The sequence below is a fragment of the Serratia proteamaculans genome (assembly GCF_946227095.1).
In the GTDB taxonomy this organism is placed as follows: domain Bacteria; phylum Pseudomonadota; class Gammaproteobacteria; order Enterobacterales; family Enterobacteriaceae; genus Serratia; species Serratia proteamaculans_E.
Genome location: NZ_CAMISV010000012.1, coordinates 1 through 57,671 on the forward strand (window position 1 = coordinate 1; position 57,671 = coordinate 57,671).

The window sequence follows — 57,671 nt, forward strand, 5'->3', positions numbered from 1 at the left end:
GACCTCATCAATATAATGGTGGTTTGACGCCGAATGAATCAGAACGATTGTTCTGGAAAAACTCTAAAGCCGTGGCCAGTTTTGCTTGACCACTACATGGCAACATCTCCCGTATTTTTGGAGAGCTCATTACGTTGCTTGAACCAGATAAACGTAAGAATGCCTCCGATGAGCGCTCTGTCATACTGCCTTACTCTAAAGAAGCCTTCACAGTTCCTGATAACTTATACGTCATTGGAACCATGAATACTGCAGATAAGTCTTTAGCTCAACTCGATCTTGCATTGCGCCGCCGTTTCGAATTTATCGAACTCATGCCCCAACCTCAGTTGCTGGCTTGCACATCGATATTTGGTATAGATATTGGGGATTTGCTTACAGTGATGAACCAGAGAATAGAGGTTTTACTCGATCGGGATCATACACTGGGGCATGCCTATTTCTGGCCTCTCAAGGGAGTAAGATCTGAAGATGAGAAAACAAGACTGATAGCTGATATTTTCACAAAGCGTATTATCCCATTGCTACAAGAATATTTCTTTTCTGATTGGGAGCGTATTGGATGGGTGCTTAACGATCCTGGAAAAGCACCTGAAAATAGATTTATCCAAATAGGAAGTATTGAACGTACTATCGAAGATTTATTTCCCAATGCGATAGCGAGACAATTGAACGATCGCAGATACAGGATAAACCACGATGCTTTCACAAACGCTGCCGCATATCAGGGAATTATGCCAAAGGGCGGAGCTGCCAACTAATGATTAAGGTTCGCGAGTACGCTCGGCTAACCACCGATGAGTATGCAACGCCTTCTCTGGATTGCGCGATTATCACACCTGCAACTTTTGAATGGCTACAGGACCTAGCTTCGGGCTGGAAAGGAACGGAGCCGGTTGTACTGTCTGATGGTCATCGATCGCTTAAATTGGGCAGTTATGTAGGCTATCTACAAAGTCCGGATGGCGCAGGGATTGAGATTCTGCCAAAGACAAGTCAAGGAGCAGATAACCCGCTACAAACGCGGAAAATACTGCAACGTATGCTTATGGCCACTTTAGCTATTAAACCGCATACAGCTGGGCCAGCTGAACTGCTGCGGATGGATCAGCCTTTGCACGAATGGATCTTCAGCCAGTTTTTGTCTGAACTGCAAATACTAGTCAGCAAAGGGTTACGTTTTGATTATAGCCGGATTGAAGAAGAAAGCCGCTTTATTCGTGGCCAATTACGGATAGAGCGCCAGCAACGTCAGTCTCCAGCGCGACAGCATCTGCTTCATATTAACCATGATGTCTTTTCTCCCAATCGGCTTGAAAATCGTCTGCTAAAAACCGCGCTGATCTATGTGTTGGCGATCTGTAAAAACAGTGAAAACTGGCGCTTATCTAATGAACTTTCTCATCGTATGAATGAAGTTTCTGCGGAGACTATGCCACAGCGTGGAATGAAGGATTGGAACAGTAGTAAGCTGATGCAAGCATATGACTACGTACGACCTTGGTGCGAGTTAATACTTGAGAAAATGAACCCGAATTTTCAGCAAGGTAACCACAAAGGCGTTTCACTGTTATTTCCTATGGAAAAGTTGTTTGAAAAATATGTTGAGGTTTCGCTCAAACAACAGCTACCTAGCCACAGTCAATTGATATCACATGCAAGCATGGAATATCTGGTTGAGCACACAGTGGCGAATGGAGAGGGGGCTCAAGCCATGTTTCAGCTTAAGCCTGATCTGTTGCTGAGAACACAGCATGGTGATCAGACCCTAGATACTAAGTGGAAGCTCGTTGACCAGTCGGCCTATCAAAGTGATGAAAAATACAATATTGCCCAATCCGATTTATATCAAATGTTTGCTTATGGGCATAAGTATCAAGATGGACAGGGAGATATGATGTTAATTTACCCACGGCATATGGCCTTTAATCAGGCATTGCCCCCTTTCTGTTATTCAAAAACATTAGCTGTCTGGGCTGTGCCTTTTTGTCTGGAAAGTCAGAAATTGCTTCCAGGTAGCTGGCAGGAATATTTCCCGGACCTCACTAGGCCAGATAATACTAGAGGATGCGTATGAAAGATGTATTTCAGGAACCTAAGCTTTAGATTTCAGTCTATGTCGCAGCTGACAACCCCCTGCGGGATGTAGACATATCCAAGACCACTAAAGTGATCATTAGTTGAAAGCGCGAACGTTCGCTTCTCGTGCATTCCTATCCAAGGCCTTTCCAACGGACGGCTTTGTGCTGAAACGGACGTTGCAAACACCACGTTATGCTAATTATTGTAAAACAAGTAAGGACAGTTTTACACCATTCAGCGAAATTTAATGCCAATTTAAGTATATAGTACTCACTCAATTGGCAGTATGTTGTATAACGGCTTGAACTCCGACTATTACTCATATTAAATAAATATCAATAAATTGTAATGATACCAGATGTGTCTTTTACTTCAATACATGTTATATCCCATCCTGAAGTGCTGGGATTGAAATTTGTATAAAAAGCAATTTCATCAAGGGCTGTATTTGCCTGTATGTTACTAATAATTTGTCCGTTATTACTTTTGACTAAATAGTCATATCCAGCAAGTTCAGGGCTTTTATTGCTACCTGATTGGAAATGATTAAGAGCATTCATCTGCATCAATGTTTTTTTGTCACATATAAAAACAGCCATCGTATTAACTCCATGTTTACTTTTACAATCAAGCTTATTAAGCTTCTTTAATATAAGGCTATTCTCATAGGGGTAAATATCCCTGTAAAAACAACCTCAGTATGCTAGCAACCAGTCCGGTGGCTGGATGCTTTATGCTAGACCATTCTAATCACTCTGCGTACTCCTAGCGGCAACGGCACACATCGCTTGGGTTCGGCTGCAATCTGCAGTCATTATATCGGCTGCCCCATCAAACAAACCGAGAAACCATACGCTGCCATTTAGGTTCCGATGTGACGGACAACCGTGGGCTGCGGATAGATTTGCGTTTTGTTGCACGGGAAGAAGACATTGTGGTTGTTGTCTTCATGGTGCTCAATATCATGTTATTGAATATTGCCCTCAGTCGCTTGAGAGCCATATCCCGCTTATCCTTGCTATCGAATATCCAGACGAACTCTTTCCTTGTACTGAAAAAATCATCTGTGAGTCCTTTGTTACCTCTAAAGCCGTTGGATTGCAGTTCCATATTGACACGCCTAACGAAGTTGGCGAAATCCTTTATGCTGTTAAAGTCCCGGAAATTAGCTACCATAAACACCAGTGAATGGAATACTTTTTTCATTCTGAGAGCCCCTCATTAATGATGGACAGAATCTGATCACTGCTTAGCTTACGGAACTTAGAGGCAGATTCATGGCGGATAAGGCTGTAACTGGTATGACTCACCTGAAAGATACACCAACCGCGGACGATTAATTCTGAAGCGAGCATCATCAAATAATTCTGATCAACAACATCGCGCCCAGCTAGTACCCCGATGCCTTTTAGAGACAATTGAAAGCGGGTTATGGGCTTCTCTTCATTACGCTTTTCCATAGAAGTGCGGATCAGCTCTGCGGTTTGTGAGGGAGTTTTTAACACACCGGTATTCCTAAGCTTTAAAGTTACATATACCTTACAACTCGCCAATCCAAAAATCAACAAATTACAGCTTTTAGTGTTCATGAGAACACTAAAAGCTGTAATTTTTGTGCGTCGGCATTAAGGAGGTGGCAGATGAGAAAGCGCAGTCTGAATACATGAAGTTCCCGAGCAGCAGCGCCGCTTAAAGCAGCTGTGGGAGAAAAGGATATCGCCGGTTAACTACAGTGGAACACCAGCACCAACAAATAGCCTCCATGCCCCGCTCCCCACAAGCAAAATCATTTGGGGGCACAATAGGGGGCATTAACCAAAATCCAACACGATAAAACTAAGTAAATTCAATAGCTCTAGCTATCAAATGCGACTCCTGTGATGTTCATCCTGACAGTTTCTGTAAATTCCATAAAACCCCAAAAATCAGTGCAGAACTGCTTTAATTCTAACTAATGGCAGATAATAAATTTCTGGTGAAAATAAACTTCACCAGCTTTAGCACAAAGAGCTAAAAACGCGTCTATCTTTACCATTGAACACTGGATCCGTAAATTAGAGGCAGCTATGTTTCTTAATTACTTTGCATTGGGTGTACTTATTCTGGTTTTTCTCATTATTTTTTATGGGATTATTATTCTGCATGATATTCCCTATCTTATTGCCAAGGCACGTAACCATCCGCATGCCGATGCTATCCATGTCGCGGGCTGGGTGAGTTTATTTACTCTGCATGTGATCTGGCCGTTTTTATGGATATGGGCTACGTTATACCGCCCCGAGCGTGGTTGGGGTATGCAAGGTCAGGAGGCATCGTTCGCACAGTTACAGCAACGTGTGGCGGAGCTGGAGTTGAAACTGGTTGAAAATAAAACGCCTCCTTCGGAGTAGCCACCATGGACCTGCTCATTATCCTGACGTATGTCGCTTTTGCCTGGTCGATATTTAAAATTTTCAAAATTCCAGTCAATAAATGGACGGTGCCCACGGCTGCATTGGGCGGGGTATTTTTAATTGGGGCGTTAATTCTGCTAATGAATTACAACCACCCCTATACTTACCTGGCGCAGAAAGCGGTGATCTCTATCCCTATTACTCCGCAGGTGACAGGCATCGTTAGCGAAGTAACCGATAAGCAAAACGTATTAATTAAAAAAGGTGAAGTGCTGTTTAAATTAGATCCGGTGCGCTACCAGGCAAGGGTTAATAGACTTCAGGCCGACCTGGTCACCGCGATTAATAATACTCAGGTGCTCAAAGGGCAGTTGGATGAAGCTATTGCCAACACTTCTCGGGTTAGCGCAGAACGCGATCGGTTATATAAAGACTATCAACGTTATGTCCGAGGCAGTCAGGCCAAGGTCAACCCATTTTCAGAAAGTGATATCGATAACGCCCGACAGAACTATTTGGCACAGGATGCGCTGGTAAAAGGTTCGGTCGCTGAACAAGCGCAAATAAAAAGTCAGTTAGACAGTGTGATTAACGGGGAGCAATCTCAAATCGTTAGCCTCAGGGCACAGTTAGCCGAGGCCAAATATAATCTTGATCAAACGGTGATTCGAGCCCCAAGCAACGGTTACATCACCCAAGTGCTGATCCGCCCAGGTACCTATGCCGCGGCGTTGCCATTGCGCCCGGTCATGGTGTTTATTCCTGAGCAAAAACGCCAGATTATTGCTCAGTTCAGACAAAACTCGTTGCTGCGCCTGAAAGCCGGTGATGAGGCCGAAGTGGTGTTTAATGCGTTTCCCGGCCAGGTCTTCCCAGGAAAGTTGATAAGAATTCTTCCGGTGGTGCCCGGCGGATCATATCAGGCGCAGGGAACACTGCAATCGCTGAGCATGACGCCCGGCAGCGACGGTGTTCTGGCCGTGATTGAGCTGGCGCCCAACAGTGAAATTGACGAACTGCCTGACGGCATTTTTTCTCAGGTGGCCGTTTACTCCGATCACTTTACCCATGTGGCGGTAATGCGCAAAGTCCTGCTGCGTATGACCAGTTGGATGCACTATCTGTATTTGGATCACTAACTCAGTATAACAAAGCCGCTTCATGAGGAGGCGGCTTAGTGACTTACAACTTAGGTATATTGCATTAATCGCCAGGTAACAGCCTGGTTATTATAGGGCGGCATGGTATTGCCTTTAGCAATGGGGGCGGTGGTTGATGGTGTGCCAACAACCGTCCAGACGCCGCTTTCAGGGCACTTGTGCCCGGTAGAGGCTGTGGTACCGATAGGGGATTTAGCCATGATGATCTTTCCTTAATCAGTGCGGTGCTACCCTTGGCCCCGCTAAGAAAGATATTTACAGGTTCTCGTATATATTCAATCCCACAAGCTAAATACAAAGCATTAGTTTGTTATTAGTAAAATCAAGTGTCTATTATTTGATTTTACATGTTTTTCGCCGTGAATTACTTCAACATATAATAAACTTATATTGTCAGTGTGATAGTGTTCTATTTCTATATCAATTTTTTAATGATTTAAATTGTTTATTATTAAGTGGAGAGTTGTTATATTAATGGAGTGTTGAAATGGAAAATACAAAGCCGGCCCAACATACAGTCATTCCCTAACCCCTGAACAACGAAGTTATCGGTGACAATACAATAGACGTCGCTTGTCTGGCACAGAAAGCAACCCAATAAGGTCGGGTAGACGGCCTGCGGCCCTGGCGAAGGTGAATTTGAAAGGGTAAATTAGCAGTGTTAAATTGAGGATCCCGGCCAGCAGTGACTTTTTGTCTATTCTGTCTGACCGGAAAGTTTCCCTGGTGTTGGCTGAGTGGCCTACCTGATCTTACCGAGCAAATTTTTACTCTTCGCCTAACGCGGTTCATTATAAGACAGAGTGCCTGATTCATAACCTGAACTTAAGTGCAGCTTGTACCTCTACATAAGTGCAGGTTTTCTCACTAAATGGACCCAGTCAGACTGCCATGGAGCCCGTATGTTTTCTTCCTTCAGTGAAAATCAAACAATAACGGAAACGCTCAGGGGACATATCGACCGAAAGTTGTCCCCCTGAATTCGCCTATACGGTGATTAGAAAAAAAGATCCGTCAGATGTGCTTATTATTTCCAGCTATCCTGAAGAATGGGTAGATCTTTACCGCACCAACAATTTCCAGCTCACTGACCCGGTGGTACTGACTGCGTTCAAGCGTAGCTCGCCCTTTGTCTGGGACAAAAATATCACCCTGATGTCAGATAAGATTTTTTGCCTTTCCAGGCGCTACAACATTGTTAACGGCTTCACCTTTGTGTTGCACGACTCTATGAATAGTCTGGCGTTATTATCGGTCATCCTCGGCGGCAATGGAGAGGAGGATCTGGAAAAGCGGATCTCATCCGATCGCGGAGCCATGCAAATGTTGCTGATCGATATTAATGAACAAATGTATCGTCTCGCAGGGTCGGTCTCATCCAGCCAGCGGAAGCATCATGCGGATAAGGAAAAAACCATTTTTACCCCACGGGAGAATGAGGTGCTGTATTGGGCCAGTATGGGGAAAACCTATGGCGAGATTGCCGCCATCGCCAGTATTTCCCTGAGTACGGTGAAGTTTCATATGAGAAATATTGTGGTTAAACTTGGCGTCAGTAACGCCCGGCAGGCTATTCGGTTGGGTGTTGAGTTGGGGCTTATGACGTCGTCAGCAGTCAGATAAAATGAGTCAGGCCCGGAGAGACTCCCTTATGTCATCTCACCGAACCAGCCGAAGGCAGTTTAGCTTTATCCTGCGGAAGGACAGGTCTCCGCCAACGCGGTCAACCCTTCGCTTTCCTGCCTGAATGACACCTTGCCTTGATCCAGCGTGACCACGAAGACGCTGTCGAAATCGCTACCCGGCCAGCTGGGTACTGAATTGGCGTCGCCCCCGCGTGCAGCCACGATGTTCTTCACTGCCTTATCGAGATTCTTGTGTTCCCAGGCGATGAAAATGCGTGCGTTTTGGTATTTATCGCTGAGCAACTCCTGTTGCAGCCCGGCAATGTCATCGGCGTGGAACTGAATGCCGATCGGTAACCCCACACGCACGGCGGTGGGCATGATGGTCGACAGCGCTCGCAGCGAACTGCCGGTTTTGTTTTCTTTCGGCCCGGCGGCAAAGATAAAGTCCGGCTTGCCGTAGCGGCTCAGCAGTACGTCTGGCAGTGCCAGCGCGCGGTTCAGCCCCTTGCAGGTCAGCTGCCCGCTGTTGTTGGCCGGCTTTTCCCCATGTCGCACAAAGATCAGCGTTTCCTGCGCCAGTGCATTTTGGCTGAACAGCAGCAACGCTGCCAAACCGCCGAGTGTTTTGTGAGCTACTTTGTTAAACATCCTCAACCCTTATGTAATGGCTTGCTGATTTCTGTGCGCTTTTCGCCGCGTTACTCGCTATCATAACCGGCGTGACAACAAGGCATACCGTACCGATGCGGCGCCTCTGGGATAATTAAATACTGGCCTAAGGAAGGATTTACAATGAAAAACATTTTCTTTTTTGATGCGATGCTGACACCGAAAATCATCACCGGTGTCTACTGGCTTTGCCTGCTGAGCATTATTGTTGGCGGGATTGGGGCGATGTTCTACGGTGAGTTCTTCCGTGGTCTGTTCGCGATCATCATCGGTGGCGTGTTTACTCGCGTTTGCTTTGAAATGATCATTATTGCGTTTAAAAATAACGAATATCTGCGCAAAATCTCCGAAAAGCCGTAATGCCATAAAAATGCCGGGCATCGCCCGGCATCCTGTTATTCCCCCAACGTTAACGCCAGCCGTTCCCGCATCAGCTCAATAAAATTATCCGGCAATGTTTTCGTCGTGGGTGCCCGTAGCGCCTGGCTCCAGACCGGCTCCGGGAAATGCGAGTCGTCGAGGTAACGCGGGACGATATGCCAATGCAAATGCGGCAGCGCGGTGCCCAGACTGGCAATGTTGATCTTTGCTGGCGTCAGCAACTGGCGCAACTGCGCCTCAATCTGTGCCACCACCGCCATGATGCTGTTGCGCTGGTCGTCACGCAGGTCACTCAACTCGGCGATATGTTCATGCCACACCACCCGACACCAGCCGGGAAATGGGCTGTCGGCGATAAAAATTGCCCGGCACTGTGAGTTTTGCCACAGCACGATCTCATCGGTCGGATGGCAGTAAACACAAGATTCATGATTCATTTTATTCTCCTGCTGCGGTTTTGGGCGCAGCGAAACCCCGCCGCGCGTTAGCGCAGCCAGGTATTCAGTGTTAAAGAGAGCGGGACCGGCGGCCCCGCCGGGGCTACGAGTTAATCACCGACTGGCGGCGTACCAGGCTGGGGGCAAATAAAAACTCCTCAACTGGCAGTTCCGGGTTTTCCAACCGGCCGATCAGCCGATCGACAATTTTCACTGCCATCTCGCGCAGCGGGGGGGCCACAGAGCTGAGTGCCGGATTGAACAGTTCGGACAGAAACATGTTATCGATGCCGACCACCGAAATATCCTCCGGTACCCGCACCCCCAATCGCTGGAAGGCAGAAATCATGCCGATGGCCAGCATATCGTTCAGCGCCACCACACCGTCCGGCCGTGGTTCACTCTGGCAGACTTGTTCGGCCAGCGTTTTCCCCAACTCGGCCATTTCGGCATCACCGTAGGCGAACTGCGCTTTACCTTCGATCACCCTGACCGGCAGCCCGGCAGCCTCCAGTGCCTGCCGGTAACCGGCAATCTTGTTGGCGCGGCTGCTGGTCATGCCGGAGGCGGTGGCGAAAGCGATACGCTGGCAGCCCTGGGCGATCAGATGTTGGGCCGCCATGTTGCCGGCGGCGCTATTGTCCATCGACACGCTGTCGATTGGCAGCGCCTCCTCATCCGGTGCCGTCAGGGTGCGTTCATCGTAGTTAATCATCACCAGGCCGCGTTTCAGGGCGTCACGGAAATGGGGGCGATCGTAAAAAGTGGAGGCGACCACCACGCCACGGATACCTAATGCCAGCAGATCGTCGAGAAAACGGATCTCTTCTTCCTGCTGGCGATGGGTATCACCCAGCAGCACCTGGTAACCGTAGTTTTGCTTGGCCGCCAGCTCAATCTCACGCACCAGCGCAGCGAAGCTGGGGTTGACGATCGAAGGCACCAGCAGGCCGAGCATTTTGACCTGTCCGGTTTTGAGCTGCTGCGCCGCGCGGTTCGGCTGGTACTGCAGCGCCGCCATCGCCTGCTCAATACGGGCCAGCGTATCCTTGCGCATCTGATCGACCCGGCCGTTCAGCACGTTGGAAACCGTACTGACCGAAACCCCGGCATGACGTGCCACATCACGTATATTCGCCATCACATTCCCGTTTTGCATTAACCCATTACCGCGACTTTAGCACGCGCTCGAAAGTGAGTCACAGACCCTTAGGGCGCGATCTGTCCGCCGTTGACGTCGATAATCTGTCCGGTGATGTAGCCGCTGCAATTATGCGATGCCAGGAACAGGTAGGTGGGTGCCACTTCTTCGCTGCGGCCAAAGCGGCCCATCGGGATCGAGGCGCACATCTTGCCCAGCACTTCTTCGCTTTTGCCATGATGGAAGGCGGTGTCGATACTGCCCGGTGAGACGATATTGAAACGGATGTTGTCCTGGGTGAACTCCTTCACCCAGTTGCGGTGAATGTTGTGCAGCCAGGCCTTGGCGCTGGCATACAGACCGGCACCGATGCCGCCGCCTTCACGTGCGGCGATGGAACCGGTGCTGATCACACTGGCGGTAGCGCCGCTCTCGCGTGCCGAAGCGCGCAGGTGCGGGATAGCGAATTTGGTGACCATCAGCGCCGAGCGGCAGTTCAGGTCCATCACCCGGTCAAAGAATTCGTCGTCTATCGCTTCCAGGCCGTTGCGTCCGCCCAGCCCACCGGCGTTATTGATCAGAATGTCGATGCCACCAAAGCGGGTGACAAAGGCTTCGACCAGCGCTTCGCAGCCGGCAGAGCGCGATAAGTCGGCCGAGAAGAACGCGCATTCACCGGGGAAGGTGGCAATTTCTGCCGGTGGTTCGCTGCGCATGCCGTTTATTCCCACTTTGGCGCCGTGTTGGGCGAACAGGGCGGCGGTCGCCAGACCAATACCTGCGGTGGAACCGGTGATCAACACGCGTTTGTTGGTTAAATCAGAGAACATGGTGTGACTCCTTGCTTGAGAAAATCAGTAACCCAGCTGCGTGGGCAGCCAGGTAGTGAGCGCCGGGAACAGCGCGATAACGATGATGCCGAGCAGTATGATCAGCAGGTATTTGGCCATCGGCTTAATCACGTCCTGCATCGGCACACCGCAAATGGCGCAGGTGGTGTACAGACCCAGGCCGATGGGTGGAGAAAACAAACCGAAACCCATCGCCAGAATCATCACAATGGCGTAGTGCAGCGGGTTAAAGCCGAGCTGGGTGGCGATGGGCACCAGGATCGGGGCGAAGATAATCAGCGCCGGAGCGCCCTCCAGCACCGCACCGAAGATCATCAGGATGACAATCGACAACAGCAGGAACAGCCACGGGCCGTAGTCCGCGCCGATGGCGACCAGCAGCTGTGCGCACTGCTGGGGGATCATCTCGATGGTCAGGGCGAAGGACAAACTGGTGGCGCAGGCAACGATAAACAGCAGCATGCCGGCTAGCGCCGCAGTATCGACAAACAACTTCAGGGTGGCTTTCAGGGTCAGTTCCCCAAAGGCCAGCCGACCGACCACGATGGCGTAAACCACGGCGAAGGCGGAAATCTCGGTGGAGGTGGCGATACCGGCCACCACGCCCTTGCCGATCATCAAAATCATCACCAGCCCGACGGCAGCCCCGATCAGCAGTTGGCGGGTCGGCATGCGCACCGGGTAGGCGTCATCGACGTTGATGCGTTTGCCGAAGATCACGGCGGCAATCAGCAGCAATACCAGCAGGCACAGCGCCGGGATCAGTCCGGCGATAAACAGTGCGCCAATGGAAATGTTGGCGATAAAGCCCATCACGATCAGGTTGACGCAGGGAGGAATGGTTTCCGCCATGATGGCAGAGGCGGCGAACACTCCGGCCGACTCTGCCGCCGGTTGGCGCGCTCGCCTTACTGCGGGCATCAGCACGCCGCCGACCGTGGCGACATCCGCCAGCTTGGAACCGGAAATACCGGAGAAAAACGCCATCGACACAATGGTGGTCATGTGCAGGCCACCGCGATAACGTCCCATGCCACGGACGATCAGCTCAACCAACCGTGACGACATGCCGTTGACCTCCATTACCGCACCGGCCAGCAGAAAGAATGGAATGGCCAGCAGCACGAAATGGTCGACGCCAGCGGTCACCTGCTGGGCAAAGAACACGAACGGCAGCGACGGATCGCTGAGGAAGAACACCATCGCCGACATGCCGAGGGTAAAGGCGATCGGCACGCCCGAGATGATGCCCAGGATAAAGCAGGCCAGCATCAGCGCGGCGGGCAGTGAGCTAAACCCCAGCGGGATATGCAGGCTGAGGTAACCCGCGGCGCCCAGAAGAGCGACGGCGGCGGCGCTGAGTAGCACCACTTTCAACGGTGCCTGGCAGGCGTGATCGAGCGCGCTGACCAGCATCACCGCCGCGCCGATAAACACCGGCACCACAAAGATCGCCTGCGGCAGGCCGTGTTCGGTGGTCTGCGGCAGTGAAATACCCACCAGGCTGAAGCTGGAGACCGTCAGTCCCAAAGCTACCAGCACCAGCACCCAACGGCTGGCATGCACCACGTAGGGTCGGGCTCCCGCGGGCACCCAGCGTAGGAACAGATCTACGCCGATGTGCCGACCACGCCCGGTGGAGGTGGCGACGCCGAAGAACACCAGCGTCACCATCAGCGCGCGTGCCACTTCTTCCGCCCATTCAATCGGGCTGTGCAGCGCGTAGCGCCAAATCACCGAGGCGAACACCACCACCACGTTGATCAGCAGCGCCAGTGCGCCACCCCAGGCGGTAAACAGGGTCAGGGCGCGGCTTAACTGCGTCAGGATGGCCACTTTTTTCACACTCATTTCAAGGGTTACAGGAAGGGTCATAGCAAATCCTCCGCCAGAGGGGCGTTACGGCTGCGCGGTGGCATGTATGGCATCCAGCACCGCTTTGGCCTGTGGATATTTCCCGCTAAACGCCGCCTGAAGTGGCAGAGTTTGCTGACGGAAATAGTCGCGGTCGGTTTCGGTAAAGGTCACGCCGGCGGCTTTCAGTTTTTCCATCGCCTGAGCTTCTTTTTCCGCCGCGATTTTGCGTTCATAAACCGTGGCTTCGCTGGCTGCCGCCAACACCTCGGCTTGCATCGGCTGCGGGATGCGTTGGAACGCCGCCTGGCTGATGGTGGCGACAATCGGGTTGTAGATATGGCGGGTCAGCGTGGCGTATTTGGCGATCTCGTAATACTTGCTGGTGTAGACCGTGGCCGCGTCATGCTCCACGCCGTCGATCACCCCCATCTGCAGCGCGGAGTAGACTTCACCGCCGGGCATCGGGATCGCCGTGGCACCCATGCTTTTCAGCGTGGCGATAAAATTGGGTGCCGGCAGCACACGTATCTTCATTCGGTTGAGGTCGTGCGGCGACTGCAGTGGCTTTTTACTGTAAATGTTGCGGGCGCCCAGGCTGAAGCCGTAGCCCAGTACCTTGATGTTGCTCTGTTTGGCCAGCATGGCGCTCAACAGTTGGCCCGCCTGGCCATCCAGCGCCCGACCTAATTGCGAGTTATCGTTAAACAGATAGCCCAGATCCAGCACGCCGATTTCCGGTACCAGCGTGCCCCAGATGGAGGTGCCGGAGATCATCATGTCGATCGCGCCAATACGCACCTGCTGGACGGCATCGGCCTCTTTGCCCAGCATGCCGTTGGGGAAATAGTTGAGGGTGATTTTGCCCGGTAGGCGCTGGTCCAGATTCTGTTTGAAGCGGTTAAACCAGATGGCGTGTGCGGAGTAACCATCATCGGGCAGCGATGAATAGACCCGCAGGTTAACTTCGGCTGCATTGGCGCGCAGTGGCAAGATAAACAGCATAAATAACAGCGTGATAAACAGACGCGGCGTTAAGCGGCATGTCAGTGATTTCATCAGCCTGGCTCCCGATCGCAGATAGCCTGCGATGCTGGTGGTGAAGATGATTTCCCCTGGGTGGCAAAGCTGTAGGGACAGGGGGAACGGGTACGATACTTTGTTTCTGGTCTTTCACTGTAACGTTTTAGTGTATCGTTACAGAAAACCTACAAACATTCCGTTGGCAGATCAATTTTTATCCGCCAAAACGGCTGGGAAATGCGGGTTCTGTGAGCAAGTTCTAAAAATCGGTGGGTCACGGCCAGCGATCGTCGGGCTGCCCCTGCGGGCATTTAACTTCTATAATCGCAGCTGGGATCACCGTAAATTCAGGAGTGGGCATGCCTTCCAGGGCGATAATTAAATGGACCAAACGGCTGACGATTGTGGTTGTCACCGTGTTGCTCACGCTGTTTGCGGTGCGCATTTACGATACTCAGAGCGGTCCGGCGCTGGAGCCGTGGCATACCTTTGTGCCACACGAACTGTCGGCTGCCGAAATGGACAAGACCGACTGGCAGGGTTATCTGGCCGCAGAGAGCCGGGTGTTTGATGAGGTGAAGGCCAACGTCACGGACAAACTTTCCGCCAGCGAACGCATCCCACTTAACCGCTACTTCGATGGCAGTCCGGTGTATCCGGAGCACTTTGCCCGCGACTGGAACCGCTCCTACGAATTGCTGCCGCAGGGTGAAGCGCGCGGTGCCGTGGTGCTGTTGCACGGCCTGACCGACTCCCCTTACAGCCTGCGGCACATTGCCGAGAACTACCGGCAGCACGGTTATGTGGCGGTCGGCATTCGCCTGCCGGCACACGGTACGGTACCGGGTGCCCTGACCGATATTGAATGGCAAGACTGGTTGGCGGCAACGCGATTGGCAATACGTGAGGCGCGCAGCAAGGCCGGGGGCGACAAGCCGCTGCATATTGTGGGCTTCTCCAACGGTGGTGCGCTGGCGATGAAATACGCGCTGGATGCATTGGACAATCCACAGTTGGCGGCGCCGCAGCGGTTGATCCTGATCTCACCGATGATCGGCGTCACCAGCTTTGCCCGTTTTGCCGGCATTGCCGGTTGGCCGGCGGTGTTCCCGGCGTTTGCCAAAGCCGCCTGGCTTGGGGTACTGCCGGAGTTTAATCCTTTTAAATACAATTCGTTCCCGGTCAACGGGGCTCGCCAGTCCTATCTGCTTAGCAATGGTCTACAACAGCAAATCGTCCGTGCGGCGCGTGACGGCAAGTTGGATAAATTAGCGCCGGTGCTGACCTTCCAGTCGGTAATGGATTCCACCGTCAGTACCCGGGCGGTGATCCGCGCGTTATATAACGAACTGCCGGCGAACGGCAGCGAACTGGTGCTGTTTGACGTCAATCGTACGGTAAACTTCGGTCCGCTGTTGCGGCCAAATGCGGCTGCGGCGGTCAGCCAACTGTTGCCTGCGCCTCCGCGCCGCTATCAGACCACGGTGATCGCCAATGCTTCACCGGAAAGCAGCGATGCGATCGCCAGTGTGACACCGGCCGGGGCTACCACGGCCAGCGAGCAGGCGTTGGGTATGACCTACCCGGCGGATATTTATTCGCTTTCGCACGTGGCGCTGCCGTTCCCGGTGAGTGATTCGCTGTATGGCCGGTTTCCGGCGCAGCGGGATGAGTTCGGCATTAGCCTGGGCACCCTTGCTGCGCGTGGCGAACGTTCCGTGCTGGTGGTCGATCTCGATTCGCTGATGCGCATTGCCTCCAACCCGTTTTTCCCCTATCTGCTGCAGCGCATCGATAGCAAACTCTAGGCGAAACCCAGGATGCTGAACGCATCGTCCTGCGGGTAGTAGCCAAGCAGGCGACTGGTTTCCTCCAGCGACAGGCGCTTATAGCGGTTATTGGATACGCCGTGCACCACCGCATGGTGCACGCCTTCAATGCGTAGGCAACGTTCCAACAGATCGGCGGCGTCGCGGTGGCTGAGAAAAGCGCTCATATCGCGGGCGCTGAGCTGCTCGCCGGGTTCCAGCGTGGTGAAGTTGGCGATGCGTACCGACAGGGCTGAAAGCCCCTCCTGATGGGCAAAATAGGCGGCGATACCTTCGCCAAAGGCCTTGCTGACGCCGTACATATTTTTCGGTTTGGGCGCGTCCTGTGGCCGAATCTGGTGATCCAGCGCATAGCCTTCCACCGCCTGTGCACTGCTGGCGAAGACTACCCGTTTACAGCCGGCGTCTTTCGCCGCCCGGAAAATATTGAAGGTGCCGAGGATGTTGTTATCCATCAGCGAGTGGCAAAAGTCTGCATCGGGGGAGGGATCGGCCGCCAGATGCAACACGGTGTCGATGTTGGCGCAGGCCGCACGGCAGGCTTCGATATCGGCGATATCGAAGCTGATGACCTCATCGCCAGGCAGCAGATCGGTCAACAGATCGAGGTTTTTTTCCGCCAGCCGTAGCTGATAGCGATTTCCCACCGATTGACGGAATGCCGTCGCCACCCGACCACCCGCGCCGGTAATCAGAATTCGTCCAAATTCAGTACGCAAAGTCATGATCTTAGCCAGTCCCTAAAGTCCATTATGTCGTGACCAGTAATAATCCGCCGCGTAAGATTTGTCCAGCATCAAATTAGCATGACTTATGTTTCAGCGCGTCAGTGGGCATTTTTCTCCGATGATATCAGTCAGAAAAGTCATCACCGCGCGTACGGCTATTGAGCGCGCCAGGTCCGGGTAAGTGACCAGCCACAGTTCGCGGGTTGGCGCAGCGATTGAAGTGGGCAGTGTCACCATATCTTGGTCGCTATCGGCGACAAACGTCGGCAATACTACCGCTCCGAGTCCCGATCGTGCCGCTTCCTGTAGCGAGAACAGATCGCTGGCCTGAAATACCACCGGACGGCCCTGCAACAGCTGTTGTAGCCACTGCTGATGCGGTTGGTTTTGGTAGTGGTGGTCGTAGCCGATAAAGGCCCGCGCCGACTCCGGCAGGGCGGCGTGCTGCGGCGTGGCGTACAACGCGTAGCGCATCATGCCGATACGTTGCACCAGCAGATCCGGTTGTTGCGGGCGCACCATACGCACCGCGACTTCAGCGTCACCGCGATCTAGCTCGGCGATTGCCGATTCGCCGGAGAGTATCAGCGTAATGTGCGGAAAAGTATGATGAAATTTCGCAATCTGTGGGGCGATGACCCGTGCGGCAATCGACGGCGGCGCGCTGATACGCACCTGGGTTTGCGGTGTCTCACCGGCGCTGCGCGCATGGCGGACAATGGCGTGGCTTTGATTTTCGATATCGGCCGCCAGCCCGGCAATCATTTTTCCGTCCTGCGTCAGCGGCGTACTGCGTGGCAGACGCAGGATCAACCCCAGGCCGAGAGCCTTTTCCAGCGCCGCCACCCGTCGGCCTACCGTGGCGTGATCGCAGCCCAGCTCCCGCGCTGCGGCTGACAATGAACCGGTGCGCGCCAGCACCACAAAGTGTTTTAAATCCTGCCAATCGAACATCAGTGAATTCCTGCACAGTATCTCCGCAAATTTATGGAATATTCACACAGAGTGGGACATGATTCAATGGCGTTATCTTTGTAACCAGATTGAATTATTCAATTAGGATATCTTATGAATTTGCATCTGCAGGGGCGTATCGCGCTGGTAACGGGTGCCAGCGAAGGGATTGGCGCAGGCATGGTTCGGGTATTGGCGGCGCAGGGGGTGATTGTGGTGGCGACGGCGCGCCGGGAAGACCGTTTGCAGACCCTGGCGGATGAGGTAGAACAAGCCGGTGGCATACGGCCCTATGTCATCGCGGCAGATATCACCCAGACACAGGCGCTCGACAGCATGCTGGCGCTGGCGATACAGCAGGTCGGGACCATCGATATTGTGATTAATGCGGTTGGTGGTGCCCGCCCGACTTCACTGAGCGAAGGCGACGCGGGTTGGGAAGAGGCGTTTGCCCTGAACTTTACCCCGGCGCGTCGGATAACCCATGCATTGCTGCCCCGCATGCAGGCTCAGGGATGGGGGCGCGTGATTAACATCAGCGGCTCAATGGAGCCGCGTAGCATGAACGCGGCCACTGCCGCCAAGGGGGCATTGCATCTGTGGGCCAAGGGGTTGGCTGGCGATGTGGCGGGGCAAGGGATTACCGTCAATACGCTGCAGCCCGGGCGGATTAATAGCGAACAGGTGCGTGAAAAACTGCACCCGACCGAGGCCACGCGCCAAGCGTTTATCGAACAGAATATCCCGATTGGCTACTTTGGTGAACCGGAGGATATGGCCTATCTGGCTGCGTTTCTTTGTTCCCCGCAGGCGCGCTATATCACCGGAGCGGTGATCCCGGTAGACGGCGGCATGCATTATTTCGCTCACTGAAGCCGTTTTGCCCGCCGGATCACAGTTCGGTAATTTGCCAGGGCAAAGCCTTGCCCCACTGAAAAGCACAGTGTTAACGTCTTAGCTCAGCCGATTTAGGGTTGTCACTGCTCCGGCAGGCAAAACCTAAACCTCGTGCTTCTGTCCCCCTGGTGGGAGCAGAGGCCATGAGGTTTAGGTTTTTTTTTGCGCTGAATTTCGTGACGACGATTGGCCATCGCGGCACTGAGGTTGGCAGAACGTAGATTTTAAGGGTAACGCTATGAAATATGAACAATTAGCCAGTGAGATCTTGGCCGGCGTCGGTGGCCGCGACAACGTGAGAAGTCTGGTGCACTGCGCCACCCGCCTGCGTTTCAAGCTGCATGACAGCCAGCGTGCCGATGCCGCGGCACTGAAAAAAAATCCCGGTGTGATCATGGTAGTGGAAAGCGGCGGGCAGTTTCAGGTGGTGGTAGGTAACCACGTGGCTGAGGTCTACCACGCGGTCAATCAGGCCGGTGGGCTGGGCGATGGCGCGGTGGCGGAGGATGACGGCAAAAAGGAAAACCTGTTCAGTCGCTTTATTGACGTGGTATCCGGCATTTTTACGCCGTTGCTGGGGGTGATGGCCGCCTCGGGGATCCTGAAGGGGTTTCTGGCGCTGAGCCTGGCCTGCGGCTGGCTACTGGAGAGTGGCGGCAGCTTTAAAATGCTGTTTGCTACCAGTGATGCGCTGTTCTATTTCCTGCCGATTATGCTCGGCTACACCGCTGGGAAAAAGTTTGGCGGTAATCCTTTCATTACCATGGCGATTGGCGGGGCCCTGACCCATCCGCTGATGATGGCGGCATTTGAAGCGGCACAGCAGCCAGATGCGGTGCGCGAGTATTTCTTCGGCATCCCGCTGACCTTTATCAATTACAGCTCGTCGGTGATCCCGATTATTTTTGCCGCCTGGGTCTCGTGCCGGCTGGAGCTGCTGTTTAACCGGGCACTCCACAGTGCGCTGCGCAATTTTGTTACGCCGCTGCTGTGCCTGGTGATCACCGTGCCCTTGACCTTCCTGCTGATCGGCCCGGCAGCCACCTGGCTCAGCCATTTGCTGGCCAACGGTTTTCAGACCATCTACGGATTTAACCCGATTATTGCCGGTGCCTTTATGGGTGCGATGTGGCAGGTGTGTGTGATCTTCGGCCTGCACTGGGGGCTGATACCGCTGATGATCAATAACCTGAGCGTGCTCGGCCGCGACATCATGGTGCCGTTGTTGTTGCCGGCAGTGATGGGGCAGGTGGGTGCTACGTTGGGCGTCATGCTGCGTACCCGTGATGCCAAACTGCGGGCTCTGGCCGGTTCCGCCATCGGTGCCGGGGTGTTTGGCATCACCGAGCCGGCGGTTTACGGCGTAACGCTGCCGAACAAACGGCCGTTTATTTTTGGCTGCATTGGCGGTGCGCTGGGGGGCGCGGTGATCGGTTATTTCCATACCGCCACCTATTCCTTTGGTCTGGTGAACATCTTTACCTTTGCGCAGATTATCCCTGCCAGCGGCTTCGATGCCACGGTGTGGGGCGCGATTGTCGGCACCTTGCTGTCATTTTGTTTCGCGGCGGTGGCCAGCTATCTGTTCGGTGTGGCGCCTGTCGAGGAGGCCGTGGAACCGGCACCTGTCGCACCGCTTAATCGCAAACAGTCTGTTGTCAGCCCGATAGCCGGCGAAGTGATTGCGCTGGAGCAGGTTAACGACGCCACCTTTGCCAGCGGATTATTGGGCAAGGGAGTGGCGATAGTACCGCAGCAAGGTCGGGTGGTTGCGCCGGTTGCCGGGCGTGTGGCCTCACTGTTTAAAACCAAGCACGCCATTGGTATTGAGTCGGACGAGGGCGCAGAGATTTTAATTCACGTCGGCATAGATACCGTCAAGCTCGATGGGCTGCATTTCACTGCCCATGTGCAGGAGGGCGATCGGGTTAACCCGGGCGATTTGCTGATTGAGTTTGACCAGGTGGCGATCCGCGCCGCCGGCTTTGATACCACCACGCCGATCATCATCAGCAACAGCGATGACTACGTCGACGTGCTGACCAGCGGCCAGGGCAGGGTGCAGGAACAGGCACCGCTGCTGACTTTATTAGGTTAACCGAGGAGAAAGCGATGAGCAGCAAATTTCCAGACCATTTTCTGTGGGGCGGCGCAGTGGCGGCCAATCAGGTGGAAGGGGCTTATCAGACCGACGGCAAAGGGCTGTCGACCTCTGATTTGCAGCCGCAGGGCATCTTCGGCACGATTACGCCACGGGTCGACGGCGACAGCGGCATCAAGGATGTGGCGATCGACTTTTATCATCATTACCCGCAGGACATCGCGTTGTTCGCTGAAATGGGCTTCAAGTGCCTGCGTACCTCCATCGCCTGGACGCGCATTTTCCCGCAGGGCGATGAGGAGACTCCGAACGAAGCCGGGCTGGCGTTCTATGATCGGCTGTTCGACGAAATGGCCAGGTACGGCATTCAGCCGTTGGTCACTTTGTCGCACTACGAAATGCCCTACGGGCTGGTGAAGCAATACGGCGGCTGGGGTAACCGCAAGACCATCGGCTTTTTTGAGCACTACGCGCGCACGGTGTTCGAACGCTATAAGCACAAGGTGCAGCACTGGCTGACCTTTAACGAGATCAATATGTCGCTGCATGCGCCGTTTACCGGCGTCGGTCTGGCGCAGGACAGCAGCAAAAGCGAGATTTATCAGGCGATCCACCATCAACTGGTGGCCAGTGCCAGGGCGGTAAAAGCCTGTCATGAGATTGTGCCGGGCGGCAAAATCGGCAATATGCTGCTGGGCGGTATTCTCTATCCGCTGAGCTGCAAACCGGAAGATGTGCTGGAAACCCAGCGCCAGAACCGCGACTGGTTGTTCTTTGGCGACGTACAGGCGCGCGGCGGCTACCCGGCGTATATGCGACGTTACTTCCGTGAAAACGGCATTCAGGTCGAGATCACCGCCGAAGACCAACAGGCGTTGCGCGAGACCATCGATTTTATCTCCTTCAGCTATTACATGAGCGGCTGTGTCACCACCGACGAAGCTCAGAACAACACTGCCCGGAGCAACATTCTCAATATGGTGCCGAACCCGCATTTGGCCAGTTCGGAGTGGGGTTGGCAGATCGACCCGGTTGGCCTGCGCTATCTGCTTAATGTGCTGTATGACCGCTACCAGAAACCGCTGTTTATCGTGGAGAACGGCCTGGGAGCCAAGGACCGTGTCGAGGCCGACGGCAGCATCAATGACGACTACCGCATCAATTATCTCAACGACCATCTGGTGCAGGTGGCGGAGGCAATTGACGATGGCGTGGAGGTGATGGGTTACACCAGTTGGGGCCCGATTGACCTGGTCAGCGCCTCTAAGGCCGAGATGTCCAAGCGTTACGGCTTTATTTATGTCGACCGCGACGATGCCGGTAACGGTAGCCTGGAGCGCCGCCGTAAAAAGAGTTTCTACTGGTATCGCGATGTGATCCAGAGTAACGGTAACAGTCTGAAAAACAAAGCTTAAGCTATATCAACCCACCCGGTGGCAACCGCCGGGTTATGACCTTTATCTACTGCTGCCAATTATGGGAAATTCTCGCCCAGGGAATGCTGTTGCCCGCAGTCAGCGTAACAGGCGGAGAAATATAATAATGAAATATCCATTACCTCACTCTATGACACTCGCCGCGCTCTTGCTGACCTGCAGCGGCGCGCAGGCGGAAACTTTGCAAAGCGCCAAGGACGTGGAGGCACCCACCGCCAAATGGCAAGGCGTCGCGCTCGGGTTTGAACCGCCGCAGCCAGGGCTGTTGGGTGATATGCTGGGGATCAGACCGATCCTGGAAGATCATGGCTTTCACTATAGTCTGGGTTATCTCAGCCAGATTTCCTATAACGCCGGCGGTGGCTATAACCACGATAAGCAGCTGTCCTATATCGATCAGTTCTCGCTGACCTTCAGCCAGGACTTGCAGGCGCTGACCGGTATCCCGGATGCGGCGCTTGAAGGCAATATCGTTAACCGTAATCATGATAACAACCTGACGCGCGATCGCTTGCAGGACCCGCGTGTTAATCCGACCGACCTGTCGCAGGAAAGCTATGGTGGCCAGTCGATCACCCGACTGGGCTGGCTGACCTTTAGCCGCAGCTTCCTTGATCGTCGGCTGCAATGGCGTATCGGCATGATGAACAAGGTGCAGGACTTCGACCAGATCATTCCCTGCGATTTCCAGACGCTGACGCTGTGCGGCGGCAAGTCTGCCAACTCATTGACCTGGTATAACTGGAACGTCCACTACTGGGGCACCACCCTGCAATATAAACTGACCGACGGGCTGACCTTCAAAACCGGCGTGATGGAGCAAAACCCGCAGGCACCAAGCCGCAGTCATGCCTGGAGTTGGTCGACCAAGGGCAGTAAAGGCATGCTGTTACCGATGGAGTTGGAACTGAAGACCAACGCGGTCAATCAGTTACCGGGGGTCTACAATATTGGCGTGCTGTTCACCAATGCCAGCCAGCAGGATTTGTACGAGGGGGTTTCCGGCGGCCCGGGGGCGAGCGATCCGAACGGCTATCGCAGCCATGACCGCACCTGGTTCCTGTATAGCGGCTTTAACCAACAGGTCACGCGCCACCCGGATGACGCCAATCGCGGTCTGAGCCTGTTCTACAGCCTGGGGCTGGCGGATCAGCGCTCCAACTATATGCATTACTCCACTTCGACCGGTATCCGCTATCGCGGGCTGTTTGACGCACGGCCAGACGACTGGCTGGGCCTGGGGGTGTCCATGGTTAAGCTGAGCAACCATTACCGGGATAACCAGCGCTACCTGAATCAAGTCAACAACGCTACCGGGTATAACGATCCCAACTATCATCCGGTGCCGGGGCATTCGGTAACGGCAGAACTCTATTACCGCTTCAACGTTACCCCGTGGCTGCAACTGCAGCCGGGCGTACAATATTGGCACCATCCGGCGGGCGTCAACGAAACTCAGGACGCCTGGGTGACGGCGCTGAAAACGGTGGTGACTTTCTGACGACTACGCCGCATCGCTTTCCCGGTAACGCTGGCGCGCATGTTCGAACCAGCTTGCCGGGACGTTATGCGGCGGCAACAGCAGCCTTTCCAGCCCTTTTTCGACGATATGATGCGCCTGCTGCCACAGCGTCGGGTCACCTTCGGTCAACACTTCCAGCAGCCGCTGCTTTTCGATCAGATAGGTTCGGGCGAAATGACTGTCATAGTCCAGCAGTGAACGGGTGTTGTCGATCAGGTCCGCCAGTTTGATGGTCTTGGCCTGCGGTGAAGCCTTGGCGCTGTGGTGTCGATCGCGATTTTTACGCTCAAAGCGGTTGCCGTCGCCGCTGTCGCTGACGTTGGTCAGCATTGCCACCAGGGCTGCGACCTGTGGCCCAAAATGACTTTTGATATCGCCGAGGGTGGTGGGCGTATCCTCTACCGTGTCGTGCAACCAGGCGGCGGCCAGCATTTCTTCACTGTGCGGCACGCTGCTGACGATTTCCATTACCGCCTGCGGGTGAACAATGTAGGGGTCATTGGTGTATTTGCGGCGCTGATCGATGGCCGCATGCGCCTTGGTGGCGTAGCGGCGTGCGCGTTCTGTCAGAGTGTCTGTCATATCCTTTCCCTCCACACAGCACCTCGCTGTGGCATCCCCTGCTTTTAACAAGGTAGCATATTGGCTAAAAAATAGTTTGCGATTACATCGCGCACTATCTATATTCAGAACATGAAAACCGAAAACACCGAACAACCCGAGACAAAAAACCTGCTGCTGCTCGACCAGCAACTGTGTTTTGCCCTGTACTCCGCCAACCTGGCGCTGAACAAGGTGTACCGTAAATTGCTGAGCCAGCTTGAACTCACCTATCCGCAATACCTGGTGATGCTGGTGCTGTGGGAACGGGACGAAATCAGGGTTACAGATATTGGCGAGCGGCTGTTTCTTGACTCCGCCACCCTGACACCGCTGCTGAAACGGTTGGAAATCGCCGGGCTGCTGGCGCGTTACCGTGCCACCACCGATGAGCGGCAGGTGATTATTGCGTTAACCGACGCCGGTCGCGCGCTGCGTGAAAAAGCCCAGTCGGTACCAGAAGCCGTTATGTGCGCTACCGATTGCAGCCTCGACGAAATCGTCAATATCAAGCAGCAACTGGAAAAGCTGCGCGGCAAGCTGATCAACCAGCTCTGACGCCCGGTACCGGACGCAGGATCGGCCTTGATGGACTACACTGGAAGTAAGCATCAAATATATAGTGTGCGATTTAATCGTGAAAGATATACCAATGACGGCGTTCTACCCGTAGAAATCGCCGTCTTGCCTCCAACCAGAAAGAAGGAATGATGTATGTCGATTGAAAAAGTTGTTTACCGCGCTCATGCCACAGCAACCGGTGGCCGCGATGGCCGTGCGACCTCATCTGACGGCGTGTTGGATGTCAAACTGGGTGTGCCGAAAGAAATGGGCGGCGCGGGCGGTGAAGTCACCAACCCGGAACAGTTGTTTGCTGCCGGTTATTCGGCCTGCTTCCTCGGCGCACTGAAGTTTGTCGCGGCGAAAGAAAAGGTGAAGATCCCGGCCGAAGCCAAAATTGACGGTACCGTCGGTATTGGCGAAATCCCCCACGGCTTCGGTATCGAAGTGCAACTGGATATCACCCTGCCGGGCATAGAGCGCAGTGTGGCAGAAGACCTGGTGAAAAAAGCCCACGTGGTCTGCCCTTATTCCAACGCTACCCGCGGCAATATTGATGTAACGCTTAACGTTAAGTAAGACTTGCGCTAACGCCACGGAAAAAATGGAGGGTTATCCCTCCATTTCTCATTTTCCCCGCCTCTTTTTTTGCACAAAAAATGGCAAAAATGCTTATTTTTTGAGAATTCTCTTGATTCTTACCCCCAAAATAGCGCTTATTGCCGATCGGCTGAACCTGAGGCCGCATTGAATGTCTGACTGACTTCAGAACTGTTAAAGCCCCCGGAGCCACCGCGTTACATGAACAAAGTTAAATCGCTATCACAGCAGAATTTATCGTTATTGTTAGCGATCTATATCGGCATCTTTCTGAACCTTTCCGTTTTTTATCGTCGCTTTGATTCGTTTTCGCACGGCATTCAGGGGATAAAGGTTATTTCAGCGATAACTGAGGTTGTCGCTATCGTTCTGTTCACCTTCTTTATTATGCGGCTGGTATCGCTCGGCGGCCGGTTGTTCTACCGCATCATTGCCTCGCTATTGGTGCTGATTTCCGTGGCTGCCAGCTATTACATGACGTTTTTCAACGTGGTGATCGGTTACGGTATCGTGGTGTCGGTGATGACCACCGATGTTGACCTGTCGAAAGAAGTGGTCGGCATGCACTTTGTGCTGTGGATGGTGGTGCTCAGCGCATTGCCGCTGCTGTGCATCTGGAAAAACAACCTGCGTTATACCCTGATCGAACAGCTGAAAACCCCCGGACACCGGATCAAACCCCTGGTGGTGCTGGTGGCGGTGGTTGCGTTGGTCTGGGTGCCGTTGCGTATGCTGGATAACGAGCAAAGCGAACAGGAAAAAATCACCAATGTGGACTTGCCAAGCTACGGCGGCGTAGTGGCGCATTCCTATTTGCCATCCAACTGGCTGTCGGCGCTGGGGCTGTTTGCCTATACCCGTTACGACGAAAGTCAGGATCAGGCCAATTTGTTCGACCCGGCCAAGAACTTTACCTATGTGGCACCGGCCGATATCGATGACACCTACGTGGTGTTTATCATTGGTGAAACCACGCGCTGGGATCACATGGGCATTCTTGGTTACGACCGTGACACCACGCCACGCTTGTCCAAAGAGAAGAACCTGGTGGCGTTCCGCGGCACGTCTTGTGATACCGCCACCAAACTCTCGCTGCGTTGTATGTTCGTGCGGGAAGGTGGCACGGCAGATAACCCGCAACGTACGCTGAAAGAGCAAAACGTGTTTGCGGTGATGAAAGATCTGGGCTTCACCTCCGAGCTGTTCGCCATGCAGAGTGAGGTCTGGTTCTATAACAATACCGAAGTGAACAACTATTCGTTCCGCGAAATGATCGCCTCCGAGAAACGCAACGACGGCAAACCGGTTGACGATATGCTGTTGGTGGATGAAATGAAGGAGTCGCTGGCCCGCTATCCCAAGGGCAAGCATCTGGTGATCCTGCACACCAAAGGCTCGCATTACCTTTACTCACAGCGTTATCCGCGCAGCTACGCACGCTATCAGCCGGAGTGTATCGGTGTTGATGATTTCTGCTCCAAGGATCAGTTGGTTAACGCCTTCGATAACTCGGTGCTGTATACCGACAGCTTTATTGCCAATGTGATTGACCAGGTGCGCGAGAAGAAGGCGATTGTGTTCTATTCTTCGGATCACGGTGAATCGATAGGCGAGAATTCACACCTGCATGGCACGCCGCGTGAAATGGCGCCGGTGGAGCAGTTTCGCGTGCCGATGATGGTATGGGCGTCCGACAAGTTCCTGGAAGACCCACAGCATCGCGGTGCGTTTGAGCAATTACAGGCGCAACAGCGGGTTGGCAAAACCCACCGTCATGTTGAGTTGTTCGATACCATTCTCGGTTGCCTCGGTTATACCTCGCCGAACGGCGGCATCGTGGCCAAAAACAACTGGTGTAATATTCCGCAGGAAAAAGCGTCACCCAGCGAGCTGTAACCTTCCCATACCGGGCGCGCTGCGCCCGGTAAAATCCGTTAATACCTTCCCTTCATCAACTAATCCGGCTCAGGCTTGCGGTATACTTGCGCACTTTCCCCCTCGGACCGGAGATTTCCATGACCTTGCGCGTGGCGTTTATTGACGATCATGACATTGTGCGATCGGGCTTTGTGCAACTGCTGTCGCTGGAGCCGGATATTCAGGTGGTCGGCGAGTTCAGCAGCGCGGCTCAGGCACGCGCCGGCCTGCCCGGTCTGGAAGCGGAAATCTGCATCTGTGATATTTCAATGCCGGACGGCAGTGGGCTGGATTTACTGGCGGATATTCCCTCCGGTATTCGGGTGGTGATGCTGTCGATGCATGACAACCCGGCGCTGGTGGAGCTGGCGCTGGAACGTGGTGCCTGCGGTTTTTTGTCCAAACGCTGTAAGCCGGAAGATTTGATCACCGCGGTACGCACCGTCGCCAGCGGTGGCGTGTACCTGATGCCTGAAATCGCCCAGCAGCTGGCGCGGGTGAAGGTGGACCCCCTGACTCGTCGTGAACGCGAAATCGCGCTGTTGCTGGCGCAAGGGCAGGAGGTGCGGGAGATTGCCGCTGCGCTGGGACTGTCACCCAAAACGGTACACGTGCATCGCGCCAATCTGTTTGCCAAACTGGGTATCAATAACAACGTTGAACTGGCGAAGCGGATGCTGAACCTGTGATGCAACGCCTGATCACCCAACTGGCGCTGTTTTTTATCTATGCCACCAGCGCATTTTGCCTGTGGGGTATCGGCACCGCGCTGATCGACCCGCCGTGGCAGGCGCTGTTGCTGTTCCCGTTTGGCCTGCGTATGGGCATTCTGCTGCAAAGCCCTTATCGCTTCTGGCCGGGTATCCTGCTGGCCGATTTGCTGCTGATGGTGGTGTTGGCAGATCAGTTCGGTTACGGGCCGGCGCTGTGGGCTTCGGTGGTGGTGCTGGTGTTGACGGTATTACTCAGCCTGGTGGCTTCCCCCTGGTTGCTGCGGCATCAGGAAAGCGACAGCGAATGGCAATGGCCCTTGATGCAGGGGGCGGTGGTGGCAGTGGCCGCGTTGCTGCAAGCGCTGGTGTGGCAACTGGTGAACGGTGAGGGGGCCCGAGCGCTGCTGCTCGGGCTGGCGGGCGGTTTCACCATTGCCCCGACCTGTTTGCTGCTGTGGCACTACCTGGCGCGGCAGATCTGGGTCCCGCTCGAGCCGGGGTTGATCCATAAGCCGGTGACGCTGCGGTTGCGCCATCTGGCCAGCTATTTGCTGCTGTTTGCGCTCAGTATCTGGCTGCAACAGCAGGTTAATGCCGCCGAGCTGCGCCGCTTTGCGCCCTTCTGTCTGGCCATCCCGATCGTCTTTATGTCTTATCGCTACGGCTGGCAGGGCGCGCTGCTGGCGACGTTGCTCAATGGCGTGGTACTGGTGGCCAACGAGCCGCCACAGCCCGAATCACACCGCGATTTGCTGTTGTCGTTGCTGGCCCAGAGCCTGACCGGCCTGCTGCTTGGCGCGGGTATTCAACGCCAGCGCGAACTGAACCAGCAACTGCGGCTGCGGTTGACCGAAAATCGCCAACTGGCGCGCGCGCTGGTCACGGCAGAAGAGCAGACCCGGCGCGAGGTGGCGCGGGAGCTGCACGACGAGGTTGGTCAAACCATCACCGTGATCCGCACCCAGGCCAGTATTATCAAGCGGTTGGCACCGCAGCCGCAGGTGATGGGTTGCGCCGAGGCGATAGATACCCTGGCGCTGCGGGTGTATGACGGCGTGCACGATGTATTGACCCAACTGTGGCCGGCCGCGCTGAATAATTTGCCACTTTCGGCGGCAGTGGCGGCGATGCTGCGTGAATCCTTGCCGCAGGATGCGTCGCTGGTGAGCGTGATGCAGTGGCAGGTGCCGGATGAACTGCTGGATGAGACGCTGAAAATCACTTTGTATCGGGTGTGTCAGGAAGGGGTGACCAATGTTTGTCGTCACGCTGCCGCCAGCCGGATTGAGCTGGATGCTCGTCTTCGCCAGCGCAAAGGACGGCTGCCGCAAGTGCTGCTGACCATTCGCGATAACGGCGTGGGCATCGATCTGACCGATCATGAGCCGGGTTATGGCCTGCGCGGCATGCAGGAACGCATCAGCGCACTGGGCGGCCGCTTGCGGCTAACGTCGGAGAATGGCACCTGTTTGAATGTGATCTTACCCACAGTTTCACCGGCGGAAGGGCCAAACTAGGAAATACTCCTAGCCGCGTCGGGAATCCGGCGTAAGTCATTTTCGCGCGCGCGCAGCATGATAGCGGCACTTTTCATATTCTCTGAGGTTTCACATGTGGTCTTTCCTTAAAAGCCGCGACGATGTGCCGCCGGTTACCGATCAAAAGCAGATCGATGCCAGCTATAAATACTGGCGCATCCAGCTGATGTGGACGATGTACATCGGCTATGCCGCGTTTTACTTCACGCGCAAAAGCTTCAACTTCATTATGCCGGCGATGCTGAGCGATCTTGGCCTGACGATGTCCGACGTCGGCATCCTCGGCACGCTGTTCTATATCACTTACGGCTGCTCGAAGTTTATTTCAGGCATGATCAGCGATCGTTCCAACCCGCGCTATTTTATGGGGTTGGGCCTGATCATGACCGGCATACTCAATATCTTCTTCGGCCTCAGCTCTTCGCTGTTGATGCTGGGGACGCTGTGGATCCTCAACGCCTTCTTCCAGGGCTGGGGCTGGCCACCTTGTTCAAAAATCCTCACCAGCTGGTACTCGCGCTCCGAGCGCGGCGGTTGGTGGGCGATCTGGAACACCTCGCATAACTTTGGCGGTGCGCTGATCCCATTGCTGGTCGGCTTTATCTCGCTGCACTTCAGCTGGCGCTACGGCATGATTATTCCTGGCATTATCGGCGTGGTGATAGGTCTGCTGATGTGCTGGCGCCTGCGTGACAAGCCATCCACCATGGGGCTGCCTAGCGTGGGTAAATGGCGTAACGACGCCATGGAGTTGGTACAGGAGTCGGAAGGCCTGGGGCTGACCAACCGCGAAATTATCAAGCGCTACGTGTTGACCAACAAGTATATCTGGCTGCTGGCGGTGTCTTACGTGCTGGTGTACATCGTACGTACGGCCATCAATGACTGGGGCAACCTGTACCTGACCCAGGAGAAAGGCTATTCGCTGATGACCGCCAACTCGGCGATCTCCCTGTTCGAAGTGGGTGGCTTTATCGGCTCGCTGGTGGCTGGCTGGGGCTCTGACAAACTGTTCCGTGGTAACCGTGGGCCAATGAACCTGATCTTCGCCATCGGTATCTTCCTGTCGGTTGCGGCGCTGTGGATCATGCCGGGTGTCACCTTCCTGCTGCAGGCCGCCTGCTTCTTTGCTATCGGCTTCTTCATCTTTGGTCCGCAGATGCTGATCGGCATGGCGGCGGCGGAATGTTCGCACAAGGATGCTGCCGGGGCAGCAACCGGCTTTGTCGGCCTGTTTGCTTACCTGGGTGCGGCGCTGTCCGGTTACCCAATTGCGCGGATTATGGAAATCTGGCACTGGAACGGTTTCTTCGTGGTGATTTCCATCGCCGCCTGTTTGTCCGCGCTGTTCCTGCTGCCGTTCTTACGTGCCCAATCTCCGGCGCTGAAAACCGCGAAAGCATAATGAAAAAGCGCGCTACAGGCTGCTGTAGCGCACTTTATGCCGATTTTATCACCACTTGATGTGTCGGGACGAGAAAGTGATTGACGCGTATTATCGTCAGCAGTAACATGCGCCCGCATCGGCGAGTAGCGCAGCTTGGTAGCGCAACTGGTTTGGGACCAGTGGGTCGGAGGTTCGAATCCTCTCTCGCCGACCACATTCAAGAAAACCCGCTTTTTAGCGGGTTTTTTTTCGTCCGTAGTTTAGGCAGCCTTGCCAGTGACGAAGTCAAAATGGATCTCGTCGTACAAGAAGATAATCTTCGTGCCTTTCTTATCTAACACTCCGGCATTCAGCAGAGCCTGGACATCCGTATGTACGGCTTTGAAATCTCGATTTACTCGTCTGGAGAGTTCACGGATTGATATTGCTTCTGCTCCGGTCATTTCCTCGAGTAGCGCCATCCGGTTATTGTTCAGCAATACATAGGTTAGCGTTTTAACATCCGGGAATATCAGCCTGCTACCCATATCCGCGCCGGATAATGCTTTGGAAAAATCGGTTTTAAGCCCGTCGATCGCCTGTTGGACAGGCATGACACTGACCATTAGGGTGCGCATTTCTGCCTCCTTAGCTGGTTCACTTCCGTAACGAAATCATCAACCAGCTTATTGATATCAATAAACTCTATTGGGATCTCGACTGCGCCGAGATGCTTGTGATCGCCTTTACCCGCTTCATTGTCATAGCGCAATAGGCATTCATCCTTTACCACATAGGCCAAACGATACTTGTACTTATGGCTGCTGCCTCTTACCGAGGGGGTGACGTCCCAGACAACCAGACTAAGCAAACTGTCTGTGTCCAGCCAAATGCGCCTCTTCATGACCAGTGTTGCCGGCATTGAACATTCCTTGTTGATGTTTACGCTACCATCAAAATTAATTTGATGTCAATTTAGACATCAAAACCATGACAAATATTTATCCTTTCCTTGTATTTAATTCACTTTCCTTATTCCCACTGCTACGGGCTATTCATTATTAAATTAATTCATTGTTGCTCAATAAAACCCGGTTGATAGCGCTATTGTTTTAATGATTATTTTATCTATAGTCTGAATACACGAGATGGGAATGATAGATTTCCATTGCGTGGGAAAGATTAATGCTTATTTATTCATTTTAACCGGCCAGGTTATTGCGGAGTTATTCTGATCCGACAATCGGCGGCCGTCATTAAATATTTTATGTTTATCCTCTCGGAATAAAGGAATCAGTTATGCGCAAATTTAATAAACCGCTGTTGGCGTTGCTGATCGGCAGCACGCTGTGTTCTGCGGCGCAGGCCGCCGCACCGGGCAAGCCCACGCTGGCCTGGGGCAATACCAAGTTCGCCATTGTCGAAGTTGATCAAGCAGCGACGGCTTATAATAATCTGGTGAAGGTTAAAGATGCCGCCGACGTTTCTGTTTCATGGAATTTATGGAATGGCGATACCGGTACCACGGCAAAAGTATTATTAAATGGCAAGGAAGTCTGGAGCGGTGCCTCAACCGGCGCTTCGGGTACGGCAAACTTCAAGGTTAATAAAGGTGGCCGTTATCAAATGCAGGTGGCGTTATGTAATGCCGACGGCTGTACCGCCAGCGATGCTACCGAAATTGTGGTGGCAGATACCGATGGCAGCCATTTGGCACCATTAAAAGAACCGCTGCTGGAAAAGAATAAGCCTTATAAACAAGATTCCGGCAAAGTGGTCGGTTCTTATTTCGTTGAATGGGGTGTCTACGGCCGTAATTTCACCGTCGATAAACTGCCGGCGCAAAACCTGACGCATCTGCTGTACGGTTTTATTCCGATCTGTGGCGGTGATGGCATCAACGACAGCCTGAAAGAGATCGAAGGTAGCTTCCAGGCACTGCAGCGCTCCTGCCAGGGTCGCGAAGACTTTAAGGTCTCGATCCACGATCCATTTGCTGCGCTGCAGAAAGGGCAGAAGGGCGTGACCGCCTGGGATGACCCCTACAAAGGTAACTTCGGTCAGTTGATGGCGCTGAAGCAGGCGCGTCCAGACCTGAAAATCCTGCCGTCGATTGGTGGCTGGACGCTGTCCGACCCGTTCTTCTTCATGGGTGACAAAGTGAAGCGCGATCGTTTCGTCGGCTCGGTGAAAGAGTTCCTGCAAACCTGGAAGTTCTTTGACGGCGTGGATATCGACTGGGAATTCCCGGGCGGGCAGGGCGCTAACCCGAAACTGGGCAGTGCGCAGGATGGGGCAACCTATGTGCAACTGATGAAAGAGCTGCGGGCGATGCTGGACCAGCTTTCAGCACAAACCGGTCGCAAGTATGAACTGACCTCCGCGATCAGCGCCGGTAAGGATAAGATCGACAAGGTGGACTACAACACCGCGCAGAACTCGATGGATCACATCTTCCTGATGAGCTACGACTTCTATGGCGCATTCGATCTGAAAAATCTGGGTCACCAGACCGCGCTGAAAGCGCCTTCCTGGAAACCGGATACGGCGTATACCACGGTGAATGGTGTTAACGCGCTGCTGACGCAGGGGGTAAAGCCGGGCAAAATCGTGGTGGGTACCGCCATGTACGGCCGCGGCTGGACCGGGGTGAACGGTTACCAGAACAACATTCCGTTTACCGGCACCGCGACCGGCCCGGTTAAAGGCACCTGGGAAAATGGCATCGTGGATTACCGCCAAATCGCCAACGAGTTTATGAGCGGCGAATGGCAGTACAGCTATGACACCACCGCCGAAGCGCCTTATGTGTTCAAGCCTTCGACCGGTGACCTGATTACCTTCGACGATGCTCGCTCGGTGCAGGCCAAGGGCAAGTATGTGCTGGATAAGCAGTTGGGCGGGTTGTTCTCCTGGGAGATTGATGCTGATAACGGGGATATTCTGAACAATATGAATACCAGTTTAGGCAACAGCGCCGGCACGCAATAAATCGGTTGTAGCACGTTGCCGGGGGATATCCTTTTGCCCCCGGCTTTTTGACAGACGAAAGTTTTTTTACGGCGAATAGATTGTGGCTCCACTCGGCTAAAAAAAGACGCTAGCACCTCACCCTTTCGGGTAGGGGGGCAGCATTTCATCCTGTCTTTTACGTAGATCACAAAAATAACCGTTCAGATATTCATCATTCAGCAACAAACTTTTTTAGTTTTTTATCGGAGTTAAACACCAGTAACTTTCTGCAACACAGCCTATCGAGCTAAAAATGACCGCATAGCATAAGTTTTCATGCTGCAACTGTTAAAGAAAGGTTTTTTTTATGTTTGTTTGCTGTTTCTCACAGTCTGTGTAAATCCCCACTGGTTATATTGACGACACCCCAAACAGTTGGCAATTTGGTAGCCTCAGGGGTAAGAGCGAGAGTTGTTTGAGTGAATTCCACGCGCTCAGACGTCCCCACCGGGAGGCGTTCCACCTGGCTCTCTTGCGACTATCCCCCCAGCCTTCGGGCACGACTGCACAGGCCGCGCAATAAAAAATACAGGCTCTGGCGGTAATACACACATCACATCACATAATGGAGCACAAACGATGACAAGTTCCTTGGGAAAAACAGGGATTCTGAAATTCGGTATTGGGCTGATTGCGCTGACCGTTGCGGCCAGCGTGCAAGCCAAGACTCTGGTTTACTGTTCTGAAGGTTCCCCGGAAGGGTTCAACCCACAGTTGTTCACCTCGGGTACCACCTACGACGCCAGCTCGGTACCTATTTACAACCGTCTGGTCGAATTCAAAATCGGCACCACCGAGCTTCAGCCTGGCCTGGCTGAAAAGTGGGATGTTAGCGAAGACGGCAAAATCTACACCTTCCACCTGCGTAAAGGCGTGAAGTGGCAGAGCAGCAAAGACTTTAAACCGACCCGTGATTTCAACGCCGACGATGTGGTGTTCTCCTTCGAACGCCAGCTGGATGCCAATAATGCCTATCACAAAGTCTCCGGCGGCAGCTATGAGTACTTTGAAGGCATGGACATGCCGAAGCTGATTGCCAAAATCGAAAAAGTGGACGACTACACCGTACGCTTTGTGCTGACCCGTCCGGAAGCCCCGTTTGTGGCTGACCTGGGCATGGACTTCGCTTCTATTCTGTCTGCCGAATACGCCGACGTAATGATGAAAGCCGGCACCCCGGAAAAAGTTGACCTCAACCCAATCGGTACCGGTCCGTTCCAACTGCTGCAATACCAGAAAGACTCCAAAATTCTCTATAAGGCATTTGACGGTTTCTGGGGCACCAAGCCGAAGATCGACCGTTTAGTGTTCTCTATCACGCCGGACGCTTCAGTGCGTTACGCCAAACTGCAGAAAAACGAATGCCAGGTAATGCCGTACCCGAACCCGGCTGACATCGCGCGCATGAAGCAGGACAAAACCATCAACCTGATGGAACAACCGGGGCTGAACGTTGGCTACCTGTCGTTCAACGTTGAGAAAAAGCCGCTGGATAACCTGAAGGTGCGTCAGGCATTGACCATGGCGGTCAACAAGCAGGCGATCATCGACGCGGTGTATCAGGGCGCAGGCCAGGCGGCCAAGAACCTGATCCCGCCGACCATGTGGGGCTATAACGACGCGGTGAAAGACTACACCTACGATCCGGTCAAGGCCAAAGAACTGCTGAAAGAAGCGGGCATGGCGGACGGTTTCTCCATCGACCTGTGGGCGATGCCGGTACAACGTCCGTATAACCCGAACGCACGCCGTATGGCGGAAATGATCCAGTCTGACTGGGCGAAAATCGGCGTGAAAGCCAAAATCGTAACCTATGAGTGGGGCGAATACCTCAAGCGCGCCAAAGCGGGCGAGCACCAGACGGTGATGATGGGCTGGACCGGCGACAATGGGGATCCGGACAACTTCTTCGCCACGCTGTTTAGCTGCGCCGCAGCCAAAGACGGTTCCAACTACTCTCGCTGGTGCTACAAGCCGTTTGAAGATCTTATTCAACCGGCACGCGCCGAATCGAACCACGACAAACGCGTAGAACTGTACAAACAGGCTCAGGTAGTGATGCACGATCAGGCTCCGGCGCTGATTGTTGCCCACTCCACCGTTTACGAGCCCGTGCGTAAAGAAGTGAAGGGCTACGTCGTGGATCCGCTTGGTAAGCATCACTTTGAGAATGTTTCTCTGGATTAATTCCACTACCGGTTAAGGCTGCGCCCCCTCTCCCCAAAGGAGGGGGGGCGTTGTTGCCCGTAGGCAGAGAAACACCAGAAGTGTGTGAGCTTTAATAAGCCTGGCGGACGATGAGCTGCCGGGCATTGATACAGAGAGTTCGGGATATGTTGCAGTTCATACTCCGACGTTTGGGGTTAGTTATCCCAACGTTTATCGGCATTACTTTGCTGACTTTTGCATTCGTCCATATGATCCCCGGTGACCCGGTGACCATCATGGCCGGGGAACGCGGGATCTCCGCAGAACGCCATGCACACCTGATGGCGGAAATGGGGCTGGATAAACCGCTCTATCAACAATATTTCACTTACGTATCCAACGTGTTACATGGCGATCTGGGTACCTCCCTTAAAAGCCGTATCTCCGTGTGGGAAGAGTTTGTTCCCCGCTTCAAGGCGACCCTGGAACTGGGCCTCTGCGCGATGATTTTCGCCGTGCTGGTGGGCATTCCGGTTGGGGTGTTGGCGGCGGTCAGGCGAGGCTCAGTCTTCGATCATACCGCGGTCGGCATCTCTCTGACCGGCTATTCGATGCCGATTTTCTGGTGGGGCATGATGCTGATCATGCTGGTCTCGGTGCAGCTCAATCTGACGCCGGTATCGGGGCGGGTCAGTGACACGGTATTCCTTGACGATAGCCTGCCGCTGACCGGCTTTATGCTGATCGACACCCTGATCTGGGGTGAACCGGGCGACTTTATTGACGCCGTGATGCACATGATCCTGCCAGCCATCGTGCTGGGTACCATCCCGCTGGCGGTGATCGTGCGTATGACACGCTCCTCGATGCTGGAAGTGCTGGGCGAAGATTACATCCGTACTGCGCGCGCCAAGGGCGTGAGCCGCATGCGGGTGATTGTGGTGCATGCGTTGCGTAACGCTTTGCTGCCGGTCGTCACGGTGATCGGCCTGCAGGTCGGCACCATGCTGGCCGGTGCGATCCTGACCGAAACCATCTTCTCCTGGCCGGGCCTGGGGCGCTGGCTGATGGACGCGCTGCAACGTCGCGACTATCCGGTTGTTCAGGGCGGCGTGTTGCTGGTCGCCTGTATGATTATTCTGGTTAACCTGCTGGTAGACGTGCTCTACGGCGTGGTCAACCCGCGTATTCGCCACAAGAAATAAGGGGCGCTCTAATGTCTCAAATCACTGAGTCTGTAGTTAAAGGTGCGCCGAAGCCAATGAGCCCATTCCAGGAGTTCTGGCACTATTTCAAGCGCAATAAAGGGGCCGTTGTTGGCCTGGCGTATATCGTTTTGATGTTTGTGATTGCCATCGGGGCCGGGGTGCTGGCACCGCATGCACCGGCGGATCAGTTCCGCGACGCTTTGCTCAGGCCGCCGGTCTGGCAGGAAGGCGGCAGTTGGCAATACCTGTTGGGTACCGATGACGTTGGCCGCGATGTCCTGTCGCGCCTGATGTACGGTGCACGGCTGTCGCTGTTGGTCGGCTGTCTGGTGGTGGTGCTGTCGCTGATCATGGGCGTGGTACTGGGCCTGCTGGCCGGTTACTTCGGCGGTGTGGTGGATGCGATCATCATGCGTATCGTCGACATCATGCTGGCGTTACCAAGCCTGTTGCTGGCGTTGGTATTGGTGGCGATTTTCGGTCCATCGATCGTCAATGCTTCCCTGGCGCTAACCTTCGTTGCCTTGCCGCACTACGTGCGTCTGACCCGTGCGGCAGTCCTGGTGGAAGTGAACCGCGACTACGTCACCGCTTCACGCGTGGCGGGGGCCGGTGCGATGCGCCAAATGTTTATCAACATCCTGCCAAACTGCCTGGCACCGCTGATCGTCCAAGCTTCTCTTGGCTTCTCTAACGCTATCCTGGATATGGCCGCTCTCGGCTTCCTGGGTATGGGTGCACAGCCGCCTACGCCGGAGTGGGGCACCATGCTCTCCGACGTGTTGCAGTTCGCACAAAGCGCCTGGTGGGTAGTGACCTTCCCCGGTGTGGCGATCCTGCTGACGGTGCTGGCATTTAACCTGATGGGGGACGGCTTGCGTGATGCTCTCGACCCCAAACTCAAGCAGTAACAGAGGACGAGAGAGATGGCGTTATTAAATGTAGACAAGCTTTCGGTGCATTTCGGTGACGAAGGCACCCCTTTCCGCGCGGTAGACCGTATCAGTTACAGCGTGGAGCAGGGCCAGGTAGTCGGTATCGTCGGTGAATCCGGCTCCGGCAAATCCGTCAGCTCGTTGGCGATCATGGGCCTGATCGACTTCCCCGGTAAGGTGATGGCCGACAAGCTGGTGTTTAACGGCCAGGATCTGCGCAAAATTTCCGAAAAAGAGCGCCGCCAACTGGTGGGCTCGGAAGTGGCGATGATCTTCCAGGATCCGATGACCAGCCTGAACCCGTGTTACACCGTCGGTTTCCAGATTATGGAAGCGCTGAAGGTGCATCAGGGCGGCAACCGCCGTACCCGTCGTCAGCGGGCTATCGATCTGCTGACGCAGGTAGGCATCCCCGATCCGGCCTCGCGGCTGGACGTATATCCGCACCAGCTTTCCGGTGGTATGAGCCAACGCGTGATGATCGCCATGGCAATTGCCTGTCGGCCAAAGCTGCTGATTGCCGATGAGCCGACCACTGCGCTCGACGTGACCATCCAGGCGCAAATTATCGAACTGCTGCTGGAGTTACAGCAGCGGGAAAATATGGCGCTGCTGCTGATCACCCACGATTTGGCGCTGGTGTCCGAGGCGGCGCATCACATCATCGTGATGTATGCCGGCCAGGTGGTGGAGTCCGGCAAGGCATCGGAAATCTTCCGGGCGCCACGTCACCCCTATACTCAGGCGTTGCTGCGTGCGCTGCCCGAATTCGCTGCCGACAAGGCGCGCCTGGCCTCGCTGCCGGGCGTGGTGCCGGGCAAATATGACCGCCCAAGCGGTTGTTTGCTCAACCCACGTTGTCCGTACGCCAATGAGCGCTGCCGTACTGAAGAGCCGGAATTACGCACTATTCCCGGCCGCCAGGTTAAATGTCATACACCGCTGGATGATGCGGGGAGGCCAACCGTATGAGCCAGAATCAACCCTTATTGCAGGCGATTGACCTGAAGAAACACTACCCGGTCAAGAAGGGCATCTTTGCCCCGGAACGGCTGGTTAAAGCACTGGATGGCGTCTCTTTCACCCTCGAGCGTGGCAAAACGCTGGCGGTGGTGGGCGAGTCCGGCTGCGGCAAGTCGACGCTGGGCCGTCTGCTGACAATGATTGAAGTGCCGACCGGCGGTGAGTTGTACTACCAGGGGCAAGATTTGCTGAAGCCGGACGTCACCGCTGAGAAGCTGCGGCGTCAGAAGATCCAGATTGTGTTCCAGAATCCTTACGGATCGCTCAACCCACGTAAAAAGGTCGGGCAGATCCTCGAGGAGCCGCTGCAGATCAATACCGGGTTGAACAGTGCACAGCGTCGTGAGAAAGCGTTGGAGATGATGGCCAAAGTCGGCCTGAAAACCGAACATTACGATCGCTATCCGCACATGTTTTCCGGCGGTCAACGCCAGCGTATCGCTATCGCCCGTGGCCTGATGCTCAACCCGGACGTGGTGATTGCCGATGAACCGGTCTCCGCCCTCGATGTCTCGGTGCGGGCGCAGGTACTGAATCTGATGATGGATCTGCAGCAGGATCTGGGGCTGTCCTATGTGTTCATCTCGCACGATTTGTCAGTGGTGGAGCATATCGCCGACGAAGTGATGGTGATGTACCTCGGCCGCTGCGTGGAGAAGGGCAGTAAAGACGCGATTTTCAACAATCCGCGTCATCCGTATACCCAGGCGCTGTTGTCCGCGACGCCGCGTCTGAATCCGGATATGCGCCGTGAACGTATCAAGCTGACCGGCGAGCTGCCGAGCCCGATGAACCCGCCGCCGGGCTGTGCATTCAATGCCCGCTGCCGTCGTGCTTTTGGGCCATGCACCCAGTTGCAGCCTCAGTTGAAACAATACGGCGACCAGATGGTGGCTTGCTTTGCGGTCGATCAGGATGAAAATCCTGCGGCATAACTTTGTTATCAATGACTATTAATATCAATGCCGGCATTTACGCCGGCATTTTTTTTGATTTAACTTGTGGATGAATCAATTAGATTATTCAGTAAAAAATTAATTTGTATTAATTACTCTTATTTCTCTTAACGCAATCCTTACGGATAATTATCTAGATTCGGAATCTTCGCATGATAATTAATAACGCATCATCGAAGTTTCACCTGAGCGACTAATACTGCCAATAAAAAAGCACGCCCGAAGGCGTGCCGAGTATTAAAGGGTATTTTCTTAGCCGCGTTTACTGTGGGTAAGGCACCCAATCACCGCCGTTCAACCGGATGTAGGGCTTGCCTTGATATTGCATCACGATGGCGTTGTCATTCTCTGAAATGACCGCCGTCTGCGGCAGGTTCTGCGTCAATGCCTGCCAGTCTACGCTCGGTGCGGTGAACGCCTTGCCGTCGACCAGGCGCGAGACCAGATCGGACAGCGCCAGATAACTGCTCGGTGTCTTAATCTGCAGCGGGCTGCCCTGATGGGGCGCTTTCATGCCCACCAATTTGATGCCCACCGGGGTATGGGTAATGTTCGGGCTTGGGATATCCCGCAGGCCGGACATCTGCATTTTGTCACCCACCAGGGCTGCGCCGTGCTCCGGCACAATCACCACCATCACCTTGCGCCCGGACTTCTCCAGTTGATCAAGGAAGGTATTCAACTGGTCGAACAGCTTCTGCGCCCGCGGCTGATAGTCTGCACTCTTGTTCGAACCGACAAAACGGTTACCGTCGTGCAGCGGAATGATATTGAAGAAGGTGGCGCTGCGGGTATCACCGCCCTTCTGCTGCTGGCTCAACCAGCGGGTGAGCAGTTCCAGATCGTTGTATATCGGCTCGCCGTCAAACGACGCCAGCTCATTGCCGATACCGGCCTGAGACATCAGGGGTGCCTGCATATCACCCTGTTCGCGCAGCTCTTTCAGGAAGTTGCCGAACACGCCGGAGTGATCCAGCATCAGCTGTTCTTTGAAGCCCAGCTTGGCCAGATTATCAAACAGATAGCACTGCTGGTTCACCGGTTGATACAGGTCGTGGTGCGAGGGCTGGCCGCAACTGGCACGCAGCAAACGGATTGCTGCCGGGCCGCTGTAGGCGGTCGCCGAGTTGAAGTTGTCGAACATAATGTCCATCTTCGACCACAGCGGGTGGTTTTCCAGTTTCACCGCATCCATGTCAGCCCAGGCCAGCGAACAGATATTGATCACCAGCAGGTCGAACGGCTGAGCATCGGCAGGCAGACTGGCCGGGAAGGCGGTGGCGCGGGATTTTTCCTTATCGTAGAACTGGTTCAGATAGGCCGTCAGGTTGGCGCTGGTGGGCGGCGCGCTGTCCGCCGGGGCGCTATCACCGCCAGCCGCCGGGGTTGTCGTTGCCGGCGTGCTGCTGGTGGAGGTAGTGGTGCTGGCCGGCAGCAGTGACACCGCCGGACCGGCAATATTGACCAGATTCAGCCACACCAGCGCAGCGACGGTGAAGACCGTCACCCGCACCCACTGGGCTAAAAACAGATAGGCAATCAGCATCACAAAGGCGGCGCCGATCATTTGCCAGTTGATAAAGCGGTTGGTCAGCTCCAGCAGATACTGGGCACTGAAGCCGGTCAGTTGCGATCCCTGACTCATAATGCTGTTGATGCCGGGCAGCCAGGTGTCGTGATAGAACAGCGCGATACCTATCGGGATCGCCACGTAATGGCGCCAACGGTGCACGCGCAGTGCCGGTATCGGCATCAACAGAAACGCCATGAACACCAGGTTTGGCAGCGCGTGGAAGTTCAGGTAACCGAACCACAGCAGGGCAAACTTGGCCAGGAAGTAGTAGTTCCAGCCGCCCAGCCCACGCCAGTAGCGCCACAGGGAGTTATCGGATTGCGGGGTGTTTGTTGGCTTCATGGCTGCTTCTTACGTTTGATCTGAGATGAAGAACCTTCGCGTACCCATAACCCGACGGATTTTAAATAGCGCGGTGATAACAACAGGTTTTGCCAGTATTGACGCCAGTACGGGAAACGCCGGTGAAAGGCATACCCCAGTGGAATGAAAATAATTGCACACAGGATAATCAACTGCACAATATCGTTAAGATTCAACATGCTTGTTCTCCTGTGTCGCGGTGGTTAGCGTGAAGGCCACCGGCTGACGGCGCTCCGGCGGGCTGTCGGCCTCGGCGGCGGTCTGGCGTGGCGTCGCCGGGGCGGTTGCGGCCACCAACGGAACCGGGGCGTTGTGCGCCAGCCGTTTGATTTCTGAAATAATGTCCACGTCCTGGTGCCACACCACCCGATTACTGAAAGCTTCGCCCACCGGCAGGCGGAAGATAAATTTCAGGGCGGTATCCAGATCGTTAATCCGGCAGGTAGAGAGGAACAGCACCAGCCGGCCTTGCACCACGGTCATCACGTCGCCGAAGCGGCGCAAAAAACACAGGGTCATCGCCTGTTCGGCACGCAGTCCTGGGGCCGGGCGCAGTGCGACCATCACGCCTTTGCCGTCTTCCGGCAGCAGTGTGTTACCCATCAGCGAAATGACCGCCTGGCTGAAATCCTCCGGGCGCATATAGCCCTTCAGTTGCAACGGCCGCAGTCCGGCCAGCAGGGCATCGATATCTGCCGGAACGTGGCGTGAGAAGCGTTGCCCCTGGATGCCCTCAAGCATGGTCAGAAAGCGCGACAGCGGTGCCACGTGCGGCACAATCAGGTTGGCGCCGCAGGCCAGCAGCAGGCGTTCGTCACTGTAACGCAGGCTGGCGCTCATCTCGCGCACGACGATTTTCAGCCCGTTGCCGCGCTGGCGGCGCAGGCTGTGAATTTGGTGGGCCAGTGCATCGATTTCGTCACTCTGATACAGCGCAAAAATCAACGTTGCCGAAAGTGTCAGCATGCCATGCTGCGCCAGTAGCGCATTGCTTTCCAGCAGTTGCCAGTTGGCCGACAGCGGGGGTGCGCCCTCCAGAATGCTCTGCTGGGCCAGATAGAGCCCTTCGTCGCTGCGGATAGCGGTTGGGGAGGGTTTGTTGTCATCGTCACCCTGCCAGCCGTGCTCACCGGCATACAGCGTCAGCAGTTGGTTGGCGTTGATGCCGTTTTCGGTGCTCCACCAGTTGACCAGGTACTGGGCGCTGTCCTGCTGCCATTGCAGGCTGGACAGGCCGTTAAGGATCCGGTGTTGGGCGCTGAGCTGTCCCTTGAGCTTGTTGACCCCGCCGCCGTGGCTGAGGATCAGCAGCGTGCAGCCTTGTCGGCGCAACCAGGCACCGGTAGCGCGGGTCCAGTCACGAAGTTCTTCACTGGTGAAGGTTTGCCACAGGCTGGCGTGGGCTAACAGGATTAACAAGCGGTTTTGCGGTTTTAAGGCGCGCATCAGGTCGTCGCTGAAATGCGTCAGCGCAGCTTTTTTTTCCGGTAACTGATACAGCGGAATTTTTTTCAGGGCAGGGGAGGCAAGCTCAGCCAGCAGCCGATCGGGTTTTTCTCCGCTGCAAATCAAAGCGACCTGGCTGGTTGCGGCCTGGGCAGCTAAAGTTTGTTGGCAGAGCAGGTTAGCATCGGTTTGACGGTCGATATTCACCCAATACAGGCCCGGAGCCTGCATGACAGACAGTTCTTCCCAAATCTGCCGAATACCTAATGAGAAAGATTGCGCCATAGGTTATGTTTCTACTTTCGTTGAAAGTGTCGTCGCGGCCAACTGAGTCTTGCTATTCAGTCATACTATCATTGGGATCAATAATAACAAATCTTACATTCTGTGTAATAATATCTCTTAGGAATCATCTTATTGGCCATGTCTTTTTATTACGTTGCTATAGTTAATTAACATTAGCCTATTTTTAAAGGCGGCAGAATGAATAATCAATTAACGCGCTTTCATGCAGTAGTACCGCCAGAAACACAGGATGATTTACTGGCCCTCAGCCACGCCTTTTCTTTACCAAAATTAAGTTATATCGATATTTCGCGTCAGGAGCGTTTAACCCAGATGATGACGCGCTGGCCGCTGCTGGCCGAACTGGTGCAGACCACGGGGAGTCACTAATTTATGCCGGTGATTGCGCTGCAGGGTTTGCGAGGCGGAATGGGCGCGACGTCGGTCACCGCGGCGCTGGCGTGGGCATTACAGCAATTGGGCGAGTCGGTGCTGGCGATTGATTTCGCGCCGGATAACCTGCTGCGCCTGCATTTTAATACGCCGTTTGAGCTGGCGCGCGGCTGGGCCCGGGCAGAGCAGGACGGCGGCAATTGGCAGCAGGGTGCGATGCGCTACTGCGAAAACCTCGACTTTCTGCCTTTTGGCCGACTCACTGCGCCGGAACGGTTAAATTTACAACAGCATTGTCGGCAACATCCTACCCGCTGGCAGGATAATCTGGCACAGCTAAGCGCCAGTGCCCAATACAACTGGATCCTGCTGGATCTGCCTGCGGATGACGAGGCGCTGGCCCAACAGGCGCTGCCGCTGGCGGATTGTGTATTTATGCTGATCGCGCCGGATGCCAATTGCCAGGTGCGGCTGCATCAACAGGCGTTGCCGGAAGGCTGCCGTTTTCTGATTAATCACTACTTCGCCGCCAGCCAACTCCAGCAGGATTTGCATCAGCTGTGGTTGCAAACGCTGGGCGGGTTATTGCCGGTCGCTATCCATCGCGATGAGGCGATGGCCGAAGCATTGGCGGTGAAGCAACCCCTGGGCGAATACCGGCCAGAAAGCCTGGCGGCGGATGAAGTGCTGACGCTGGCCAACTGGTGTTTGATCAACCTGAAGGATACGGCACCATGAGCCGGGTGATGAGCCTGCTGCTGGTACCGCCGGTCCAACAGGCGGTGCAGACGCGTTATCGCGCCTACCGTCGCCATGGCTCATCGGCATTTACCGCCTTTTTCACCACGCTGCTGGTGGCGTTGGGCTGGATTTTCCTGCGCTTTGAATCCCCGGGCTGGCAACGGCTGCGAGCCGGTCGCGCCTATTGGTTCCCGCATTTGTCGTTTAGTCGCCCACGCCCGGCAGATGCGCTGCGCTATCTGGTACAGGGGGTGTGGCTGTTGGTGTTCCGGACCGACCGTGAACCGCTGGACCGCCATCATTTCGCCGGCTGGCAGCGCCTGCAATTGCGCTATGCAAACTGGCTGAAAACGGTGCCACAGCGGTTGGAAAGCGCTGGGCTGGAGCAGCGTTCGGTGGCGCGTCTGAGCCGGATGAACCGGCGCCTGCGTCGCGTACTGTTTATTATTGTCGGTGTCCTGGCGGCGATCCTGGCGATCCTGTGTATTTCGCAACCGTTCGACCTGCCGGCGCAGTTTGTGTTTGTGCTGTTGCTGTGGGGCATCGCGATGGTGGTGCGTCGGGTGCCGGGCCGTCTGCCGGCGCTGATGTTGATCGTGCTGTCGCTGACCGTCTCCTGCCGCTATTTATGGTGGCGCTATACCGCCACGCTGAACTGGGACGACCCGCTCAGCCTGACCTGCGGCCTGCTGCTGCTGGTGGCGGAAACCTATGCCTGGGTGGTGCTGGTGCTGGGCTATTTCCAGACCGTCTGGCCGCTTAACCGCCAACCGGTACCGATGCCTGCCGACAGCGCGACCTGGCCAACCATTGATCTGCTGGTGCCCACCTACAATGAAGACCTCGGGGTGGTGAAACCCACCATCTACGCCGCGTTGGGTATCGACTGGCCGAAAGAGAAGGTGGCCATTTACATCCTCGACGACGGCAACCGACCTGAATTCAAGGCCTTCGCCGAAGAGGTGGGGGTGAAATATATCGCCAGGCCAACCCATGAGCACGCCAAGGCCGGTAACATCAATAACGCGCTAAAACAGGCGACCGGCGAGTTTGTGGCGATTTTCGACTGCGACCACGTGCCGACGCGTTCCTTCCTGCAACTGACCATGGGCTGGTTCTTCAAAGACAAAAAGCTGGCGATGCTGCAGACGCCGCATCATTTCTTCTCGCCGGATCCGTTTGAACGCAACCTCGGGCGTTTTCGTCAGACACCGAACGAAGGCACGCTGTTCTATGGGTTGGTGCAGGACGGTAACGACATGTGGGACGCGACCTTTTTCTGCGGCTCCTGCGCCATTCTGCGCCGCAGCGCGCTGGATGAAATTGGCGGTATTGCGGTGGAAACCGTCACCGAAGATGCCCACACCTCACTGCGTTTACACCGTCGCGGCCACACCTCGGCCTATATTCGTATCCCACAGGCCGCGGGGCTGGCGACCGAAAGCCTGTCGGCGCACATTGGCCAGCGTATTCGCTGGGCACGCGGCATGGTGCAGATCTTCCGGCTGGATAACCCGCTGTTCGGCAAGGGGTTGAAGCTGGCGCAGCGGCTGTGTTACGCCAACGCCATGCTGCATTTCCTGTCCGGTATTCCGCGGCTGATCTTCCTCACCGCGCCGTTGGCCTTCCTGCTGCTGCACGCCTATATCATCTTTGCTCCGGCACTGGCGATCGCGCTGTATGTGCTGCCGCATATGATCCACGCCAGCCTGACCAATTCACGCATCCAGGGTAAATACCGCCACTCTTTCTGGAGCGAGATCTACGAGACGGTGCTGGCCTGGTACATCGCCCGGCCGACCACGGTGGCGTTGTTCAATCCGCACAAAGGCAAATTCAACGTGACTGCCAAAGGCGGCTTGGTGGAAGAGGAGCATGTCGATTGGGTGATTACCCGGCCCTATATGTTCCTGGTGATCTTGAATCTGGCCGGATTGGTCTTCGGCGTCTGGCGGCTGGGCTACGGCCCGGCGGATGAAGTCATGACGGTCGTCATCAGCCTGGTATGGGTGTTGTACAACATGACCATCCTCGGTGGCGCGGTGGCGGTGGCGGTAGAGGCCAAGCAGGTTCGCCAGGCGCATCGCGTGGAGATTGCCATGCCAGCGGCGATCGCTCGCGCCGACGGGCATCTGTTCCCCTGCACGTTGCGTGATTACTCCGACGGTGGGGTGGGGATTGAGATGCGCGTAGCGGATGCGTTGAAAGACGGTGACAAGGTGTCGCTGTTGCTCAAACGTGGTCAGCAGGAATACAGCTTCCCGTGCGTGGTGACGCGGGCCTTTGGCAGCAAGGTGGGGATCCGCCTGGTCGGCCTCAGCACCCGTGAGCATATTGATTTTATTCAGTGCACCTTTGCCCGTGCCGATACCTGGGCGTTGTGGCAGGACGGGTTCCCTGAAGATAAACCGATCGAAAGCCTGCGAGACGTTCTGGCGCTGGGCTTCCGGGGTTATATACGTATGGCGGATTACGCACCGCCTATGGTGCGCCGCCTGCTGGTCGGAACCACGAGGTTCATTGGATGGATAGTGTCATTTATCCCGCATGGCGTCGGCAGGGCTCCGGCCTTCAGCCAAAAAGAGACAGTGGTATAGGCAAACCGCCCGCTTACTCGCCTGGCCCCCAGGCTCTAACATTGATGATGATACGATGACGAGAAAAATAACCTGGTTTACCGCCCTGGCCTTAGGCATCAGCACCCTGTCTCAGGCTGAAACAGCCACCGCGCCGACCGTTGCCGCACAACCGCCGGTGACGGTGCCTGCCGATGGGCCGGTCACCACGCCGATGGGATCGGTCGCACCGCAGGATCCCAATGCCCCGGTGCGTGACGTGCAATTGCCGTTTGCCAAGATTGCGCCGCCGCCGGGGACCTTTACCCTGCGTGGCACCCGGCCGGATGGTCAGGTCGAGTTTGGTGTGCGCAGCGATGAAGTGGTGTCGCAGGCGATGCTGGATCTGGAGTTCACTCCGTCACCGTCACTGATCCCGGTGGAATCACAGGTCAAGGTGTATCTCAATGACGAGCTGATGGGCGTGACTGCCCTGACCAAAGAGCAGCTCGGCAAGCCCAATCGCCTCCAGATGGCGATCGATCCCCGCTATATCACCGATTTTAACCGTGTGCGGCTGGTATTCGTCGGTCATTACCAGAACATTTGTGAAAACCCGGCCAGCACCACGCTGTGGCTCGAAGTCAGCAAATCCAGCTCGTTGAATTTGCGCTACCAAACCCTGCCGGTGAAGAACGAACTGTCGCATTTCCCGGAGCCGTTCTTTGACAGCCGCGACAATCGGCCGCTGACCTTACCGATGGTGTTTGCCGGGCAGCCGGATATCACCCAACAGCGCGCTGCAGGCATTCTGGCCTCGTGGTTCGGCAGCAAAGCCCAGTGGCGTGGCCAGTCGTTCCCGGCGTTGTATAACCAACTGCCGAAACAGCATGCCATCGTCTTCGCCACCAATAAGCAGCGCCCGGACTTCCTGCGTGATTACCCGCCGGTCAATGGCCCGACGGTGGAGATGATCAGCCATCCGGATAACCCGTACATCAAACTGCTGTTGGTACAGGGACGCGATGACAACGATTTGATCACCGCGGTGAAAGGGATTGCGCAGGGCAACATCCTGTTCCGCGGTCAGAACGTCACGGTCGACAAAGTGGAACAACTGGCACCGCGCCAGCCGTACGACGCGCCTAACTGGGTGCGAACCGACCGGCCGATGACCTTTGCCGAGCTGCAACAATACGCTGAACAACTGCAGACCAGCGGCATCGAGCCTGGCCCGATCTCGCTGACCATGAACCTGCCGCCGGACCTGTTCCTGATCCGCAGTACCGGCATTGATATGCATCTGAAATACCGCTACACCGCGCCGCGTATTCAGGACGGTTCGCGCCTGAGCGTCAGCCTGAACAACCAGTTTGTGCAGGCTTACTCGCTGGTACCGGAGCATGAACAGGGCGCTCAACTGTTGCGTTTGCCGCTGACCCAGGGGCTGATCGATTCGGACAAAAGCGTCAATATTCCGGCGCTGCGGTTGGGGGCCACCAACCAACTGCGTTTCGACTTTGACTACACCACGCTGCTGGCCAGCGGTGCCGAAGGGCGCTGTGAAACCTACTCCTTTACTGCCAACCATGCGGTGATCGACGGTGCATCAACCATAGATTTCTCCGGTTACCGCCACTTTATGGCAATGCCGGATCTACGTGCCTTCGCCAACGCCGGTTTCCCTTTCAGTCGCCTGGCCGATTTGTCGCAGACCCTGGTGCTGGTGAACAAACAGCCACAGCCACCGCAGGTCAGCGCATTGCTGAACGCGATGGGCATTATCGGCGCCCAGACCGGTTACCCGGCGCTGGCGGTGACGGTGAGTGATGACTGGTCACAGGCCAAAGAACGCGACGCCGATATTCTGATGATCGGCACTATTCCGCCGGAACTGCGGGACGACAAAAAAATCAACCTGCTGGTGGACGCAACCCAAAGTTGGGTGAAGCAGCCGACACGGCAGTTACCGCTGCCGACCATGGACGTACTGGCGGAAGACACCAAAGCGGACAGCAAAACCACCATCAGTTCAGAAGGTGCCATGTCGGCGATTGTTGGCGTGCAGTCACCGTTTAACAGCCAGCGCAGCATTGTAGCGCTACTGGCCGACAGCCCGCGCGGCTACGATCTGCTGAACGACGCGCTGCTGGACAGCGGCAAGCGTGCGGCGGTGTTTGGTTCGGTGGCGGTGATCCGGGAGTCGGGGGTGAACAGCCTGCGAGTGGGCGATGTTTATTATGTCGGTCACCTGCCGTGGTGGGAACGCATTTGGCACGCACTGTCGACCCATCCGGTATTACTGGCGGTGATCGCGGTAGCGGTGGTGGTGATCCTGGCACTGATGCTGTGGCGTGGTCTGAAGGCCTTCAGCCGTCGTCGTTTGTCGCCTGAAGATCGGGACTGATTGCCATGCCTGCGACGCTGAAAGGTCTGACATTCGGCATGCTGCTGCTGTGCGCTTTTAGCGCGGCGGCGGCCTGCGAGTGGCCGGCCTGGCAACAGTACAAACAGTTTTACATCAGCGAGCAGGGACGGGTGATCGACCCGAGTAGCCCGAACCGTATCACCACCTCGGAAGGCCAGAGTTATGGCCTGTTCTTTGCGCTGGTGGCAAACGATCGACCGGCGTTCGACCTTCTGTTGGCGTGGACGGAAAACAATTTGGCAGCGGGCGATCTCAGCGCCCATTTACCCGCCTGGTTATGGGGTGAAGACGATAAAAAGCAGTGGACGGTGCTGGACAGCAATTCGGCTTCCGATGCCGATCTGTGGATTGCCTATAACCTGCTGGAGGCCGGTCGCCTGTGGAAAAGCCGTCGCTATCAAACCATCGGCACCCTGCTGTTGCAGCGTATTGCCCGTGAAGAAGTGGCGGATATCCCCGGTCTGGGGCTGATGCTGTTACCGGGCAAGGTAGGGTTCGTGGCGGAAGATCGCTGGCGGCTCAACCCAAGTTACCTGCCGCCGCAACTGCTGGCACGTTTTGCCGCGTTGAACGGCCCATGGCGGGCGATGCAGCAAACCAATCAGCGGTTGTGGCTGGAAACGGCCCCCCACGGCTTCTCGCCGGACTGGGTGGTGTGGCAGGTTGGCAAGGGTTGGCAGCCGGACACCGTCAAGCCGAATATCGGCAGTTATGACGCTATCCGGGTTTATTTATGGGCCGGCATGCTGGCGGACGACGATCAACACAAGGCGGCGCTGCTCAAGCAGTTACAGCCGATGGCCCAGTTCACCGTTCAACAGGGGGTACCGCCGGAGAAAACGGATACCGCCAGCGGCAAAACCACGGGTGACGGTCCGGTAGGCTTCTCCGCCTCAATGCTGCCGATGCTGGCGACTCAATCCGAGGCGTTGCAGGTGCAGCGTCAACGTATTCAGCAAAACCCGCCGGGCGACGATGCCTATTTCAGCGCTTCGCTGGTGTTGTTCGGCCAGGGATGGGATCAACAACGTTATCGTTTTAATCGGCAGGGTGAACTTCAACCCGCCTGGGGCGGCCAATGCGTAACTTCCGAATAAACTGGCTGGGCCTGCTGCCTTTAAGTCTGGCAATGTTGCCGCAGGCGCAGGGGGCAGAAACCGTCGCACCTGAGCAATGGCTGTTGGAGCAGGTGCGCGTTGGTGAGGCCGGTAACAAAGATGAGCTGGTTCGCCAGTCGCTCTACCGACTTGAACTGATGGATCCGAACAACCCGGAGGTGATTTCAGCTCGCATGCGGCTGGCCTTGCGGCAGGGTAATCAGGCGTTGGCACAGCAGCAGTTGGATAAGCTGAAAAAGATTGCCCCGCAGTCCAGCGCTTATCGCCAGGCGGAAATGAACATGTTGCTGACCCAGCCGGAAACCCGGCAAAAGCTGCAGCAGGCGCGGCTGATGGCGACCGCTGGTCGTTTGCCGGAGGCGAAGGCGCAGTATGACTCTCTGTTCCATGGGGATCCGCCGACGCTTGAACTGGCAGTGGAATACTGGCGGCTGGTGGCACGGCTGCCGGGGCAGGAAGCGGCGGCGCTAAAGCAGCTACAGACACTGGATCAACAATATTCCGGCAACGTACCGCTGCGTATGTCGCTGGCGCGGATGCTGTTTAGTCAGGATCGTGACGCTCAGGCCTATGATTTGCTGCAGAAAGTGGCGGCCGATCCAGCCGGGCGCGGAGATGCGGCCGATTTGTGGCTGGAGAAAGTGAAAGCCATGCCGGTCAGCCCGCAAAGCGTGGCGGCGCTCAACCGTTTCCTCGGGGTATTTGATACCGGCGATCAGGCGGTCAGCGCCCGACAAGAACTGGCCCGGCAGCAGGCGCTGTTATCGGACCCGGTCTATCTGGCGCGGGTGCGTGGGTTGGCACAGGTCGATAAAGGTGGCAGTCGTGCTGCGATCCCTGAACTGAAGAAAGCGCTGGCGGCGTCCCCCAATGATGCCGAAGTGCTGGGCGCGCTCGGGCAGGCCTATTCCCGCGCAGGCAATCGCCCGCAGGCGCTGAGCCTGTTCCGCCAGGCATTGCAGGCCGATAAAAGCGGCTACGGCAGCAGTAAGTGGCAGAGCCTGATCAAGAGCAACAGTTACTGGCTGGCGGTCGACGAAGGTGACAAGGCGTTGAAAGCCGGCAATCTGCCGTTGGCGCAGCAAAAATACCAACAGGCGCGGCAGTTCGACAGCACGGACAGCAGTGCCGTGATCGGCCTGGGTGACGTTGCGGTGGCGCGTAAAGATGACGCCGCCGCCGAGCGTTTTTATCAGCAGGCGTTACGGCTGGATCCGGGCAGCGGCAGTGCGGTGCGTGGCCTGGTGAATATCTATCAGCGTCAGTCGCCGGAGAAGGCGCTGGCCTATCTCAACAGCCTGCCGCGCAGTCAGCAAAATAAACTGCGCAGCACGCTCGAAGGTCTGCAACTCGATATGCTGAAACAGCAGGCCGACCAGTTGGTTCAGCAGCAACAGTGGCATCAGGCGGCGGAGAAATACCGCCGTGCCCAGCAGATGGACCCCGATGACGTCTGGCTGACTTACCATTATGCGCAAACGCTGCGTCAGGCCGGGCAGCCACAACAGGCGGATGCCCTGTTCAAGCGACTGGCGCAAAAACAGCGCGGCAATCCGCAACTGACCTATGCCTATGCGCTGTACCTCTCCGGCAGCGATCGCGACCGGCAGGCACTGGCGGAGTTGAATTCTTTGCCCGCCGCGCAGTGGAACGACAATATGCGCGAACTGGCACAGCGACTGAAAATGCAGGCGACGCTGGAGCATGCCGAGCAGCTACGTGCCGCAGGTGACGAGCCGGGCGCGGTGGCTTATCTGCGCCAACAGCCGGCGGATACCCGCATCGATCTCCAGTTGGCCGACTGGGCGCTGGCGCGGGGTGACTATGACGCCGCACTGGCGGACTATCAGCGGGTACGGACGCGTGAGCCGAATAACCCGGATGCGCGGCTGGGGGAAATAGAGGCTTATGTGGCGCAGGGCAGGCTGAGCGAGGCTCGCCAGGGTTTGCAAACCAAAGCGCCGGAGCCGACGCCTTCAGGCAACAGTGAGCGGCGGGAAGCAAACGCCTGGTACGCCGTCGGCGAACCGCAGAAAGCCACCGATATCTTTACCCGGCTGAAAACGGCGGCCCAGCCTGAGCCGGCAAGCCAGTCGAAGGCGCTGATTTACCGCGATGCGGCAAGACTGGAACGTGACCAATTACAACCGGTGCTGGCGCAACAGGATTATAAACAGGCGATGGTGGCCAGCGGCATTGCACCGAGCGTGCCGCAGGATAACGACAGCTACACCTATTTGACACGCAATAATCCAGGCGACGACTGGCTCAAGCGCGGTATCCGCTCGGACGCGGCGGATTTGTACCGTCAGCAGGATGTTAATGTCACACTCGATCACGATTACTGGGGCTCGAGCGGCACCGGCGGCATCTCCGATTACAAAGCGCATGACACCATGCTGCAGGTGGATATGCCGTTGTACGACGGGCGGGCGTTTTTCCGTTCCGATACCGTGCAGTTGGATGCCGGCAGTTTCTCCACCGACAGCAGCGGCAAATATTACGAGACCTTCGGCACCTGTAATACTCAGGGCTGTAGCGGGGACGAGCATCAGAAAACCACCGGTACCAGTGTGGCGGTAGGTTGGCAGAACGATCGCTGGTCGGGGGATATCGGCACTACTCCGATGGGTTTCGAAGTGGTCGACTGGGTCGGTGGGCTGGCCTACAGCAATGACTGGAACCACATTGGCTGGACGCTGGCGGCTTCGCGCCGACCGGTTTCCAGCTCATTACTGGCGTTTGGCGGTACCAAAGACCCGAATACCGGTACCACCTGGGGCGGCGTTCGCGCCACCGGGGTCAGTCTGAGCGGCAGCTACGATCGCGGCGAGGCACACGGCGTCTGGGCCGATCTCAGTGCGCATCAGTTGACCGGTAAGAACGTTGAGGATAACCAGCGCGAGCGATTCATGGCAGGTTATTACTACAAGCTGATCAATGAAGATAACCGCCGCGTCACCGTCGGGCTGAATACCATGCTGTGGCACTATCAGAAGGATTTGAGTGGTTACTCTCTTGGCCAGGGGGGCTACTACAGTCCGCAGCAATATATGTCACTGGCGGTGCCGGTCAATTATCGCCAGCGTACCGAGAATTGGTCATGGGAGTTGGGTGGGTCGGTGTCGTTGTCCCATTCGAAAACCAACAGTCAGCAACGCTATCCACTGCAGGGGTTGATCCCGGACTCGCTGCCGGACAAGTTTGCGGTTGAGGACGGCAGTTCTTCTTCCGGTGTCGGTTATACCCTGCGGGCCATTGTTGAGCGCCGTCTCAGTTCGCACTGGACCCTCGGTGCCGGTCTCGATATTCAGCAGGCGAAAGACTATACGCCAAGCCACGCATTGATTTATCTGCGCTATTCGATGGCCGGTTGGCAAGGTGATTTGGATTTACCGCCGCAGCCGCTGACGCCGTACGCCGATTTCAAGTAACTCAACTCAGGTAGATTCTCAGGTAGATTCAGAGTGTCGGACACAGGGTAGTTTTGCTACCCTGTGTTTATTCCCATTAGGAAAAGACTGAAACCCGCGGTTTTCTTGGTTTTGTCCTGGGTATGGCCAGATAAAAACAGTCAACGATCGAGTATACTCAGGCCGGTCCGAGGGATGGGTATTATTCATCCCTTTTTTATTTCAGCCCGAAGTAGCGGAGAGCAGGTTTGCGGGTCAGGCGTTCATTAACGATTAAACAGATGGCAACGGTATCCGGCGTAGCGCTGGTGACGATCTGTATCTTTATCGTGATCCAGTTATTCCATTTTGTGCAACAGCGCAGGGATGACTATGCCCAGCAACTGGAAAACATTGCTCATTCCGTCCGTCAGCCGCTGGCGGAAGCGGTGTTGCGCATGGACGTGCCGGAAACCAAACGGGTGCTGAATACCCTGTTGCCGGTGGGCATCCTGAGCCGGGCGGATATCGTGCTGCCGAACGAATTCCAGGCGTTGCACGCCAACTTCCCACCGGAACGTCCGATACCGACGCTGATCGCTCGCCTGTTCGAGCTGCCGATCCAGATTTCCGTTCCGCTCTATTCGCTGGAGCGCGTGCCGGCCAACCCGCAGCCACTGGCTTATCTGGTGCTGCAGGCCGATTCATTCCGCATGTATCAATTCATTCTCAGCATGCTGTCGACCATGTTATCGACCTATTTGCTGTTGGCGCTGATCCTGTCGGTCTCCATTAGCTGGTGTATGAATCGGTTGATGGTGCACCCGCTGCGCGCGATGGCTAAAGAGCTGGATAATATTTCGCAGGAAGAAGCGCCTTATCATCAACTGATGTTGCCGGTATTGCACCAGGACGATGAGCTCGGGCTGCTGGTGCGCAACTACAACCGCAATCAACAGCGGCTGGCCAAAGCCTATGCCGAGATGAGCCGCATGAGCACCCATCATCCGGTCACCGAGCTGCCCAATCAGGCGCTGTTTACCGCCCTGCTGGAGCAGCATATCGCTTCCAGCCTGCGGCCCGAGCGTTTTAATTTGCTGGTTATTGGCATTGAAACGCTGCACGAGGCCTCCGGCGTACTCAATCCGGCAATGCGTGAAGCGCTGTTGTTGACGCTGGCGAAGAAGCTGCGTGAATGCATAGATGAAAACGGCGTGCTGGCGCAGCTGAGCAAAACCGAGTTTGCCATTCTGGCTAAAGGCGTTGAGCGTCCGTTCCATGCCATGCAACTGGCGCGCCGCATCATGGCGCAGATTAATGCGCCGTTGAGCCTGCAGGAAATGCCGTTGCGGCCAAGCGCCAGCATCGGTATCGCCCATTATCTTAATTCGGGGGAGAGCGCGGAACAGCTGTTGCGCAGTGCCACCTCGGCGATGATGACGGCACATCGCGAAGGCAAAAATCAGGTGTTGTTCTTCGAGCCAAGCCTGACGGAACGCACTCAGAAGCGACTGACGCAGGAAAGTGAAATCCTGCATGCCATCGAGCAGCGCCGCTTTACCCTGTTTTTACAACCGCAGGTCGATATGCAGTCCAACGCGGTGATCGGCGCCGAGGCATTGCTGCGCTGGCAACAATATGACGGCAGCTTTATCCTGCCGGCAGACGTTATTCCGTTAGCCGAAGAACTCGGCGTGATCGTGCCGCTCGGCAACTGGGTACTGGAAGAGGCTTGTCTGATCCTGGCGGATTGGCAGACCCGTGGCATTACGCTGCCGCTGGCGGTCAACGTGTCCCCGATCCAGATGAAGCACGAGGATTTTGTCCCGCACCTGAAGAGCCTGTTGGCGCAGCATCAGATTGACCCGCGCAAGCTGCTGCTGGAAATTACCGAAACGGTGCGTATTGACGATCTCGATCGTGCGCTGGCGCTGTTGCGGGAGTTGCACGATTTGGGCCTTTCCATCGCACTGGATGACTTTGGCATGGGATATTCCAGCCTGAATTACCTTAACCGATTGAAATGTTTGCCAATCGACTTGATTAAAATCGACAAGAGCTTTATTCAGGGCCTGCCGACGGACGACGCCATGGTGCGCATCGTCAGTTCGATTTCCGAGGTATTGGCGTTGCCGGTGATGGCCGAAGGCGTCGAAAATGCCGAGCAGCGTGACTGGCTGCTGCAGCACGGTATTCATAGCGGCCAAGGGTTCCTGTTTGCTCGTCCTTTACCGCGCAGTGAGTTTGAAGCCGAGTTCTGCCAGCCTCCAGCCTGAGGTTCCTTCTTGCCTTTTGCCATGGGCGGCACCCGCGCCGCCCGTTTATCCTGTCCGAAAACCGCCAGTGGCTGCCTACCTCTTTTGCGTTAGTGCAAACAAAGGGTTACGCAATTCACAGCCTTACATCCGGGCTGGCGCGCTTCAGCTCTTAAATTCGTATCAACATGTATCTATTGGTGCAACAAATTATTTCCATGTTGTTAGGTGGGTGTTATTTTCCGCGCAAGCGATGAACAGGCGAGATAACTAGACTACCGCCTGGTGCGTGTCTTCCCCCCAAAGGATGTTCATATGAAACTCACTATCTTTAAGAGCCTCTATTTTCAGGTGCTGACAGCGATTACGCTGGGCGTCCTGCTTGGCCATTTCTACCCTGACATTGGCGCGCAGATGAAACCTCTGGGCGATGGATTCGTTAAGCTGATTAAAATGATCATCGCTCCGGTGATCTTCTGTACCGTGGTGACGGGCATCGCGGGTATGGAGAGCATGAAGGCCGTAGGCCGTACCGGTGCAATTGCACTGCTCTATTTTGAAATTGTCAGCACCATTGCGCTGCTGATTGGGTTGCTGATCGTCAACGTGGTACAGCCAGGGGCCGGAATGAATATCGACCCGGGTACGCTGGATGCCAAAGCGGTCGCGGTCTACGCCGAGCAGGCCCAGCAGCAAGGTATCATTCCGTTCTTGCTGGACATCATTCCCGGCAGCGTCATCGGCGCCTTCGCCAGCGGCAATATTCTGCAGGTGCTGCTGTTTGCCGTATTGTTCGGTTTTGCCCTGCATCGTCTGGGTGACAAGGGCCAACTGATCTTTAATGTGATCGAAAGCTTCTCCCGCGTGATCTTCGGCATCATCAATATGATTATGCGCCTGGCGCCGTTGGGGGCATTCGGGGCGATGGCGTTTACCATAGGTAAGTACGGTGTGGGTTCGTTGCTGCAACTCGGCCAACTGATTGCCTGTTTCTATCTCACCTGTGTGCTGTTCGTGGTGGTGGTGTTGGGTTCGATTGCCCGTGCCAACGGCTTCAGCATTTTCAAGTTTGTCCGCTATATAAAAGAAGAGTTGTTGATCGTACTCGGGACGTCTTCTTCCGAGTCGGTGCTGCCACGCATGCTCGACAAGATGGAAAAATTGGGCTGCAAAAAATCGGTGGTGGGGTTGGTTATTCCGACCGGCTATTCCTTTAACCTCGATGGCACCTCCATCTACCTGACCATGGCGGCGGTATTTATCGCGCAGGCAACCAACACCCATATGGATGTTATCCATCAGGTGACTCTGCTGGTGGTGCTGTTGCTGTCCTCTAAAGGGGCGGCAGGGGTGACCGGCAGTGGCTTTATCGTGCTGGCGGCGACCATTTCTGCCGTGGGCCATCTGCCGCTGGCCGGTCTGGCGCTGATCCTGGGGATTGACCGCTTTATGTCGGAAG

47 protein-coding genes, 1 tRNA gene and 2 pseudogenes (1 of these 50 running past the window's edge) are annotated in these 57,671 nt (G+C 55.5%); 32 read left to right on the top strand and 18 right to left on the bottom strand.

The window, feature by feature from the left end:
* Positions 1-98: 98 nt before the first annotated feature.
* A pseudogene (locus tag OC597_RS20590) lies at positions 99-761 on the top strand (AAA family ATPase); the annotation flags it as partial.
* Positions 761-2,077 carry an McrC family protein gene (locus OC597_RS20595; RefSeq protein WP_262210294.1) on the top strand — a complete coding sequence of 439 codons (1,317 nt, stop codon included), beginning with the start codon at positions 761-763 and terminating at the stop codon, positions 2,075-2,077. The pseudogene OC597_RS20590 and the gene OC597_RS20595, both read left to right, overlap by 1 nt.
* A gap of 340 nt (positions 2,078-2,417) precedes the next feature.
* Here the strand turns inward: OC597_RS20595 and OC597_RS20600 are convergent, their stop codons facing one another.
* From OC597_RS20600 to OC597_RS20610, 3 genes are all read right to left on the bottom strand, one after another.
* Positions 2,418-2,681 carry a hypothetical protein gene (locus tag OC597_RS20600; protein ID WP_262210296.1) on the bottom strand — a complete coding sequence of 88 codons (264 nt, stop codon included), beginning with the start codon at positions 2,679-2,681 and terminating at the stop codon, positions 2,418-2,420.
* 232 nt (positions 2,682-2,913) lie between these two features.
* Positions 2,914-3,288, bottom strand: a complete 375-nt coding sequence (locus tag OC597_RS20605) for a hypothetical protein (protein WP_262210297.1) — start codon at positions 3,286-3,288, stop codon at positions 2,914-2,916.
* Positions 3,285-3,587 (bottom strand): hypothetical protein, encoded by a 303-nt coding sequence (locus OC597_RS20610; protein WP_262210299.1) that lies wholly within the window; start codon positions 3,585-3,587, stop codon positions 3,285-3,287. Before OC597_RS20610 ends, OC597_RS20605 begins: the two co-directional genes overlap by 4 nt.
* A gap of 561 nt (positions 3,588-4,148) precedes the next feature.
* Here OC597_RS20610 and OC597_RS20615 point away from each other — a divergent pair.
* Both OC597_RS20615 and OC597_RS20620 read left to right on the top strand, forming a co-directional pair.
* Positions 4,149-4,472: a DUF3302 domain-containing protein gene (locus OC597_RS20615; RefSeq protein WP_261259824.1), complete on the top strand. Its 324-nt coding sequence runs from the start codon at positions 4,149-4,151 to the stop codon at positions 4,470-4,472.
* A gap of 5 nt (positions 4,473-4,477) precedes the next feature.
* Positions 4,478-5,614 carry an HlyD family secretion protein gene (locus OC597_RS20620; protein WP_085115256.1) on the top strand — a complete coding sequence of 379 codons (1,137 nt, stop codon included), beginning with the start codon at positions 4,478-4,480 and terminating at the stop codon, positions 5,612-5,614.
* A 50-nt stretch (positions 5,615-5,664) separates the two neighbouring features.
* On the opposite strand, the gene OC597_RS20625 is transcribed toward OC597_RS20620, so the two are convergent.
* The gene (locus OC597_RS20625; RefSeq protein WP_262210304.1) at positions 5,665-5,835 is read right to left on the bottom strand and encodes a hypothetical protein; all 171 of its coding nucleotides are present in this window, start codon (positions 5,833-5,835) and stop codon (positions 5,665-5,667) included.
* 702 nt (positions 5,836-6,537) lie between these two features.
* Here OC597_RS20625 and OC597_RS20630 point away from each other — a divergent pair.
* Positions 6,538-7,258: pseudogene (locus tag OC597_RS20630) on the top strand (helix-turn-helix transcriptional regulator).
* A 65-nt stretch (positions 7,259-7,323) separates the two neighbouring features.
* Here the strand turns inward: OC597_RS20630 and OC597_RS20635 are convergent.
* Positions 7,324-7,911 carry a histidine phosphatase family protein gene (locus OC597_RS20635; protein WP_262210306.1) on the bottom strand — a complete coding sequence of 196 codons (588 nt, stop codon included), beginning with the start codon at positions 7,909-7,911 and terminating at the stop codon, positions 7,324-7,326.
* Positions 7,912-8,055: 144 nt separating this feature from the next.
* Between OC597_RS20635 and OC597_RS20640 the strand changes: the two genes are divergently transcribed.
* On the top strand, positions 8,056-8,292 hold the full coding sequence (locus tag OC597_RS20640; RefSeq protein ID WP_012004591.1) for a DUF4282 domain-containing protein: 237 nt from the start codon (positions 8,056-8,058) through the stop codon (positions 8,290-8,292).
* 35 nt (positions 8,293-8,327) lie between these two features.
* On the opposite strand, the gene OC597_RS20645 is transcribed toward OC597_RS20640, so the two are convergent.
* From OC597_RS20645 to OC597_RS20665, 5 genes are all read right to left on the bottom strand, one after another.
* Positions 8,328-8,750, bottom strand: coding sequence for an HIT family protein (locus tag OC597_RS20645; RefSeq protein ID WP_262210308.1), 423 nt, complete (start codon positions 8,748-8,750; stop codon positions 8,328-8,330).
* Between the two features lie 103 nt (positions 8,751-8,853).
* A complete protein-coding gene (locus OC597_RS20650) occupies positions 8,854-9,891 on the bottom strand; it encodes a LacI family DNA-binding transcriptional regulator (protein ID WP_261425655.1) in 1,038 nt (345 codons plus the stop codon).
* A 68-nt stretch (positions 9,892-9,959) separates the two neighbouring features.
* Positions 9,960-10,721 (bottom strand): SDR family NAD(P)-dependent oxidoreductase, encoded by a 762-nt coding sequence (locus OC597_RS20655; RefSeq protein WP_262210311.1) that lies wholly within the window; start codon positions 10,719-10,721, stop codon positions 9,960-9,962.
* 24 nt (positions 10,722-10,745) lie between these two features.
* Positions 10,746-12,617 (bottom strand): TRAP transporter large permease, encoded by a 1,872-nt coding sequence (locus OC597_RS20660; RefSeq protein WP_262210313.1) that lies wholly within the window; start codon positions 12,615-12,617, stop codon positions 10,746-10,748.
* Between the two features lie 24 nt (positions 12,618-12,641).
* Entirely contained in the window at positions 12,642-13,655 is a 1,014-nt protein-coding gene (locus OC597_RS20665) for a TRAP transporter substrate-binding protein (protein WP_261285717.1), read from the bottom strand.
* A gap of 323 nt (positions 13,656-13,978) precedes the next feature.
* On the opposite strand from OC597_RS20665, the gene OC597_RS20670 reads away from it, so the two are divergent.
* Complete coding sequence (locus OC597_RS20670) at positions 13,979-15,427, top strand: alpha/beta hydrolase (RefSeq protein ID WP_261463598.1); 1,449 nt, start codon at positions 13,979-13,981, stop codon at positions 15,425-15,427.
* On the opposite strand, the gene OC597_RS20675 is transcribed toward OC597_RS20670, so the two are convergent.
* Both OC597_RS20675 and OC597_RS20680 read right to left on the bottom strand, forming a co-directional pair.
* Positions 15,424-16,173, bottom strand: coding sequence for an NAD-dependent epimerase/dehydratase family protein (locus OC597_RS20675; RefSeq protein WP_261259790.1), 750 nt, complete (start codon positions 16,171-16,173; stop codon positions 15,424-15,426). The two genes, OC597_RS20670 and OC597_RS20675, sit on opposite strands and share 4 nt — an antisense overlap.
* A 93-nt stretch (positions 16,174-16,266) precedes the next feature.
* On the bottom strand, positions 16,267-17,130 hold the full coding sequence (locus tag OC597_RS20680) for a LysR family transcriptional regulator (protein WP_262210316.1): 864 nt from the start codon (positions 17,128-17,130) through the stop codon (positions 16,267-16,269).
* A gap of 114 nt (positions 17,131-17,244) precedes the next feature.
* Here OC597_RS20680 and OC597_RS20685 point away from each other — a divergent pair, with 114 nt between their 5' ends.
* The 4 genes from OC597_RS20685 (at position 17,245) to OC597_RS20700 (ending at position 23,065) form a co-directional block, all read left to right on the top strand.
* On the top strand, positions 17,245-18,003 hold the full coding sequence (locus OC597_RS20685) for an SDR family NAD(P)-dependent oxidoreductase (RefSeq protein WP_262210318.1): 759 nt from the start codon (positions 17,245-17,247) through the stop codon (positions 18,001-18,003).
* Positions 18,004-18,265: 262 nt separating this feature from the next.
* Positions 18,266-20,125, top strand: coding sequence for a PTS beta-glucoside transporter subunit IIABC (bglF, locus tag OC597_RS20690; RefSeq protein WP_262210321.1), 1,860 nt, complete (start codon positions 18,266-18,268; stop codon positions 20,123-20,125).
* Between the two features lie 14 nt (positions 20,126-20,139).
* Positions 20,140-21,543: a glycoside hydrolase family 1 protein gene (locus tag OC597_RS20695; RefSeq protein ID WP_261259786.1), complete on the top strand. Its 1,404-nt coding sequence runs from the start codon at positions 20,140-20,142 to the stop codon at positions 21,541-21,543.
* A 127-nt stretch (positions 21,544-21,670) separates the two neighbouring features.
* The gene (locus OC597_RS20700; RefSeq protein ID WP_261425649.1) at positions 21,671-23,065 is read left to right on the top strand and encodes a carbohydrate porin; all 1,395 of its coding nucleotides are present in this window, start codon (positions 21,671-21,673) and stop codon (positions 23,063-23,065) included.
* Positions 23,066-23,068: 3 nt separating this feature from the next.
* Here OC597_RS20700 and OC597_RS20705 read toward each other — a convergent pair whose 3' ends face one another.
* Positions 23,069-23,668, bottom strand: coding sequence for an HD domain-containing protein (locus tag OC597_RS20705; RefSeq protein ID WP_262210324.1), 600 nt, complete (start codon positions 23,666-23,668; stop codon positions 23,069-23,071).
* Between the two features lie 111 nt (positions 23,669-23,779).
* Between OC597_RS20705 and OC597_RS20710 the strand changes: the two genes are divergently transcribed.
* From OC597_RS20710 to OC597_RS20740, 7 genes are all read left to right on the top strand, one after another.
* On the top strand, positions 23,780-24,244 hold the full coding sequence (locus tag OC597_RS20710; RefSeq protein ID WP_261285722.1) for a MarR family winged helix-turn-helix transcriptional regulator: 465 nt from the start codon (positions 23,780-23,782) through the stop codon (positions 24,242-24,244).
* Between the two features lie 156 nt (positions 24,245-24,400).
* Entirely contained in the window at positions 24,401-24,826 is a 426-nt protein-coding gene (locus OC597_RS20715; protein WP_261259779.1) for an organic hydroperoxide resistance protein, read from the top strand.
* 222 nt (positions 24,827-25,048) lie between these two features.
* Positions 25,049-26,743 (top strand): kdo(2)-lipid A phosphoethanolamine 7''-transferase, encoded by a 1,695-nt coding sequence (gene eptB / locus OC597_RS20720; RefSeq protein ID WP_261259775.1) that lies wholly within the window; start codon positions 25,049-25,051, stop codon positions 26,741-26,743.
* 119 nt (positions 26,744-26,862) lie between these two features.
* Positions 26,863-27,453: a response regulator transcription factor UhpA gene (gene uhpA / locus OC597_RS20725; RefSeq protein ID WP_017891232.1), complete on the top strand. Its 591-nt coding sequence runs from the start codon at positions 26,863-26,865 to the stop codon at positions 27,451-27,453.
* On the top strand, positions 27,453-28,994 hold the full coding sequence (uhpB, locus tag OC597_RS20730) for a signal transduction histidine-protein kinase/phosphatase UhpB (protein WP_261259770.1): 1,542 nt from the start codon (positions 27,453-27,455) through the stop codon (positions 28,992-28,994). Before uhpA ends, uhpB begins: the two co-directional genes overlap by 1 nt.
* A 94-nt stretch (positions 28,995-29,088) precedes the next feature.
* Positions 29,089-30,420 carry an MFS transporter gene (locus OC597_RS20735; protein ID WP_085115272.1) on the top strand — a complete coding sequence of 444 codons (1,332 nt, stop codon included), beginning with the start codon at positions 29,089-29,091 and terminating at the stop codon, positions 30,418-30,420.
* A gap of 119 nt (positions 30,421-30,539) precedes the next feature.
* Positions 30,540-30,616: transfer RNA gene (locus OC597_RS20740), tRNA-Pro, on the top strand.
* Positions 30,617-30,662: 46 nt separating this feature from the next.
* Here OC597_RS20740 and OC597_RS20745 read toward each other — a convergent pair.
* Together OC597_RS20745 and OC597_RS20750 are read right to left on the bottom strand one after the other, a co-directional pair.
* Positions 30,663-31,019 (bottom strand): HVO_A0114 family putative DNA-binding protein, encoded by a 357-nt coding sequence (locus OC597_RS20745; RefSeq protein ID WP_262210329.1) that lies wholly within the window; start codon positions 31,017-31,019, stop codon positions 30,663-30,665.
* Positions 31,007-31,303 (bottom strand): toxin-antitoxin system TumE family protein, encoded by a 297-nt coding sequence (locus OC597_RS20750; protein ID WP_262210332.1) that lies wholly within the window; start codon positions 31,301-31,303, stop codon positions 31,007-31,009. The genes OC597_RS20745 and OC597_RS20750 overlap by 13 nt, the downstream gene beginning before the upstream one ends.
* A gap of 377 nt (positions 31,304-31,680) precedes the next feature.
* On the opposite strand from OC597_RS20750, the gene chiA reads away from it, so the two are divergent.
* The 6 genes from chiA (at position 31,681) to dppF (ending at position 39,642) form a co-directional block, all read left to right on the top strand.
* Positions 31,681-33,372 carry a chitinase ChiA gene (gene chiA / locus OC597_RS20755; protein ID WP_262210333.1) on the top strand — a complete coding sequence of 564 codons (1,692 nt, stop codon included), beginning with the start codon at positions 31,681-31,683 and terminating at the stop codon, positions 33,370-33,372.
* 600 nt (positions 33,373-33,972) lie between these two features.
* A complete protein-coding gene (gene dppA, locus OC597_RS20760) occupies positions 33,973-35,580 on the top strand; it encodes a dipeptide ABC transporter periplasmic-binding protein DppA (protein WP_099062211.1) in 1,608 nt (535 codons plus the stop codon).
* Between the two features lie 146 nt (positions 35,581-35,726).
* Positions 35,727-36,746 (top strand): dipeptide ABC transporter permease DppB, encoded by a 1,020-nt coding sequence (gene dppB, locus OC597_RS20765; RefSeq protein ID WP_085115746.1) that lies wholly within the window; start codon positions 35,727-35,729, stop codon positions 36,744-36,746.
* A gap of 11 nt (positions 36,747-36,757) precedes the next feature.
* Entirely contained in the window at positions 36,758-37,660 is a 903-nt protein-coding gene (dppC, locus tag OC597_RS20770) for a dipeptide ABC transporter permease DppC (RefSeq protein WP_261259762.1), read from the top strand.
* 15 nt (positions 37,661-37,675) lie between these two features.
* Positions 37,676-38,656 (top strand): dipeptide ABC transporter ATP-binding protein, encoded by a 981-nt coding sequence (gene dppD / locus OC597_RS20775; RefSeq protein WP_262210334.1) that lies wholly within the window; start codon positions 37,676-37,678, stop codon positions 38,654-38,656.
* A complete protein-coding gene (dppF, locus tag OC597_RS20780) occupies positions 38,653-39,642 on the top strand; it encodes a dipeptide ABC transporter ATP-binding subunit DppF (RefSeq protein WP_099062207.1) in 990 nt (329 codons plus the stop codon). The genes dppD and dppF overlap by 4 nt, the downstream gene beginning before the upstream one ends.
* 283 nt (positions 39,643-39,925) lie before the next feature.
* Here the strand turns inward: dppF and bcsG are convergent, their stop codons facing one another.
* The 3 genes from bcsG to bcsE are packed head-to-tail and all read right to left on the bottom strand — an operon-like array spanning position 39,926 to position 43,330.
* Entirely contained in the window at positions 39,926-41,578 is a 1,653-nt protein-coding gene (gene bcsG, locus OC597_RS20785) for a cellulose biosynthesis protein BcsG (protein WP_262210335.1), read from the bottom strand.
* Positions 41,575-41,778 (bottom strand): cellulose biosynthesis protein BcsF, encoded by a 204-nt coding sequence (gene bcsF, locus OC597_RS20790; RefSeq protein WP_261259750.1) that lies wholly within the window; start codon positions 41,776-41,778, stop codon positions 41,575-41,577. The genes bcsG and bcsF overlap by 4 nt, the downstream gene beginning before the upstream one ends.
* A complete protein-coding gene (gene bcsE / locus OC597_RS20795) occupies positions 41,765-43,330 on the bottom strand; it encodes a cellulose biosynthesis protein BcsE (RefSeq protein WP_262210336.1) in 1,566 nt (521 codons plus the stop codon). The genes bcsF and bcsE overlap by 14 nt, the downstream gene beginning before the upstream one ends.
* Before the next feature lie 198 nt (positions 43,331-43,528).
* Here bcsE and bcsR point away from each other — a divergent pair, with 198 nt between their 5' ends.
* The 8 genes from bcsR to OC597_RS20835 all read left to right on the top strand — a co-directional run.
* Positions 43,529-43,720 carry a cellulose biosynthesis protein BcsR gene (bcsR, locus tag OC597_RS20800; RefSeq protein WP_261111194.1) on the top strand — a complete coding sequence of 64 codons (192 nt, stop codon included), beginning with the start codon at positions 43,529-43,531 and terminating at the stop codon, positions 43,718-43,720.
* Positions 43,721-43,723: 3 nt separating this feature from the next.
* Positions 43,724-44,461 (top strand): cellulose biosynthesis protein BcsQ, encoded by a 738-nt coding sequence (gene bcsQ, locus OC597_RS20805; protein WP_261259746.1) that lies wholly within the window; start codon positions 43,724-43,726, stop codon positions 44,459-44,461.
* Complete coding sequence (bcsA, locus tag OC597_RS20810) at positions 44,458-47,061, top strand: UDP-forming cellulose synthase catalytic subunit (protein WP_262210410.1); 2,604 nt, start codon at positions 44,458-44,460, stop codon at positions 47,059-47,061. Before bcsQ ends, bcsA begins: the two co-directional genes overlap by 4 nt.
* 55 nt (positions 47,062-47,116) lie before the next feature.
* The gene (gene bcsB, locus OC597_RS20815) at positions 47,117-49,426 is read left to right on the top strand and encodes a cellulose biosynthesis cyclic di-GMP-binding regulatory protein BcsB (RefSeq protein WP_261168405.1); all 2,310 of its coding nucleotides are present in this window, start codon (positions 47,117-47,119) and stop codon (positions 49,424-49,426) included.
* A 5-nt stretch (positions 49,427-49,431) separates the two neighbouring features.
* Complete coding sequence (bcsZ, locus tag OC597_RS20820; RefSeq protein ID WP_262210339.1) at positions 49,432-50,544, top strand: cellulose synthase complex periplasmic endoglucanase BcsZ; 1,113 nt, start codon at positions 49,432-49,434, stop codon at positions 50,542-50,544.
* A complete protein-coding gene (gene bcsC / locus OC597_RS20825) occupies positions 50,526-53,999 on the top strand; it encodes a cellulose synthase complex outer membrane protein BcsC (protein ID WP_262210341.1) in 3,474 nt (1,157 codons plus the stop codon). Before bcsZ ends, bcsC begins: the two co-directional genes overlap by 19 nt.
* 227 nt (positions 54,000-54,226) lie before the next feature.
* Positions 54,227-56,233, top strand: coding sequence for a biofilm formation regulator HmsP (hmsP, locus tag OC597_RS20830; protein WP_261168402.1), 2,007 nt, complete (start codon positions 54,227-54,229; stop codon positions 56,231-56,233).
* Between the two features lie 294 nt (positions 56,234-56,527).
* Positions 56,528-57,671, top strand: partial view of a dicarboxylate/amino acid:cation symporter gene (locus OC597_RS20835; protein ID WP_085115759.1) — the 5' portion only. The gene runs 146 nt beyond the window's last position; only the first 1,144 of its 1,290 coding nucleotides appear in the window; the start codon lies at positions 56,528-56,530; the stop codon falls past the right edge of the window.

What these genes read in the sequence shown, in the direction of transcription:
- dppA (WP_099062211.1), top strand. Translation starts at nt 33,973, where the DNA reads ATGACAAGTTCCTTGGGAAAAACAGGGATTCTGAAATTCGGTATTGGG.
- OC597_RS20655 (WP_262210311.1), bottom strand. Translation starts at nt 10,721, where the DNA reads ATGTTCTCTGATTTAACCAACAAACGCGTGTTGATCACCGGTTCCACC.
- OC597_RS20600 (WP_262210296.1), bottom strand. Translation starts at nt 2,681, where the DNA reads ATGGCTGTTTTTATATGTGACAAAAAAACATTGATGCAGATGAATGCT.
- OC597_RS20670 (WP_261463598.1), top strand. Translation starts at nt 13,979, where the DNA reads ATGCCTTCCAGGGCGATAATTAAATGGACCAAACGGCTGACGATTGTG.
- chiA (WP_262210333.1), top strand. Translation starts at nt 31,681, where the DNA reads ATGCGCAAATTTAATAAACCGCTGTTGGCGTTGCTGATCGGCAGCACG.
- bcsA (WP_262210410.1), top strand. Translation starts at nt 44,458, where the DNA reads ATGAGCCGGGTGATGAGCCTGCTGCTGGTACCGCCGGTCCAACAGGCG.
- OC597_RS20700 (WP_261425649.1), top strand. Translation starts at nt 21,671, where the DNA reads ATGAAATATCCATTACCTCACTCTATGACACTCGCCGCGCTCTTGCTG.
- bcsQ (WP_261259746.1), top strand. Translation starts at nt 43,724, where the DNA reads ATGCCGGTGATTGCGCTGCAGGGTTTGCGAGGCGGAATGGGCGCGACG.
- eptB (WP_261259775.1), top strand. Translation starts at nt 25,049, where the DNA reads ATGAACAAAGTTAAATCGCTATCACAGCAGAATTTATCGTTATTGTTA.
- OC597_RS20675 (WP_261259790.1), bottom strand. Translation starts at nt 16,173, where the DNA reads ATGACTTTGCGTACTGAATTTGGACGAATTCTGATTACCGGCGCGGGT.
- OC597_RS20645 (WP_262210308.1), bottom strand. Translation starts at nt 8,750, where the DNA reads ATGAATCATGAATCTTGTGTTTACTGCCATCCGACCGATGAGATCGTG.
- dppF (WP_099062207.1), top strand. Translation starts at nt 38,653, where the DNA reads ATGAGCCAGAATCAACCCTTATTGCAGGCGATTGACCTGAAGAAACAC.
- OC597_RS20705 (WP_262210324.1), bottom strand. Translation starts at nt 23,668, where the DNA reads ATGACAGACACTCTGACAGAACGCGCACGCCGCTACGCCACCAAGGCG.
- OC597_RS20745 (WP_262210329.1), bottom strand. Translation starts at nt 31,019, where the DNA reads ATGCGCACCCTAATGGTCAGTGTCATGCCTGTCCAACAGGCGATCGAC.
- uhpA (WP_017891232.1), top strand. Translation starts at nt 26,863, where the DNA reads ATGACCTTGCGCGTGGCGTTTATTGACGATCATGACATTGTGCGATCG.
- OC597_RS20750 (WP_262210332.1), bottom strand. Translation starts at nt 31,303, where the DNA reads ATGCCGGCAACACTGGTCATGAAGAGGCGCATTTGGCTGGACACAGAC.
- bcsC (WP_262210341.1), top strand. Translation starts at nt 50,526, where the DNA reads ATGCGTAACTTCCGAATAAACTGGCTGGGCCTGCTGCCTTTAAGTCTG.
- OC597_RS20650 (WP_261425655.1), bottom strand. Translation starts at nt 9,891, where the DNA reads ATGGCGAATATACGTGATGTGGCACGTCATGCCGGGGTTTCGGTCAGT.
- OC597_RS20625 (WP_262210304.1), bottom strand. Translation starts at nt 5,835, where the DNA reads ATGGCTAAATCCCCTATCGGTACCACAGCCTCTACCGGGCACAAGTGC.
- dppD (WP_262210334.1), top strand. Translation starts at nt 37,676, where the DNA reads ATGGCGTTATTAAATGTAGACAAGCTTTCGGTGCATTTCGGTGACGAA.
- OC597_RS20595 (WP_262210294.1), top strand. Translation starts at nt 761, where the DNA reads ATGATTAAGGTTCGCGAGTACGCTCGGCTAACCACCGATGAGTATGCA.
- OC597_RS20615 (WP_261259824.1), top strand. Translation starts at nt 4,149, where the DNA reads ATGTTTCTTAATTACTTTGCATTGGGTGTACTTATTCTGGTTTTTCTC.
- OC597_RS20665 (WP_261285717.1), bottom strand. Translation starts at nt 13,655, where the DNA reads ATGAAATCACTGACATGCCGCTTAACGCCGCGTCTGTTTATCACGCTG.
- bcsB (WP_261168405.1), top strand. Translation starts at nt 47,117, where the DNA reads ATGACGAGAAAAATAACCTGGTTTACCGCCCTGGCCTTAGGCATCAGC.
- OC597_RS20635 (WP_262210306.1), bottom strand. Translation starts at nt 7,911, where the DNA reads ATGTTTAACAAAGTAGCTCACAAAACACTCGGCGGTTTGGCAGCGTTG.
- OC597_RS20710 (WP_261285722.1), top strand. Translation starts at nt 23,780, where the DNA reads ATGAAAACCGAAAACACCGAACAACCCGAGACAAAAAACCTGCTGCTG.
- OC597_RS20715 (WP_261259779.1), top strand. Translation starts at nt 24,401, where the DNA reads ATGTCGATTGAAAAAGTTGTTTACCGCGCTCATGCCACAGCAACCGGT.
- bcsZ (WP_262210339.1), top strand. Translation starts at nt 49,432, where the DNA reads ATGCCTGCGACGCTGAAAGGTCTGACATTCGGCATGCTGCTGCTGTGC.
- OC597_RS20695 (WP_261259786.1), top strand. Translation starts at nt 20,140, where the DNA reads ATGAGCAGCAAATTTCCAGACCATTTTCTGTGGGGCGGCGCAGTGGCG.
- OC597_RS20680 (WP_262210316.1), bottom strand. Translation starts at nt 17,130, where the DNA reads ATGTTCGATTGGCAGGATTTAAAACACTTTGTGGTGCTGGCGCGCACC.
- OC597_RS20640 (WP_012004591.1), top strand. Translation starts at nt 8,056, where the DNA reads ATGAAAAACATTTTCTTTTTTGATGCGATGCTGACACCGAAAATCATC.
- uhpB (WP_261259770.1), top strand. Translation starts at nt 27,453, where the DNA reads ATGCAACGCCTGATCACCCAACTGGCGCTGTTTTTTATCTATGCCACC.
- bcsR (WP_261111194.1), top strand. Translation starts at nt 43,529, where the DNA reads ATGAATAATCAATTAACGCGCTTTCATGCAGTAGTACCGCCAGAAACA.
- dppB (WP_085115746.1), top strand. Translation starts at nt 35,727, where the DNA reads ATGTTGCAGTTCATACTCCGACGTTTGGGGTTAGTTATCCCAACGTTT.
- dppC (WP_261259762.1), top strand. Translation starts at nt 36,758, where the DNA reads ATGTCTCAAATCACTGAGTCTGTAGTTAAAGGTGCGCCGAAGCCAATG.
- bcsG (WP_262210335.1), bottom strand. Translation starts at nt 41,578, where the DNA reads ATGAAGCCAACAAACACCCCGCAATCCGATAACTCCCTGTGGCGCTAC.
- OC597_RS20735 (WP_085115272.1), top strand. Translation starts at nt 29,089, where the DNA reads ATGTGGTCTTTCCTTAAAAGCCGCGACGATGTGCCGCCGGTTACCGAT.
- bcsF (WP_261259750.1), bottom strand. Translation starts at nt 41,778, where the DNA reads ATGTTGAATCTTAACGATATTGTGCAGTTGATTATCCTGTGTGCAATT.
- bcsE (WP_262210336.1), bottom strand. Translation starts at nt 43,330, where the DNA reads ATGGCGCAATCTTTCTCATTAGGTATTCGGCAGATTTGGGAAGAACTG.
- OC597_RS20605 (WP_262210297.1), bottom strand. Translation starts at nt 3,288, where the DNA reads ATGAAAAAAGTATTCCATTCACTGGTGTTTATGGTAGCTAATTTCCGG.
- OC597_RS20660 (WP_262210313.1), bottom strand. Translation starts at nt 12,617, where the DNA reads ATGACCCTTCCTGTAACCCTTGAAATGAGTGTGAAAAAAGTGGCCATC.
- OC597_RS20620 (WP_085115256.1), top strand. Translation starts at nt 4,478, where the DNA reads ATGGACCTGCTCATTATCCTGACGTATGTCGCTTTTGCCTGGTCGATA.
- bglF (WP_262210321.1), top strand. Translation starts at nt 18,266, where the DNA reads ATGAAATATGAACAATTAGCCAGTGAGATCTTGGCCGGCGTCGGTGGC.
- OC597_RS20685 (WP_262210318.1), top strand. Translation starts at nt 17,245, where the DNA reads ATGAATTTGCATCTGCAGGGGCGTATCGCGCTGGTAACGGGTGCCAGC.